The organism is Nonomuraea sp. C10, assembly GCF_008017515.1.
In the GTDB taxonomy this organism is placed as follows: Bacteria; Actinomycetota; Actinomycetes; order Streptosporangiales; family Streptosporangiaceae; genus Nonomuraea; species Nonomuraea ferruginea.
Genome location: NZ_VPFF01000001.1, coordinates 6756861 through 6800706, shown reverse-complemented (window position 1 = coordinate 6800706; position 43846 = coordinate 6756861). Strand labels below are relative to the sequence as shown.

41 protein-coding genes (1 of these 41 running past the window's edge) are annotated in these 43846 nt (G+C 71.2%); 26 read left to right on the top strand and 15 right to left on the bottom strand.

What is annotated here, in order from left to right; translation table 11 throughout:
- The coding region (locus FR742_RS44795) for a hypothetical protein (RefSeq protein ID WP_187281379.1) at positions 1-2576 on the top strand (2576 nt) is incomplete at its 5' end.
- Positions 2577-2634: 58 nt separating this feature from the next.
- Positions 2635-3939: a DUF5719 family protein gene (locus FR742_RS31135; RefSeq protein WP_148034241.1), complete on the top strand. Its 1305-nt coding sequence runs from the start codon at positions 2635-2637 to the stop codon at positions 3937-3939.
- A gap of 13 nt (positions 3940-3952) precedes the next feature.
- Here FR742_RS31135 and FR742_RS31130 read toward each other — a convergent pair whose 3' ends face one another.
- Positions 3953-4393: a metallopeptidase family protein gene (locus FR742_RS31130; protein ID WP_261808834.1), complete on the bottom strand. Its 441-nt coding sequence runs from the start codon at positions 4391-4393 to the stop codon at positions 3953-3955.
- 149 nt (positions 4394-4542) lie between these two features.
- Between FR742_RS31130 and FR742_RS31125 the strand changes: the two genes are divergently transcribed.
- From FR742_RS31125 to FR742_RS31105, 5 genes are read left to right on the top strand one after another with little or no spacing between them, the layout of a single operon-like run.
- Entirely contained in the window at positions 4543-4911 is a 369-nt protein-coding gene (locus FR742_RS31125; protein ID WP_148034239.1) for a DUF3499 domain-containing protein, read from the top strand.
- A 41-nt stretch (positions 4912-4952) separates the two neighbouring features.
- Positions 4953-6302: a phosphomannomutase/phosphoglucomutase gene (locus tag FR742_RS31120; protein WP_148034238.1), complete on the top strand. Its 1350-nt coding sequence runs from the start codon at positions 4953-4955 to the stop codon at positions 6300-6302.
- On the top strand, positions 6299-6466 hold the full coding sequence (locus tag FR742_RS31115; RefSeq protein WP_148034237.1) for a Trm112 family protein: 168 nt from the start codon (positions 6299-6301) through the stop codon (positions 6464-6466). The genes FR742_RS31120 and FR742_RS31115 overlap by 4 nt, the downstream gene beginning before the upstream one ends.
- The gene (locus FR742_RS31110; RefSeq protein ID WP_148034236.1) at positions 6463-7569 is read left to right on the top strand and encodes an SIS domain-containing protein; all 1107 of its coding nucleotides are present in this window, start codon (positions 6463-6465) and stop codon (positions 7567-7569) included. The genes FR742_RS31115 and FR742_RS31110 overlap by 4 nt, the downstream gene beginning before the upstream one ends.
- 46 nt (positions 7570-7615) lie before the next feature.
- Positions 7616-8542: a cation diffusion facilitator family transporter gene (locus tag FR742_RS31105; RefSeq protein ID WP_148034235.1), complete on the top strand. Its 927-nt coding sequence runs from the start codon at positions 7616-7618 to the stop codon at positions 8540-8542.
- A 4-nt stretch (positions 8543-8546) separates the two neighbouring features.
- On the opposite strand, the gene FR742_RS31100 is transcribed toward FR742_RS31105, so the two are convergent.
- Complete coding sequence (locus FR742_RS31100) at positions 8547-9029, bottom strand: GerMN domain-containing protein (protein WP_148034234.1); 483 nt, start codon at positions 9027-9029, stop codon at positions 8547-8549.
- Positions 9026-9385: a MerR family transcriptional regulator gene (locus FR742_RS31095; RefSeq protein WP_148034233.1), complete on the bottom strand. Its 360-nt coding sequence runs from the start codon at positions 9383-9385 to the stop codon at positions 9026-9028. Before FR742_RS31095 ends, FR742_RS31100 begins: the two co-directional genes overlap by 4 nt.
- A 102-nt stretch (positions 9386-9487) precedes the next feature.
- Between FR742_RS31095 and ahcY the strand changes: the two genes are divergently transcribed.
- Entirely contained in the window at positions 9488-10915 is a 1428-nt protein-coding gene (ahcY, locus tag FR742_RS31090) for an adenosylhomocysteinase (protein WP_222709088.1), read from the top strand.
- 67 nt (positions 10916-10982) lie between these two features.
- Entirely contained in the window at positions 10983-12218 is a 1236-nt protein-coding gene (locus FR742_RS31085; protein ID WP_148034231.1) for an adenosylhomocysteinase, read from the top strand.
- A gap of 2 nt (positions 12219-12220) precedes the next feature.
- On the opposite strand, the gene FR742_RS31080 is transcribed toward FR742_RS31085, so the two are convergent.
- Positions 12221-12856 (bottom strand): DUF305 domain-containing protein, encoded by a 636-nt coding sequence (locus FR742_RS31080; RefSeq protein WP_148034230.1) that lies wholly within the window; start codon positions 12854-12856, stop codon positions 12221-12223.
- A 221-nt stretch (positions 12857-13077) separates the two neighbouring features.
- Between FR742_RS31080 and FR742_RS31075 the strand changes: the two genes are divergently transcribed.
- Both FR742_RS31075 and FR742_RS31070 read left to right on the top strand, forming a co-directional pair.
- The gene (locus FR742_RS31075) at positions 13078-14415 is read left to right on the top strand and encodes an LVIVD repeat-containing protein (RefSeq protein WP_261808893.1); all 1338 of its coding nucleotides are present in this window, start codon (positions 13078-13080) and stop codon (positions 14413-14415) included.
- 79 nt (positions 14416-14494) lie between these two features.
- Positions 14495-15883 (top strand): LVIVD repeat-containing protein, encoded by a 1389-nt coding sequence (locus FR742_RS31070; RefSeq protein WP_148034228.1) that lies wholly within the window; start codon positions 14495-14497, stop codon positions 15881-15883.
- Between the two features lie 51 nt (positions 15884-15934).
- On the opposite strand, the gene FR742_RS31065 is transcribed toward FR742_RS31070, so the two are convergent.
- Positions 15935-16843, bottom strand: a complete 909-nt coding sequence (locus tag FR742_RS31065) for an RDD family protein (protein ID WP_148034227.1) — start codon at positions 16841-16843, stop codon at positions 15935-15937.
- 51 nt (positions 16844-16894) lie between these two features.
- On the opposite strand from FR742_RS31065, the gene FR742_RS31060 reads away from it, so the two are divergent.
- On the top strand, positions 16895-17887 hold the full coding sequence (locus FR742_RS31060; protein WP_148034926.1) for a stage II sporulation protein M: 993 nt from the start codon (positions 16895-16897) through the stop codon (positions 17885-17887).
- Here FR742_RS31060 and FR742_RS31055 read toward each other — a convergent pair.
- The 5 genes from FR742_RS31055 to FR742_RS46090 form a co-directional block, all read right to left on the bottom strand.
- Positions 17884-19260, bottom strand: a complete 1377-nt coding sequence (locus FR742_RS31055) for a DUF58 domain-containing protein (protein WP_148034226.1) — start codon at positions 19258-19260, stop codon at positions 17884-17886. The two genes, FR742_RS31060 and FR742_RS31055, sit on opposite strands and share 4 nt — an antisense overlap.
- Positions 19260-20240, bottom strand: coding sequence for a MoxR family ATPase (locus tag FR742_RS31050; protein ID WP_148034225.1), 981 nt, complete (start codon positions 20238-20240; stop codon positions 19260-19262). Before FR742_RS31050 ends, FR742_RS31055 begins: the two co-directional genes overlap by 1 nt.
- Entirely contained in the window at positions 20230-21444 is a 1215-nt protein-coding gene (locus FR742_RS31045; protein ID WP_148034224.1) for a DUF4350 domain-containing protein, read from the bottom strand. The genes FR742_RS31050 and FR742_RS31045 overlap by 11 nt, the downstream gene beginning before the upstream one ends.
- A gap of 117 nt (positions 21445-21561) precedes the next feature.
- Positions 21562-22179 carry a DUF4129 domain-containing protein gene (locus FR742_RS46095; RefSeq protein WP_148034223.1) on the bottom strand — a complete coding sequence of 206 codons (618 nt, stop codon included), beginning with the start codon at positions 22177-22179 and terminating at the stop codon, positions 21562-21564.
- Complete coding sequence (locus FR742_RS46090; RefSeq protein WP_148034222.1) at positions 22176-23435, bottom strand: DUF3824 domain-containing protein; 1260 nt, start codon at positions 23433-23435, stop codon at positions 22176-22178. Before FR742_RS46090 ends, FR742_RS46095 begins: the two co-directional genes overlap by 4 nt.
- A 267-nt stretch (positions 23436-23702) precedes the next feature.
- Between FR742_RS46090 and mtrA the strand changes: the two genes are divergently transcribed.
- The 6 genes from mtrA to FR742_RS31005 all read left to right on the top strand — a co-directional run bounded on the left by mtrA (position 23703) and on the right by FR742_RS31005 (position 31654).
- On the top strand, positions 23703-24380 hold the full coding sequence (mtrA, locus tag FR742_RS31030; RefSeq protein ID WP_090763607.1) for an MtrAB system response regulator MtrA: 678 nt from the start codon (positions 23703-23705) through the stop codon (positions 24378-24380).
- 19 nt (positions 24381-24399) lie between these two features.
- Positions 24400-26136, top strand: a complete 1737-nt coding sequence (gene mtrB, locus FR742_RS31025) for an MtrAB system histidine kinase MtrB (protein ID WP_148034221.1) — start codon at positions 24400-24402, stop codon at positions 26134-26136.
- Complete coding sequence (locus FR742_RS31020) at positions 26123-27886, top strand: LpqB family beta-propeller domain-containing protein (RefSeq protein ID WP_148034220.1); 1764 nt, start codon at positions 26123-26125, stop codon at positions 27884-27886. The genes mtrB and FR742_RS31020 overlap by 14 nt, the downstream gene beginning before the upstream one ends.
- 801 nt (positions 27887-28687) lie before the next feature.
- Complete coding sequence (locus FR742_RS46085; RefSeq protein ID WP_261808833.1) at positions 28688-29512, top strand: phosphoribosyltransferase family protein; 825 nt, start codon at positions 28688-28690, stop codon at positions 29510-29512.
- A 608-nt stretch (positions 29513-30120) separates the two neighbouring features.
- Positions 30121-30783 carry a ribosome hibernation-promoting factor, HPF/YfiA family gene (gene hpf, locus FR742_RS31010; protein WP_148034219.1) on the top strand — a complete coding sequence of 221 codons (663 nt, stop codon included), beginning with the start codon at positions 30121-30123 and terminating at the stop codon, positions 30781-30783.
- Positions 30784-30955: 172 nt separating this feature from the next.
- The gene (locus tag FR742_RS31005) at positions 30956-31654 is read left to right on the top strand and encodes a response regulator transcription factor (protein ID WP_148034218.1); all 699 of its coding nucleotides are present in this window, start codon (positions 30956-30958) and stop codon (positions 31652-31654) included.
- A 271-nt stretch (positions 31655-31925) separates the two neighbouring features.
- Here the strand turns inward: FR742_RS31005 and FR742_RS31000 are convergent, their stop codons facing one another.
- Positions 31926-33140: a winged helix-turn-helix domain-containing protein gene (locus tag FR742_RS31000; RefSeq protein ID WP_148034217.1), complete on the bottom strand. Its 1215-nt coding sequence runs from the start codon at positions 33138-33140 to the stop codon at positions 31926-31928.
- 173 nt (positions 33141-33313) lie between these two features.
- Positions 33314-33574, bottom strand: a complete 261-nt coding sequence (locus tag FR742_RS30995) for an HGxxPAAW family protein (protein ID WP_148034216.1) — start codon at positions 33572-33574, stop codon at positions 33314-33316.
- A gap of 224 nt (positions 33575-33798) precedes the next feature.
- Between FR742_RS30995 and secA the strand changes: the two genes are divergently transcribed.
- Complete coding sequence (gene secA, locus FR742_RS30990; protein WP_148034215.1) at positions 33799-36594, top strand: preprotein translocase subunit SecA; 2796 nt, start codon at positions 33799-33801, stop codon at positions 36592-36594.
- 93 nt (positions 36595-36687) lie between these two features.
- Here secA and FR742_RS30985 read toward each other — a convergent pair whose 3' ends face one another.
- From FR742_RS30985 to FR742_RS30975, 3 genes are all read right to left on the bottom strand, one after another.
- Entirely contained in the window at positions 36688-37065 is a 378-nt protein-coding gene (locus FR742_RS30985; RefSeq protein WP_148034214.1) for an Rv3235 family protein, read from the bottom strand.
- A gap of 180 nt (positions 37066-37245) precedes the next feature.
- Complete coding sequence (locus tag FR742_RS30980) at positions 37246-38574, bottom strand: PTS transporter subunit EIIC (protein WP_148034213.1); 1329 nt, start codon at positions 38572-38574, stop codon at positions 37246-37248.
- Positions 38575-38598: 24 nt separating this feature from the next.
- On the bottom strand, positions 38599-39339 hold the full coding sequence (locus FR742_RS30975; RefSeq protein WP_148034212.1) for a GntR family transcriptional regulator: 741 nt from the start codon (positions 39337-39339) through the stop codon (positions 38599-38601).
- Positions 39340-39475: 136 nt separating this feature from the next.
- On the opposite strand from FR742_RS30975, the gene FR742_RS30970 reads away from it, so the two are divergent.
- The 7 genes from FR742_RS30970 to FR742_RS30940 form a co-directional block, all read left to right on the top strand.
- Positions 39476-40498, top strand: a complete 1023-nt coding sequence (locus FR742_RS30970; protein ID WP_396990202.1) for an SIS domain-containing protein — start codon at positions 39476-39478, stop codon at positions 40496-40498.
- Between the two features lie 50 nt (positions 40499-40548).
- Complete coding sequence (locus FR742_RS30965) at positions 40549-40785, top strand: glucose PTS transporter subunit EIIB (RefSeq protein ID WP_148034210.1); 237 nt, start codon at positions 40549-40551, stop codon at positions 40783-40785.
- 11 nt (positions 40786-40796) lie between these two features.
- Positions 40797-41243: a PTS glucose transporter subunit IIA gene (locus FR742_RS30960; RefSeq protein ID WP_148034209.1), complete on the top strand. Its 447-nt coding sequence runs from the start codon at positions 40797-40799 to the stop codon at positions 41241-41243.
- A 47-nt stretch (positions 41244-41290) separates the two neighbouring features.
- Complete coding sequence (locus FR742_RS30955) at positions 41291-41551, top strand: HPr family phosphocarrier protein (RefSeq protein WP_148034208.1); 261 nt, start codon at positions 41291-41293, stop codon at positions 41549-41551.
- 70 nt (positions 41552-41621) lie between these two features.
- Positions 41622-42929: a beta-N-acetylhexosaminidase gene (nagZ, locus tag FR742_RS30950; RefSeq protein WP_148034207.1), complete on the top strand. Its 1308-nt coding sequence runs from the start codon at positions 41622-41624 to the stop codon at positions 42927-42929.
- Positions 42930-42985: 56 nt separating this feature from the next.
- Entirely contained in the window at positions 42986-43633 is a 648-nt protein-coding gene (locus tag FR742_RS30945) for an HAD family phosphatase (RefSeq protein ID WP_261808832.1), read from the top strand.
- Positions 43634-43664: 31 nt separating this feature from the next.
- Positions 43665-43846, top strand: the 5' portion of a protein-coding gene (locus FR742_RS30940; RefSeq protein ID WP_148034206.1) for a DUF6912 family protein. It continues 343 nt past the right edge of the window; 182 of the gene's 525 nt are visible here — the first part of the coding sequence; it begins with the start codon at positions 43665-43667; the stop codon falls past the right edge of the window.

Sequence of the window (43846 nt, the reverse complement as noted above, 5' to 3'; positions counted from 1 at the left end):
TCCTGGTGGGCAAGCAGCCCGCGAACGCGCTGGACGAGCTGGTCGCCCTCGGGTCCATCCTCATCCACCCGCTGCGGCTGCTGCGGGCGCGGCGGGCCAGGCGGGCGGGGCGCAAGAAGGGGTACGCGCGAGTCCGGTTGCTGCTCACGCCCAGAGGGTCGGGGCTGCGGCGGCTGGTCGACATGGCGCGCGGCTTCCTGAGCGGCGACCGGCCGGTCGAGTCCGCCGGCCGGCACCACCACGCCGCCGCCCCCGGCAAGCCGGAGGACCCCGACGAGCTCCCGCCGGAGGACCGCGGCGCGGTCAAGCGCTTCCTCGGCCGGCCGGGGGTGCTGCTCGTGCTGGCGCTCAGCCTGGTCACGCTGGTGGCCTCGCGCTCCCTGCTGGGCGGAGACCGGCTCGGCGGCGGGGCGCTCGTCCCGGTGACCGGGAGCGCGGCCGACCTCTGGGCCTTCTACACCGGCGGCTCCGCCGGCTGGGCGCCGCCGTACGTGGCGGTGCTGGCGGCGCTGTCCCTGCCGGCGTTCGGGCAGACGGGTCCGGTGGTGTCGGCGCTGCTCCTCGGCGCGGTGCCCCTGGCCGGGGCGTCCGCGTACCTCGCCACCCGCCGCCTGACCACCCTCCCCGACCTCCCCCCATTCCTCCGCCGCTCAAACCACCCCCCAACCGGCCGCCCCCCGTTCCTCCGCCGCTCAAAACACCCCCCGTCCGACCGCCCCTCCTCGTCCGACCGCTCTCCGGCCGCGGACGGTCCTTCGGGCCGTGATCCCGTCTCCTCCTCGGGTCGCTCGGCGGTCGCGGATGCTTTCTCGGGTCGTGATTTCGCCTCGTCCTCGGGTCGCTCTCCGGCTGAGGACGGTTCTTCGGGTCCGGATTTTGCCTCGTTCTCCGGTCGTTCCCCGGTCGCGGACGGGTCTTCGGGTTTTGATCTCGCCTCGCCTTCCGACCGGGCTCTGGCCGCGAGTGCTTCTTCGCGCCGGGGCCTCTCCTCGACCCTTGACGTCACTTCGGCCGCTGGGCGTCCCTCGGGTACCGCCGAGCCGGGTAGGCGGCGGCGGGGTGGGCGACGTGGGGGCGCCGCCGTCGATACCGGGGCTGAGGGTCCGGCCACCGATTCCGCGGCTGGGCGGCGTGCTGGCCGGGCCGCCGCTTCCGGGGCGACCGGGCGTGCGGGCCAGGCCGCCGATTCCGCGGCCGGGTGGGGTGAAGGGGCGGTCACTCGTACCGGGGTGGCGGTTCGGGTGTGGGTCGCGGGCACGTACGCGTTGCTGCCTGTCGTGACCGGTGCGGTCGCGGCCGGGCGGCTGGGGACGGCGGTGGTGCATGTGCTGTTGCCCGCTTACGCGGTGCTCGGCGGGCACCTGCTGTTCGGGGACCCGCGCCGGTCGCGCCGCGCCGCCTGGGGGCTCGGTCTGCTGCTGGCCGTCGGGACCGCGTTCGTGCCGCTCGTCTACGTGCTGGTCGCCGTGCTGGGCGGGGCGGCGGCCTGGCTGCTGCGCGGGGCGCGGTCCGGCGTCCTGACCTCGGCGGGCATCGCGCTGGCCGTGCCGGTCGCCCTGCTGCTGCCGTGGCTGGTGGACCAGGCGCTGGACCCGGGCCGGCTCCTGCTGGAGGCCGGGCTGCACGGCCCGGCGCTGAGCGACGCCCGGCTCGGGCCGGAGTCCCTGCTGGCGCTCAACCCGGGCGGGCCCGGCGTGCCGCCGTTCTGGGTGACCGCCGGGCTGGTCGCCGCGGGGCTCGCCGCCCTGCTCGCCCGCAGACGGCGGCGGGCGGTGGCCGCCGGGTGGGCGGCCGCCCTGTTCGCGATGCTGGTGGCGGTCGTGATCGCCCGGATCACCGTGTCGGGCGCGACGGCCTGGCCAAGCGTGCCGCTGGCGCTGGCCGCCGCCGCGCTGATCGTGCTCACGGGCCTGAGCGCGCCGGGCCTCGCCGCGCTGGTTGCGGCAGGCGGGGTGCGCCGGATGGCGGCGGTGCTGGTGGCCGCCGTGGCGATCAGCACGCCGCTGCTCGCCGCCGGTCACTGGGTCGTCCAGGGGGTACGCGGGCCGCTCCGGTCGGACGTGCCCGACCCGACGCCCCCGCTGGCCGCGATCCACGCGCGGCCCGGAGAGCGGATCCTGCTCGTCAACGGTTCGGAGTTCACCTTGCTGCCCGGCCGGGCCCCGCTCCTCGGCGAGGCGGAACTGCCCGCCGACCCCGAGGCCCGCGCACGTGTCCGCACCGCCGCGGAAGGGCTCGTCGGCGGGCGCGGCGGCACGGACGCCGCCACGCTCGCCCAGCAGGGCGTGGCCATGGTCGCGATCGCCCCGCCGGTGCCGGCCGGACTGGCCGAGACGCTGGACTCGCAACCGTCGCTGCAGCGGATGAGCCTGTCCGAAGCGGGCGGGCTGTGGCGGGTGGCCGAGACGGTCACCCCCGTCCAGCCTCCGCCCGCGCACTTCCTGCACACCCCGTGGCTGTGGCTCCAGGGCGCGATGGTCCTCGCCGTACTGCTGCTGGCCGCACCCGGCCGCCGCGACCCCGCCACCGACCCCGAACCCTCCCAGCCGTCCCCGGCCCTGGCAGGCGCCCGATGAGAGCGCGCGTGGTGGGCCCCCGGTGGGTGGTCGGTCGGTCTCGGCTGGGGGGTGGGGTGTGAGGAGGTTCGCGGCCGGGCGGTTCGGGCTGGTCTTGCTGGTGGTGGGGGTGCTCGCCGGTCTGTACGGGGTCGCGTACGTGACCAGGCCGGCGGCGGAGCGGCCGGTGGAGGCGCAGCCGAGGAAGGTGGGGGTGGAGGCGGCGACCGCGGCCTGTCCCGCCACACGAGGTGAGGACGTCAGCGTCTACCTGCCGGGGACGCTGTCACGGGAGCCGATGAGGGACGCGGAACCGTACACGGTGAGCGGGCCCGGCGGACTGGAGGCCGGCTACATCACGCGGACGACCAGCGGCGCCGGGCGCGGGCTGGCCGGGGTGCGGTGCGCCGAGCCCGCCGCCGAGAGCTGGCTCGTCGGGCCGGGACCCGCCCGCGCCCGCGTCACGTTGCACCTGGTCAACGCCGACAAGGCGCCCGCCTTCGCCGACGTCGAGGTGTACGCGGCGGAGGGGCCCGTCTCCGGCGAAAGGGGCCTCGGGCTGGAGATCGAGCCCGGCGAGCACCGCCAGATCGACCTCCGCACGCTGGCCGACGCCGCCGACGTGATGGCGGTCAGCGTGAAGACGTTCACCGGGAGGCTGGCGGTCTCGGCCAGGGCGGTGCTGGAGACCGGCGGCGTCGACTGGCTGCCCCCGGCCGCGGCCCCGGCCACCGAGGTCGTGGTGCCTGCCGTCCCCGGCGGCGGCGGGCGTCGTGAGCTGCTGGTCGCCGCGCCCGGCGAGACCGACGCGACCGTGACGATCAAGGCCGTGACCGAGGGCGCCGCGTACGCGATGCGCGGCAGGGAGTCCGTCGACGTGCCGGCGGGCAGCGTGCTGCCGCTCGACGTGACCACCGGCATCGGCGGCGAGTCGGCCGCCCTGGTGCTCACCTCGACGGCGCCGGTGGTGGCGGGCGTGGTGATCACGGGTACGGGGCGGCAGCCGGACGTGGCGTTCACCGCCGGCACGCCCTCTCTCGACCTGGGCAGCGCGGTGGCCGCCAACGGCGCCGGCTCCCGGCTGGTGCTGACCGCGCCGGGCGCCGCGGGGAAGGTGCGGGTGCAGGTGGTGCCGGAGAGCGGCGAACCGCCCGCGCCGATCGACGTGGCGGTGCCGGCGGACCGGACCAGGAACGTGCGGCTGAAGGGCGAGGGCGCGTACGCGGTGGTGGTCACGCCGGTGTCGGGGAGGGTGTACGGGGGGCGGGTGATGGAGGAACGGCTCAGGAGCGGTCTCCTGATCACGGCTCAGCCCCTGGCCCCCGCCCGGCTCTGGACCGTGCTCCGGCCGCTCACCGACACTCCCCGTGCGGTCCTTCCCTGACCTGCCGCGGCTGTCAGCGGCGTTCGTCGTAGCCCGGGTCGACGGTCTCGGGGGACAGGCCGAGGAGGGAGGCGACCTGCTCCACCACGGTGTCGTGGACGAGGGCGCCCAGCGTGTCGCGGTCGCGGGCGCGGGCCTCCAGCGGGCGCCGGTAGAGGACGATGGACGCCGGGTCCTGCCCCCTGGCCGTGTCGGCGCGGCCGAGCGGGATCGGGTCGGCGCCGAAGCCGGGCCCGTCGCCCAGCTCGCTGAGCGGCGGCACCTCCTCCACCGCGAACTCCACCGACGACAGCTGCCTGCCCCACTTCGGCCTGAGCCGGTCGACCGCGTCGAGCACCAGGTCGTCGAAGCGCTCGCTGCGGGCACGGGCCATGGGAACGTAGGAAGGGGCGATCGGGCCGCGCAGGCCGCGGCCGTGCCTGTCGCGCCGTCGAGGACCGCGCTTGCTAGTCACACGGCAAGTGTAAGCCGCCCCCGGCGAAGAACACCGGCATCGGTGCATGTAGGTGGAAAGGCTGCGACAGCTGTCCGAATTGTGGCGACACGCCTTTTAAGAGCGCTCAGATAGTGGCGTCCCGCCCCCTTACCAGATACGGTCCCTCCGTGAGCCCCGTCCGCCGCTGTTCCCGCACCGCCTGCAGTCAGCCTGCCGTCTTCACGCTCACGTACGTATACGCCGATTCGACCGCAGTTCTCGGCCCTCTGGCGACGTACGCCGAGCCGCACTGTTATGACCTGTGCGCCGAACACGCCGAGCGGCTCACCGCCCCCCGCGGCTGGGAGGTGGTGCGTCTGCCCACCGACGGCGCCACACCGAGCACCGACGATCTCGAAGCGCTGGCCAACGCGGTCAGGGAGGCGGCCAGGCCCAGCGGATCCGGCGTGGGGGAGCCCGTCGGCCAGGGAGTCGAGGTCGGGCGGCGCGGACACCTGCGTGTTCTGAGGTCGGCCCAGCAGCACCGCGACCGGTAGGCTCGGCTCTAGCCGGAGTGACGACCTAGGGGCGGAGCTGGATGGGCGATCTCGCCAGGATCTTCAAGGCGTATGACGTTCGTGGCCTGGTGCCCGACGAGTTCGACGAGCCGGTGGCCGAGGCCGTGGGGGCGGCGTTCGTCGAGGTGACCGGAGCCCGGTCGATGGTCCTCGCCCACGACATGCGCGAGTCGTCCCCGGTGCTGGCCGACGCGTTCGTCCGGGGTGCCCGTTCCCGCGGCGCCGACGTGGTGCACGCCGGGCTGGGCTCCACCGACCTGCTCTACTACGCCAGCGGCAGCCTGGGGCTGCCGGGCGTGATGTTCACGGCCAGCCACAATCCCGCGCAGTACAACGGGATGAAGATGTGCCGCGCGGGCGCGGTGCCGATCGGCGGCGACACCGGGCTCACCGAGATCCGCGACCGGGCGGCCGAGCTGGTCGGCGTCACGGCCACGCCCACCGGGTCGCTGATCGAGAAGGACCTGCTGCCGGGCTACGCCGACCACCTGCGCACGCTCGTCGACCTGTCGGGCATCAGGCGGCTCAAGGTCGTGGTCGACGCCGGCAACGGCATGGGCGGCCACACCGTCCCCGAGGTCCTCGCCGGGCTGCCGATCGACCTCACCCCGCTCTACTTCGAGCTCGACGGCTCCTTCCCCAACCACGACGCCAACCCGCTGGAGGCGGCCAACCTGGTCGATCTGCAGCGGGCCGTGGTGGCGGAAGGCGCCGACATCGGCCTGGCCTTCGACGGCGACGCCGACCGGTGCTGGGTGGTCGACGAGCGCGGCGAGTCCGTCTCGCCGTCCGCGATCACGGCCCTGGTGGCGGTGCGTGAGCTGGCCAAACACCCCGGCGCGACGGTCATCCACAACCTGATCACCTCGCGCGGCGTGCCGGAGATCGTCCGCGAGCACGGCGGCGACCCGGTCCGCACCCGCGTCGGCCACTCCTTCATCAAGGCCGAGATGGCCCGCACCGGGGCCGTCTTCGGCGGCGAACACTCCGCTCATTACTACTTCCGCGACTTCTGGTTCGCCGACTCCGGCATGCTGGCCGCGCTGCACGTGCTGGCGGCGCTCGGCGAGCAGCCCGACCCGTTGTCGCGGGTGGTGTCCGCCTACTCCCGCTACCACGCCTCGGGCGAGATCAACAGCACGGTCGCCGACCAGGACGCGGCCGTGCGCCGCGTGCGCTCGGCGTTCGGCGGCCGGGGCGAGGCCGACGAGCTCGACGGGCTCACCGTGAGCGGCGACGGCTGGTGGTTCAACCTGCGCGCGTCCAACACCGAGCCGCTGCTCAGGCTCAATGCCGAAGCGGCCGACGAGACCACGATGACGGCGGTCCGGGACGAGGTCCTCGACCTGCTGAGAGAGGTTCAACAGTGAAGATCGACGACTGGCTGCTGGAGATCCTGGCGTGCCCGGCGTGCAAGGCGCCGCTCCGCGCCGAAGGCGGGGCCGAGGAGCTGGCCTGCACCGGCTGCGGCCTGGTCTATCCCGTCCGTGACGACATCCCCGTCCTGCTCGTCGACGAGGCCAGGAAGCCGTGACCTGGGAGCCCGAGCGGCTCGACGACACGCATCACCTCACCGAGGGCGACCCCGGCGGCATGCTCCGCGCGGTCGCCGACTCCGCCGCCCAGGTCCGCACCGGCTATCGGTGCGCGGTCGAGTCCGGCGTCGACCGCCTCTCCGCGAACGTGCGGCCGAGAGCGGTCGTGGTCGCGGGCATGGGGGGCTCCGCCCTCGCGGGCGACATCCTGGCCGCGGTGTGCGGGCCCGGCGCTCCGATCCCCGTGGTCACGGTGCGCTCCTACCAGCTCCCCGGCTGGGTGGGCGCCACCGACCTGGTGATCGCCGTCTCCTGGTCCGGAGAGACCGGAGAGACGCTCGCCATGGCGGCCGAGGCGGTGCGGCGCGGCTGCACGCTCCTCGCGGTCGGGCCCGCGGGGTCCGCCCTGGAGGCGGTGGCGGTCCAGTCGTCCTCGCTCCACGTGGCGATCCCCACCGGCCGCCGGCCCAGGGCCGACCTGTGGCTCGTGACGACCCCGCTGGTGGTGGCCGCCGCCTCGCTGAGGCTGGTGCGGGCCGAGCCGACGGTCTACGAGCGGGTGGCCAGGACGCTCGAAGACATCGCGCACCGCTGCCGGCCGTCCAGCGACTCGTTCATCAACCCCGGCAAGGCGCTGGCGATGGACCTGGCCGAATCCGTGCCGATGATCTGGGGCTCGTCCCCGCTGGCCACCGTGGCGGCCACCCGTTTCGCCCACCGGCTCAACGAGAACGCCAAATATCCCGCGATGGCCGGCGAGCTGCCCGAGGCCGGCCACAACCAGGTGGCGGTGCTCGACGGGCCGCTGGCCGAGCGCGACATCTTCGCCGACACCTCCTCACGGACGCTCCGGCTGGTGCTGCTGCGCGACATGGAGGAGCACCCCCGGGTGACCAGCACGAGGGAGGCGGTCCTACGGGTCGCGCAGGATCGCGACGTGCGCGTCACCGAGCTGGCGTCCGACGGCGACCACCCGCTGGAGCGGCTGGCCTCGCTGATTGGGCTTACGGATTTCGCGAGCACCTATCTCGCGCTGGGTTACGGCGTCGACCCGACCCCGGTGCGGCCGATCACGGAGTTGAGGGCTCGGATTTCCCACTAGGATCCATCCGTCCAGGACTTTGTGATCGTATGACTGGAGACGACCGGTGAGTGCGAGCGGCGGAACCAAAGCAATCATCGCGGCTCTGGCCGCGAACATGTCCATCGCGGTCGCGAAGTTCGTGGCGGCGGCCTTCACCGGGTCGTCGTCGATGCTGGCCGAGGGCATCCACTCCGTCGCCGACTCGGGCAACCAGGCGTTGCTGCTGCTGGGCGGCAAGCGGGCCAAGCGGGCCAGCACCCGCGAGCACCCGTTCGGCTACGGGCGCGAGCGCTACTTCTACGCGTTCGTGGTGGCCGTGGTGCTGTTCGCGATCGGCGCGCTGTTCTCGCTGTACGAGGGCTATCACAAGCTGACCCACGCGGAGCCGCTCACCTCGCCCGGCTGGGCGTTCGGCGTGCTGATCTTCGCGATCATCGCCGAGATCTTCTCGTTCCGCACGGCCATCATCGAGGCCAACGCGGTCCGCGGCGACCAGGGGTGGATGGCGTTCATCCGCCGGTCCAAGGCGCCCGAGCTGCCCGTCATCCTGCTGGAGGACCTCGGCGCGCTGCTCGGCCTGATCTTCGCGCTGTTCGGCGTGACGATGGCCGTGGTGACGGGCAACCCGGTCTGGGACGCCGTCGGCACCCTCATGATCGGCGCCCTGCTCGCCGTCATCTCGGTGATCCTGGCCGTGGAGACCAAGTCGCTGCTGCTCGGCGAGAGCGCCGCCCCCGAGATGGAGGGCCGCATCCGCGCCGCGCTCGAAGCCTCCTCGCAGGTCGACCGCGTCATCCACATGAAGACGCTGCACATCGGCCCGGAGGAGCTGCTGGTGGCCGCCAAGATCGCGGTGACGCGGTCCGACACCGCCCCGGAGATCGCCCAGGGCATCGACGAGGCAGAGCGGCGCATCCGCGAGGCGGTGCCGATCGCCCGCGTCATCTACCTGGAGCCCGACCTCGACCGTGAGGTGTCCACCACGGCCTGACCGGTCACTCGTGGCCGGTGACGCACGACCTGCCCGAGTCGGTCTGGTCGAACAGGCACCGGCCGTCTCTGGCCAGCGTCACGACCTTCTTGACGGTGGCGAACTGCTTGAGCGTCGCCTCGATCGTACGCAGCGCCCGGGCGTCGGAGCCGACTCCCGAGCCCCAGACCGTGCGGCAGAAGCGGAGCGTGGCGGTGCCCTCGCGGATCTTCAGCGTGAAGTCGGCGCCGCAGTCGGAGCGGCCGCGGAGCTTGCCGGTCAGCTCGGAGTGCAGGCCGCGGCGCCGCTCGGCGGCGGTGGGGCCCTTGATGAGCTGTTCGACGGCGAACCTGGCGACGCCGGCGTGCGGGGAGGTCCTGGTGACCGGCACGACCTTGCCGGGCACCCCGTGCCCCTCGGAGAAGTAGACCTGGACGTCGGCGGCGGTCTGCGCGGGGGTGAGGGCCAGTCCTGTGGTGAGCACGGTGGCCAGCAGCAGCTCCTTCATGCCCTGTTCGACGTATCGCCGGCGGCCGGGGTTCGCAGCAGGCGCAGCGCCTTCTCCTTCTCGAAGTCCAGCGCCCTGCGCGGCACCTGGATGCGGCCGATGCGCACGCCCAGCTCGCGCACGCTCGCGGCGACGGCCGGCTCGCTGAGCGCGCGCAGCGCGAACGCCAGCTCGGCCGGTGAGACGTCGAACCGCTTCTCCAGCTCCACCGCGTGGGCGACGGCGGCGAGCTCCTCAGGGCCGAAACGCCGGTGCGCGCCGCGACCGCGCACCGGTGGCAGCAGCCCGAGAGCTTCCCGGTAGCGGAGCATCCTGGGAGACATGCCGAGCCGCTTGGCCGCTTCCGTGATTCGCATTCTTACATTCTTACGTCAACTTCCGGGCTCTCGGGGTGCGACCTTGCCGGACTGCCGCCTAGACTCGTCCGCGACCACACGATGACGCGAGGGGTAACGCAGATGGACTTCAAGGTCGCCGACCTTTCACTGGCCGAGTTCGGCCGCAAGGAGATCCGGCTCGCCGAGCACGAGATGCCCGGCCTCATGGCGATCCGCCGTGAATACGCGGCCTCCCAGCCCCTCCGCGGCGCGAAGATCATGGGCTCCCTGCACATGACCATCCAGACCGCCGTCCTCATCGAGACGCTGGTCGCGCTCGGCGCCGAGGTGCGCTGGGTGAGCTGCAACATCTTCTCCACCCAGGACCACGCCGCCGCCGCGGTCGTCGTCGGCCCCGACGGCACCGCCGACGACCCCAAGGGCGTGCCCGTGTTCGCCTGGAAGGGCGAGACGCTCGAGGAATACTGGTGGTGCACCGAGCAGGCGCTCACCTGGCCCGGCGCCGACGGCCCCAACATGATCCTCGACGACGGCGGCGACGCCACGCTCCTGGTCCACAAGGGCGCCGAGTACGAGAAGGCCGGCTTCGTGCCCGACGCCACCGACGCGGACCCCGAGGAGTGGCACGTCATCATCGGCCTCCTCAAGCGCACCGTCACCGACGAGAAGCGCTGGACCCGGATCGCCGAGGGCATCAAGGGCGTCACCGAGGAGACCACCACCGGCGTGCACCGTCTCTACGAGATGCACAAGAACGGCCAGCTGCTGTTCCCGGCGATCAACGTCAACGACTCGGTCACCAAGTCCAAGTTCGACAACAAGTACGGCTGCCGCCACTCCGTCATCGACGGCCTCAACCGCGCCACCGACGTGCTCATCGGCGGCAAGGTGGCCGTGGTGTGCGGCTACGGCGACGTCGGCAAGGGCTGCGCCGACGCGCTGCGCGGCCAGGGCGCCCGGGTCATCGTCACCGAGATCGACCCGATCTGCGCGCTCCAGGCGGCCATGGACGGCTTCCAGGTCACCACGCTGGAGGACGTCGTCGGCATCGCCGACATCTTCGTCACCACCACCGGCAACTTCAACATCATCACCGCCGACCACATGGCGCGGATGAAGCACCAGGCGATCGTCTCCAACATCGGTCACTTCGACAACGAGATCGACATGGCCGGCCTGGCCAAGACCCCCGGCATCGAGCGGCGCAACATCAAGCCGCAGGTCGACGAGTGGGTGTTCGCCGACGGCCACTCCATCCTCGTGCTCGCCGAGGGCCGGCTGATGAACCTCGGCTGCGCCACCGGCCACCCGTCGTTCGTCATGTCCAACTCGTTCACCAACCAGGTGATCGCGCAGATCGAGCTGTTCACCAAGACGGAGGACTACCCGATCGACGTCTACGTGCTGCCCAAGCACCTCGACGAGAAGGTCGCCAGGCTGCACCTCGACGCCCTCGGCGTCAAGCTCACCCAGCTGACCAAGGAGCAGGCGGCCTACATCGGCGTCCACGTCGAGGGCCCGTACAAGCCCGACCACTACCGCTACTGATCTCCGGCGTGTTCGATGCTCCGGAGGGGCGGGCGCCCCTCCGGAGCCTTGGTGTCTGAAGGCTTGCATGGATCTGTGGGAGAGCGGGGAGCGGCACATCTCGTGGGCCGCCCGTTCGATGCCGGTGCTGACCGCGCTCGGGGAGCGGTTCGCCGCCGAGCGGCCGCTCGACGGGCTGCGGGTGGCCGCGTGCCTGCACGTCACGGCCGAGACCGCGGTGCTGATGGGCACGCTCAAGGCGGGCGGCGCGGAGATCGCGCTGGCCGCCTCCAACCCGCTGTCGACGCAGGACGACGTGGCGGAGGCGCTGCGCGGCTACGGCGTGGCCGTGCACGCCAGGGCGGGCGTCGACCGGGCCACCTACTACCGCCACATCCACCAGGCCCTCGACGTGCGGCCCGACCTGGTGCTCGACGACGGCTGCGACCTGGTCAACATCCTCCACACCGAGCGCACCGACCTGCTCGACGGGGTGTCGGGCGGGTGTGAGGAGACCACCACCGGCGTCATCAGGCTCCGGCAGATGGCCGCCGAGGGGGCGCTGCGCTTCCCGATGGTGGCGGTCAACGACACCCGGACCAAGCGGATGTTCGACAACCGCTACGGCACCGGCCAGTCGACGCTCGACGGCATCATGCGGGCCACCAACACCATGCTGGCCGGGAGCACGGTCGTGGTCGCCGGGTTCGGCTACTGCGGGCGCGGCGTGGCCGAGCGGGCCAAGGGGCTGGGCGCGCGGGTGATCGTGACGGAGATCGACGCGGTCAAGGCACTCGACGCCACCCTCCAGGGATACGAGGTGCGCCCGATGGAGCAGGCGGCCCCGGCGGGCGACGTGTTCATCACCGTCACCGGCAACCGCGACGTGATCACGGCCGCGCACGTGGCGGCCATGAAGGACGGGGCGATCCTGGCCAACGCCGGCCACTTCGACGTGGAGATCGACGTGCGGGCGCTGGACGAACTGGCGAGCGAGGTGCACCGCGGGATCCGGCCCAACACCGACGAGTACGTCCTGCCCGACGGCCGCCGCCTGCTGCTGCTCGCCGAGGGCCGGGTGGTCAACCTCACCGCCGCCGAGGGCCATCCGGCCGCGGTGATGGACATGTCGTTCTCCGCGCAGGCGCTCGCCGTCGCCTGGCTCGCCCGCGAGCGGGCGGGGATGGCGCCCGGCGTGTACGACGTGCCCCAAGAGATCGACCAGGAGGTGGCCAGGCTCAAGCTGGTGGCCGCCGGCATCGGCATCGACGTGCTCACCGGTGACCAGGAGTCCTACCTCCACTCCTGGCGCAGCGGCTCCTAGCGCTAACCGGCCGCCTGCATCTCGCGCATCCGCCGGATCTCCGAGAGCTGGGTGACGCCCACGTCGTTGGCCAGCTCCTCGATCCGCAGGTGCGAGCCGCCCTTGAGCACCTCGGTCGACATCTCGATCGCGCCCTCGTGGTGCTTGATCATCAGCTCCAGGAACAGCCGGTCGAACGCCTGGCCCGACGCCGCTTTCAGCTGCTCCATCTGCTCGGGCGTGGCCATGCCGGCCATGCCGTCGTGCGCGGCGTGGTGGTCGGGCACCCGCTGGCCCTGCTGCTGCAGCCAGGTGCGCATCCACTGGATCTCCGGGCCCTGGGAGTCCTTGATCCGCGAGGCGAGGCTCTTGAGCTTGGCCGACTCCGCCCTGTTCGGCGCCAGGATGGCCATGTCGAGCGCCTGCTGGTGATGGACGATCATGTCCTGGACGTACGCGACGTCGGCCGCGTTCGCGCTCGCCTGGGGCACGGCGGTGACCGCCTCACCCGGAGCGAGTGTCCTGGCCTCCTCGCCGGGCTTGCCGGGGGCGATGACCGGCGCCGTCGAGTCGGCGCGCGGGGCCTGAGTCTCTGAGGTGCAGCCGGAAACGGCGAATATCGTGAGGGCACCGGTGACGACGACGAGCGCAGCGCGCACTCAGCCTCCTGACGGTTTCGGTCGGAACGTCGCATTCTAAGAGGGAATGGTGATCATTAATAGAGGGCAACCTGCTCTAATGTTTGACATATTGCGTGCTGGTCGTGAGCGGAGTTGAAGGGTGAAAATTTCACCATTTATGCCCCCTTTATAGGAGGACACCTCCCGTGCCGTCCACCCGCAGGTTCCTCGTCCTCGCTGGAGCCGCCCTCACCTTGGTGATGGCCGGCCTTCCCGCGCAGGCTGCGGACATCCCGGCTCCCGGCGAGATCGTCAAGAGCCAGAACATCACGCACGTCACCAACGTGCCCAAGCCCGAGGCCCTGGCCGACATCAACACGGACATGGCCTTCCAGGGTGACTACGCCTACGTCGGCAACTACTACGGCTTCTCGATCTACGACATCAAGAACCCCAAGAAGACCAAGGTAGTCAGCTCCGTGGTCTGCCCCGGCGGCCAGATGGACATCAGCGTCTACGGTGACCTGGTCTTCGGGTCCGTCGACTCCTCCCGCAACGACGACTCCTGCAACAGCACCGGGCAGAGCGCCGCGATCAAGGAGTCGTGGGAGGGCATCCGGATCTTCGACGTCCGCGACAAGAAGAACCCGCGGTACATCAAGTCCGTCGAGACCAACTGCGGCTCCCACACGCACACGCTCGTCCCCGACCGCCGCGGCAAGAACGTCTACCTCTACATCTCCTCGTACAGCCCGAACGCGGCCTTCCCCGACTGCCAGCCGCCGCACGACCTGATCTCCATCGTCAAGGTCCCGCTGCGGGACCCGGGCTCGGCGTCGGTCATCGCCACGCCGAACCTGTTCCCCGACGGCGGCTTCCCCGGCGTGCCCGGCTCGTACCCCAACGGCAAGTCGGCCACCACCGGCTGCCACGACATCACCGCCTACCCGGAGAAGGGCATCGCCGCCGGCGCCTGCATGGGCGAGGGCATCCTCATGGACATCCGTGACCCGGAGAACCCGAGGGTGACCGCGACCGTCCGCGACGAGACCAACTTCGCCTTCTGGCACTCCGCCACCTTCAACAACAGCGGCTCGCGGGTGATCTTCACCGACGAACTCGGCGGCGGCACCAGGGCGACCTGCAACGAAGCCATCGGGCCGGACCGCGGCGCCAACGCGTACTACGACATCGGCGCCGACGGCCAGATGACCTTCCGCGGCTACTTCAAGATCCCGCGGCACCAGGACGACACCGAGAACTGCGTGGCGCACAACGGCTCGCTGATCCCGGTCAAGGGCAAGGACATCATGGTCCAGGCCTGGTACCAGGGCGGCATCTCGGTCGTCGACTTCACCGACCCGGCCAACGCCCAGGAGATCGCCTTCTTCGAGCGCGGGCCCGACGCGCCCAACCCGCTCAGCGGCGGCCACTGGTCGGCCTACTACTACAACGGCTACATCTACGGCTCGGACTTCAACCTGGGACTCGACGTCCTCAAGATCAACGACCCGCGGACCAACAAGGCCAACGGCGTGAAGTTCGACATCCTCAACGCCCAGACCCAGCAGTCCTACAAGGACCACGGGCACCACTGATCGTCCGTCGGCGGCGGGACCTCACCGGGGCCCCGCCGCCTTCGGCATGAGGAAACACGAGACCGAGGAGGCTCTCTGCATGTCCCGTATGTTCCGAACGCTGCTCGCGGCAGGCGCAGCCGTCGCCCTGAGCCTTACGGCGTTACCCGCCACCGCGGGTGACATCCCGCCCGCGGACACGATCGTCCACAGCCCGAACGTGAGCCACGTGCTCAACATCCCCAAGCCGGCGCCGCTCGCCGGCACCATCAACACCGACATCGCCTTCCAGGGCGACTACGCCTACGTCGGCAACTACGGCGGATTCTCGATCTACGACATCAAGAACCCGAAGCGGGCCAAGGTCGTCAGCTCGGTCGTCTGCCCCGGCGCCCAGATGGACCTCAGCGTCTACGGCGACCTGCTGTTCGCCGCCGTCGACAGCTCCCGCAGCGACGACTCGTGCAACAGCACCGGGCAGAGCGCCGCGATCAAGGAGTCGTGGGAGGGCGTCCGGATCTTCGACATCCGCGACAAGCGCAACCCCCGCTACATCAAGTCGGTCGAGACCGACTGCGGCTCCCACACCCTGACCCTGGTGCCCGGTAAGGGCCGGGACCGGAACAAGAACGTCTACGTCTACGTCTCGTCGTACCTGCCGGCGGCCAACCTGCCCGACTGCCAGCCCCCGCACGACAAGATCTCCATCATCAAGGTGCCGCTGCGCAACCCGACGCAGGCGCACGTGGCCGCCACGCCGGTCGTCTTCCCCGACGGCGGCAACGAGACCCAGCCGGGGCTGCTCGTGCCCACCACCGGCTGCCACGACATCACCGTCTACGCGGAGAAGGACATCGCGGCCGGCGCCTGCATGGGTGACGGCGTGCTGTTCGACATCCGCGACCGGCTCAACCCGCAGGTGACCGCCAGGACCACGGACGAGAACTTCGCCTTCTGGCACTCGGCGACCTTCACCAACGACGCCAGGACGGTGCTGTTCACCGACGAGCTCGGCGGCGGCGGCGCGGCCACCTGCAACGAGACCGTCGGGCCGAACCGCGGCGCGGACGCCATCTACCGCATCCACCGCGGCGAGCTCGTCTTCCAGGGCTACTTCAAGATCCCGCGGCACCAGGCCGACACCGAGAACTGCGTGGCGCACAACGGCTCGCTGATCCCGGTCAAGGGCAAGAACATCATGGTCCAGGCCTGGTACATGGGCGGCGTCTCGTTCATCGACTTCACCGACCCGGCCAACCCGCGCGAGTTCGGCTACTTCGAGCGCGGCCCGAAGGCCGACGGCAGCGGCGGCGGTGTCTGGTCGGCGTACTACTACAACGGGTACGTGTACGCGGCCGACTTCGACAACGGCCTCGACGTGCTGAAGATCGACGACCCGCTGGTCAAGGGGGCGTCGCACGTCCGCAGCGACATCCTCAACGTCCAGACCCAGGAGTCCTACCCCGGTGGAGGCTCGGGCCGCCACTAGGCCACGACCCGACCATCAGCGCCGGTCCCGGCTCCCCGGGGCCGGCGCCCCTCATTGCGGCGGCGCGAACCCGCCGGTCCCCTCCGAAGCGGGCGGCGCCGGCGGTCCGTACGGATTCGGCCCGCCCTGAGGACCGGCAGCGGGCCCGTACGGGGCCGGCTGGACGGGAGGGGGCCCGTACGGGCCGGTCTGCGGCGCGTACGGGAGAGGAGCGGCCTGGCGCATCAGGCGGGCCTGCTCGCGGCGGCGGCGCTCGGCGAGCACGGCGCTGAGGTAGGCGTGCGGCGGCACGCCCGGCGGCGCGGCCGGGGACACGAACGACGCCATCTGGGTGGCGATCCGCACCCCCATCTCGTACTGGATCCGCGGCGACAGTTCATGCCAGCGAAGGATGTAGTGACGGGCGGCCGTCGCCACCTCGTCCGGCACCTGTGACAGCTCCAGGGACGCCGCCCAGGACGCCAGCTGCGGCGGCATCACGATGGCGTCGGAGTTGTCGCGCGGCCCCCGCTCCGAGATCACCATCGTCCCGGCGAACAGGTCGCCCAGCCGCTTGCCCTTCTGCGAGACGAGCGAGGAGATCAGCGCCGGCGCCCCGAAGAAGGCCCAGAACTCCACGAGCCCGGCGAGCCCGCGGAACAGCGCCTGCCGGAACCGCTCGGGGCTGCCGTCGTCGCTCACCACCCGCAGCCCGAGCGCCAGCTTGCCGAGGCTGCGCCCGCGCGTGGCCGTCTCGAAGATCACCGGATAGCCGACCATGACCAGGAACAGGAACAGGGTCACCACGGCCGCGAACATCGCCGGATCGGTGAACGCCGCGAGGTACGGCAGCGTGCTCAGCCCTCCGATCAGGAGCAGGATCTGGATGGCGTAGTCGATGAAGAAGGCCAGGGCGCGCGAGGGGAACTGCGCTACCCGTACCTCCAGGACGACGGCGTCACCGGTCACAACCTCTGACATATGTGGAGCCTAACGGCAATGACCGCCCGCGTGAGCGGCCAGAATGGTCACGTGGACATCGACGCGTTCGTCTCGGCCCACCGCCCGACATGGGATCGGCTGGAGCACCTGGTCAAGCACCGCTCCTCCCTGACGGGGGCCGAGGTGGACGAGCTCGTCGACCTCTACCAGCGGGTGTCGACCCACCTGTCGATCGTCCGCTCCTCCTCGTCGGACGCGATGCTGGCCGGCCGGCTGTCGGCGCTGGTCGCCCGCACCCGCTCGGCCGTCACCGGCTCCCGCAACCCGGCCTGGCGGGAGGTCGTCCGCTTCTTCACGGTCTCTTTCCCGGTGGTGGCCTACCGGACGCGCTGGTGGTGGCTCGCCACGTCGCTGGCGTTCGTGGCGGTGGCCTGGGCGCTCGGCGCGTGGGTGGCCGGCGACCCGAGGGTGCAGGCCTCGATCGCCACCGAGGAGGCGATCACCCAGCTGGTCGAGCACGACTTCGCAGACTACTACTCGGAGAACCCCGCGGCGTCCTTCGCCAACCGCGTGTGGATCAACAACGCGCTGGTGTCGCTCCAGGTCATCGCCTACGCCGTCCTCCTGGGCCTGCCGATTCCCTACGTGCTCTGGCAGAACGCCGCCAACGTCGGTATCTCGGGCGGCCTCATGGCCTCCAGGGACAAGCTCGACATCTTCTTCGGCCTCATCACCCCGCACGGCCTGCTGGAGCTCACGGCCGTGTTCCTCGCCGCCGCCGTCGGCATGCGGCTCGGCTGGACCGTCATCGCGCCAGGCCCGCGCAGACGCGTCGAGGTGCTGGCCGAGCACGGCAGAGCGGTGATGGCGGTCGCGCTCGGGCTGGTCGTGGTGCTGTTCGTGTCGGGCCTGATCGAGGCGTTCGTGACGCCGTCCGGGCTCCCCACCGCCGCCCGCGTCGGCATCGGGGTGCTCGCCGAGGTGGTCTTCCTCGGGTACGTGATCGCGTTCGGACGCCGCGCGGCCCGCGACGACCAGACCGGTGACCTGGAGGACGCCCCCGACGTGGCCCCGAGCGGCTAGAGCCGGCCCGCGGCCTTCAGCGCCAGGTAGTGGTCGGCCAGCGCGGGCGCGATGTCGTCGGGCGGCGCGTCGACCACCTCGACGCCGTGGCGGCGCAGCCTGGCCGTGATCCGCCGGCGTTCCAGCCGGGCGTGCTCGGCCGCCGCCGCGTCGTACACCTCCTCGGCCGTGCCCCGTCCGGCGGCCATCGCCGCCACCCGGGGATCCGACACGCCCGCCACCAGCACCAGGTGGCGCGAGGAGAGCTGGGGCAGCACGGGCATCAGACCCTCGTCCATCGCGGCCCCGTTCAGGTCGGTGAGAAGCACCACCAGGCAGCGGCGCTTGGCCCGGGACAGGATCGCGGCCACCATGCCCTGCGCGTCGGCCTCGACCAGCTCGGCCTCGATCGGCGCCATCACGTTGACCAGCGATGACAGCAGCTCGGTGCGGGAGGCGCCGCTCAGCCAGGCGCGCACCGACCGGTCGTAGGCCAGGAAGTCCACCCGGTCGCCGGCCCTGGCGGCGAGCGCGGCCAGCAGCAGGGCCGCGTCCATCGACCAGTCCAGCCGCGGCCACCCGGGCTCGGGACGCGGCGCGGGACGCACCAGCAGCCCGCCCTGGCCGTCCGCGACCGCCCCGGCCAGCGGGATCGGCGCCGCGCCCACCCGGCCCGCCGAGGTGCGGCCGGTGTCGAGCACGATCAGCACCCGCCGGTCGCGCTCCGGCCGCCAGGTGCGCACGACCACGTCGTGCCGCCGCGCGGTGGCCCGCCAGTCGATCGAGCGCACGTCGTCGCCGATCACGTACTCGCGCAGCGAGTCGAACTCGGTGCCCTGACCGCGCACCAGCGCCGGATGCTGACCTTCCAGCTCGCGCAGCCTGGCCAGCCGGGACGGCAGGTGCTTGCGCGACAGGAACGGCGGCAGCACCCGCACCGACCAGGGGGAGTGGTGGTTGCCCTGCCGGGCGGCCAGCCCCAGCGGCCCGCGCGAGCGCACGGTCACCGCCACGGACTCGCGGTCGCCGCGTCTGGTCGGGGTGAGCGTCACGACCAGCTTGCGGCGCTCGCCGGCCGGCACGTCCAGCGCCAGCTCGCGCGGCGCCGCCCCGGCGGACGGCGGCCACGCGTCGCGCAGCACCCCGCGCACCCGCCTGCTCCCCGGGTTCTCGACCGTCAGCTCCACCGTCGCCCGCTGCCCGAGCCGCACCAGCCGCTCGCCCGACCGGTGGAAGCGCAGCGGCCGCACCGCGCCCGCGAACACCAGGTCCACGAGGATCCCGGCGGCCAGCAGCAGGCACACCCCGGCCAGCGCGGGGCCGGGCTGCGGGGCGAACAGCACCACCACGATCCCGAGCGCCGCGACCAGCCCGGCGCGTCCCGTCAGCGCCATCAGCGCGGGACCGGGACCGAGGCGAGGATGCCGTCGAGCAGGCCGTCGGCGGTCGCGCCCTCCAGCTCCGCCTCCGGCCGCAGCTGCACCCGGTGCCGGAGCGCGGGCCTGGCCAGCGCCTTGACGTCATCCGGAGTCACGTACGCGCGGCCCGACAGCCACGCCCACGCCCGTGAGGCAGCCAGCAGCGCGGTCGCCCCGCGCGGTGAGACGCCGAGCTGGAGCGACGGCGAGTTCCTGGTGGCGCGGGCGACGTCCACGATGTAGCCGAGCACCTCGGGGGCGACGTGCACCTGCGCCGCCGCCTGGCGGCCCGCCTCCAGGTCGGCGGCCGTCGCCACCGGCTTGATCTCCGACAGGTCGCGCGGGTCGAAGCCGAGCGCGTGCCGCTCCAGCACCGCGATCTCCTGGTCACGCGGCGGCAGCGGCACCGTCAGCTTCACCATGAACCGGTCCAGCTGGGCCTCGGGGAGCTGGTAGGTGCCCTCGTACTCGACGGGGTTCTGCGTCGCGCACACCACGAACGGGTCGGGCAGCGGGCGGGCCGCGCCCTCCACGCTCACCTGCCGCTCCTCCATCGCCTCCAGCAGCGCCGCCTGGGTCTTCGGCGGGGTGCGGTTGATCTCGTCGGCGAGCAGCAGGTTCGTGAACACCGGGCCCTCGCGGAACTCGAACTCCGCCGTCTTCGCGTCGTAGATGAGCGAGCCGGTCACGTCGCCCGGCATCAGGTCGGGGGTGAACTGCACCCGCTTGAAATCCAGCGACAGCGCCGCGGCGAGGGTGCGGACCATCAGCGTCTTGGCCACGCCCGGCACGCCCTCCAGCAGCACGTGTCCCCGGCACAGCAGGGCGATGACCAGCCCGGTCACCACCGCGTCCTGCCCGACCACGGCCTTGGACACCTCGGCCCGGAGCGCGCTCAGCGCCTCCCTGGCCGCGTCCGCGGGGGCCGCCGTCCGGGCGAAATGCTCAGAGCTCACTGACCTTCCTTTCGATGTGGTCCACGTATCCGGCCAGGGCGACCAGCTCGTCATCCGTCTCCGGTGAGGGCCCGTACAGCGCGGCGCCGACCCGCTGCGCGTCCTCACCCGTCCGTACGGCGATCGCCGCCACCACTTCCCGGCTGTCCGCGCCCTGGCCCAGCCCGAGCCGGGGCGTCAGCCGGTCGATCGCGCCCGCCCGCAGCGCGTCGGCGGCCCTGGCCCTGGCCTTCCTGGCGCGGTAGAGCCTGCCGCGGCCCTCCACCGTCTCGGCGGCCCGCACCACCACCGGCAGCCGCTCCACCACGACGGGGCCGAGCCGCCTGCCCCGCCAGAACGCCACCAGCGCCACCGCCACGCACGCCATCACCAGCGACCAGCCGACGCCGGCGGGCATGAGGTCGTACATGGACCGGCCCTCGGTGCCCGCCAGGTCGCCGGCGGGCGGGGTGTCGGGGGACACCAGCCAGGTCACGGGCTTGCCGGTGTCGAGCAGGTTGAGCGCCAGCGCGGCGTTGCCGTCCTCGGCCAGGCGCAGGTTCGTCATGAACGAGGCGCTGCCGACGACCGTGGTCGTGCCGGACCCGTTCGGGAAGCTGACGAGCGTCGAGCCCTCATGCGACGGGTAGCAGCCGGTGCCGCCGGCGGGGACCTCGAACGCGACCCCGCCGATGTAGGCGCTCCCCGCGGCGGTCGCGGCGGGCAGCGCGCACTCGGGGTCGCGCGAGCGCTCCCGCACCGCCTCCGGCACCGGGTCGACGTTCGGGGCGAGCGTCGGCAGGTCGTAGAAGCCCACGATCAGCCGGTCGCCGGGGAGCGAGGCCAGGGCGGACGTGTCCACGTACGTCGTGTCGCCGGCGAACAGCAGCCGGTCGCCGCCCAGGGCCCTGGCCGCCTCCGCCGAGTCCACCCGGTCCACCGTGACGCCTCTGGCCCGCAGCAGCTCGGCCAGCGCCTTGGAGCCCTGCAGCGAGGTGTCGTCCGGATCGAGGAAGCGCTGGGCGCCCCGGTCGGGGCCGAGCAGCACCACGGCCGTGGCGACCGCCACGACGATCAGGCCGAGCAGCGCGATCAGCCGGCCGCCCCGCCACACGGACCGCACGGTCGGCGACGTCGGCACCGACCCGCCCCCGGCCGCCGGCGCCAGCCCGCCCGACGCCGGAACGCTCTCCTCCGGCCTCACCCGCACGCCTTCACCGGCCATCAGAACCTCCGAACCGCACCCCACCCGGCCTCCCGGCCCGGCGTCCTTCCAGGGGATGGTGCCCTGCTGGGGTGGTCTGAACGGGGCGGTCGTGCGGGGGCGATGGGCGGGGAAGGGTCATGGGGTGGCTCCCAGGGCGGCCGGGCGGGCGGTCGCGAGGCGGGTGTCCAGCGTGCTCATGGACTCGTAGGCCGCGGGGGTGCCGCGGACGTCGCCGTAGGTGACGTCGTCGAAGGAGCGGGCCGCCGCCGCCAGGTCGGCGGCGAACGGCGGGAGCGCCCGGCCGGCCTCGGCGGCGAGCTCGGCGGCGGTGCGGCCCGGCATGCCGTCGACCAGGGCGCGCTCCTCCAGGTCGCGGGCGATGGCGCGCAGCCGCTCCTGGATCGCCTCGGTCCACCGGCCTTCGGCGGCGAGCCGCTCGGCGGCCTCACGGTGCTCGGCCGCCGTCAGCCGCCGGGTGTCGAACAGCTCGCCGGGAGCGGCGGCCCTGCGCCGGCCGGCGCGGCGGACCTGCCAGACGACCAGCGCCGCGACGCCCACGAGCAGCAGCAGGATGACGATCGCCGCCAGCACGCCGCCCGCGGTGCCGCCACCGGCCACCGTGTCGAGCAGGTCGTTGACGAACTGGAAGAACCAGCGCTGCAGCCGGTCGAACAGCGGCTCCCGAGCGTACTGAGGGTCGAGGAGCTCGCGCGCCGCACGCCCGGCGGCCTCGTCCCTGCCGATCGGGCTCACGACTTGGCGGAGTTGGACGGGTGCCACAGCTCGTCGGCCGTCGAATGCACCCAGCCCTGCCGTTGCTGCTCGATGGCCGCCGTCTGCAGGACGAGGTCGAAGGCCTCGCCCCGCATGCGGCGGTCCGCGTACAGGAGCCCGGCGACGCCCGCCTCGAACGGGTAGGTGATCATGGCGCCGAGCGTGCCGCCGACGGCGACCAGGATGGAACCGATCACGATCGTCGCCACCGACCCGCTGCCCACCAGCCCGATCACCATTCCGACGATCATGAACGGCACCTGGAGGATGCTGGCGATCAGCCCGACCACGAGCGTGGTCAGGAACAGGATGCCGAGGACGCGCCAGAAGTCGCCGGTCACCAGGTTCCACGAGCGGCGCATCGCGTCGACAGGCCCCCTGCCCTCCAGCACCACGGCCGCGGGCGCGAAGGCGAAGCGCGTACGGAAGAAGAACACGTACCCGATGTAGAGCACGATCATCAGCAGGAACAGCAGGAGCAGCCCGCCGGCCGCCTCGGGCGAGCCCCCGGCGACGGTGCCGAAGGCGACCACGAGCACCGCGGCCATGACGGCCACCGGAGCCAGCATGATGAGGGCCAGCAGCCCGACGACGCCGAACAGGGCGGGCAGCCGCCTCCTGGTCGTCTGCCACGCCTCCTGAGTGGTGATCTTGCCGCCGAACACGGCCCGGCCGAGGATGCGCGTCAGCACCCCGGTCAGCACCGTCACCGCGACGAAGCTGATCGCGTACGAGACGAAGGCGCTGACGTACTGGGCCCCGAGCATGCCGTAGGTGCCGGCCGGGTCCTCGGCCTGGAGGGCGGCGGGGTCGTTCATCAACGGGGCCACGGCGCCGAACACGAAGCCCTGGCCGACGGCCAGCGGGATGGCGGCGAGCAGCGCCGCGACCGCCGACAGCCCGAGCACGGCCTTCGGGTTGGAGCGGATGAGCTTGATGGTGCCGTCGTAGATGTCGCCCAGAGCGAGCGGGCGCAGGGGGATGATGCCGGGCCGCAGCGCGGGCGGGTGGGGACCGTACCCGTAGGGCTGGCCCTGCGGGTAGGGGCCGTGGGGCGGCCCGTAAGACTGCTGCCCGCCGGACTGGGGGCCGGCTTCGTAGGGAGGACCGGAAGGCGGCGGCTGCTCGCTGCCGGGGGCGGTCCACGGCGACGCCGGAGGCGCGCCGTAGGGCGGGGGCTGCTCCGCTGCCCAGCCCGAAGGCCTCTCTGACGCGGAACCGTGACCGTCTGACATATCCCAATCCTGGCACGCTGGGCGGCTGGGTGGCGTCGCGCCGTCGAGAAGACCGCATCTTGGCTCGCATTCCACGCGTTTCGGCGCGGCGGATCTCGTCCAGGGTGGCCGAAAGACCTTCCGTTACCGCAGACTGAAGAAAGCGGTCGCGGCGCGAGCCTGATACAGACCTTTCGCGGGACTCATGTCACACTCATGGGCCGAGCGGGGGTAACCTTCACCGACCGTGCAGGTATGTCCCAGAATGCGTAGAACGAATGAGGGGCCATGAAAGGTCGCGTGCTGGTCGTCGATGACGATGCCGCTCTCGCCGAGATGCTCGGCATCGTGTTGCGCGGAGAGGGCTTCGAACCATCCTTTGTCAGTGACGGCGACAAGGCGCTGGACGCGTTCCGCGACACGCGCCCCGATCTCGTCCTGCTCGACCTGATGCTGCCCGGCGCCGACGGCATCGACGTCGCCCGCCGCATCAGGGCGGAGTCCGGCGTGCCGATCGTCATGCTCACGGCCAAGAGCGACACCATCGACGTGGTGCTGGGGCTGGAGTCGGGCGCCGACGACTACATCGTCAAGCCCTTCAAGCCGAAGGAGCTGGTGGCCCGGGTGCGGGCCAGGCTGCGCCGCACCGACGAGCCGACCCCCGAGATCCTGCAGATCGGCGACATCACCATCGACGTGGCCGGACACTCGGTCAAGCGCGGCGACGAGACCATCAACCTCACCCCGCTCGAGTTCGACCTGCTCGTCGCCCTGGCCCGCAAGCCGCGCCAGGTCTTCACCCGCGAGGTCCTGCTGGAGCAGGTCTGGGGCTACCGCCACGCGGCCGACACCCGCCTGGTCAACGTGCACGTGCAGCGCCTCCGCGCCAAGATCGAGAAGGACCCCGAGCACCCCGAGATCGTGGTGACGGTCCGCGGCGTGGGCTACAAGGCCGGTCCCGCTTAGGGACCCGGCTCTCCCCGCCATGCCCCCGACCAAGACGAGACGCACACGCCGCCGGACCCTCCGCCAGATACTCGGCGGGATCCGGCGGCGGGCTCGTCGTGCGGCGGGCAGGGCACGCCGGCTGTGGCGGCGCTCGCTCCAGCTCCAGGTCGTCACCAGCACCCTGGTCATCTCGCTGATCGTCGTGGTGGTGCTCGGCATCTTCCTGTCGGACCAGATCAACAACTCGGTCATCGAGCGGCGGCAGCAGTCCGCCGCCAGCGAGGCCGCCGCCGACCGGCTGCAGATCGCCGACGCGCTCACCCGGCGCGAGGACGACCAGGCCAAGTCCTCCGACCCCGGCAAGAGCGTGCCGCCCGACCCGCTCGACGAGGTGATGGACAACATCATCGGCACCGGCAGGGACGGCTGGAAGAAGCGCTACGAGGTGCTGATCCTCAACGTCGACGAGCCCGGCCGGTCCCGCGCGTCGGGCAACGTCAACCAGCAGAACATCCCCGAGGCGCTGCAGCAGATGCTGCGCCGCCAGGCCGAGAAGTTCATCGACAGGCCGCAGCGCTACACCGAGCCGATCAGGCTGCCCGGCGAGAGCCAGCACAGGCAGACCCTCGTCATCGGCGCCATCATCCACGTCAACGGCAGCTACGAGGTCTACCACTTCTTCCCGTTCGACGAGGAAGAGCAGATGCTGTCGAACGTCCGGCTGGCCATCGTCGTGGTCGGCTTCGGGCTGGTGCTGCTGCTCGCCGCCATCGCGTACCTCGTGGCCCGCCAGGTCGTCACGCCGGTCCGGCTCGCCCGCCAGGCCGCCGAGCGGCTGGCCGCCGGGAAGCTCGACGAGCGGCTCAAGGTGCGCGGCGAGGACGACCTGGCGAGGCTCGCGACCTCGTTCAACGAGATGGCCGCCAACCTGGCGCTCAAGATCCACCAGCTGGAAGAGCTGTCGCAGGTGCAGCGGCAGTTCGTCTCCGACGTCTCGCACGAGCTGCGCACCCCGCTCACCACCGTCCGCATGGCCGCCGACCTGCTGTACGACGCGCGCGAGGACTTCGAGCCGATGGCCTCACGCTCGGCCGAGCTGATGCAGGCCCAGCTCGAACGGTTCGAGTCGATGCTGGCCGACCTGCTGGAGATCAGCCGGTACGACGCCGGCGCCGCCGACCTGGACCTCGACTCCGTCGACATCCGCGACGTGGTGCTGCGCGCCATCGCCGACTCCGAGGCGCTGGCCGAGCGCCACAGCACCCGCTTCGAGCTGCGGTTGCCCAACGAGCCGTGCATGGCCGAGGTCGACAACCGCCGGGTCGAGCGCATCCTGCGCAACCTGCTGTTCAACGCCATAGAGCACGGCGAGGGCCGCGACGTCGTGGTCACCGTCGGCGCCGACAGGGACGCGGTCGCGGTCGCGGTGCGCGACCACGGCATAGGGCTCAAACCCGGCGAGGACACGCTGGTGTTCGACCGGTTCTGGCGGGCCGACCCGTCGCGGGCCAGGACCATCGGCGGCACCGGGCTCGGCCTGGCGATCTCCCGCGAGGACGCCGGCCTGCACGGCGGCTGGCTGCAGGCGTGGGGCCAGCCGGGCGAGGGCTCGCAGTTCCGGCTCACCCTGCCCAGGAAGGCCGGCACCGACCTCAAGGGCTCCCCGCTGTCGCTGGTCCCGCCCGAGATCGAGATGCGCCGCACCTGGCGCGGCCAGATGACGCCGGTCCTGCTGCCGGCCACCGGAGACGGGGGCGGCCATGACGAGGATTAGGCGGCTGGGCGGCGCCGCCGCCTTCGCGTTCACCATGCTCCTGGCCGGCACCGGCTGCGCGGTCATCCCCGTGGGCGGGCCGTTCCCGGTGGACGACGCGGGCAGCGGCGACTCCGTCACCGTGCCGTTCCAGCGCATGCTCGCCGTCGCGCCGCAGCCCGACTGGGGGCCGCAGCAGGTCGTGGAGGGCCTGCTGGCCGCCATGGCCGCCTACGACGACGACCCCTCCGTGCTGCCCAAGTACCTGACCGAGGAGGCCAGGCGGGTCTGGAAACCCGACGGCGCCATCACGGTGATCGACAACTCGTTCCGGTTCGGCGAGCTCGTCGAGAACAAGGAGAAGAACGAGACCGTCCTCTCCATCCAGGGCAACAAGATCGCGCAGATCAACGAGGACGACACGTACGTGCCGGTCGGCTCGTCCGACGACCCCAAGATCAACCGGCCGATCACCCTGGTCAAGGACGCCAACGGGGCCTTCAAGGTCAACGGGTTGCAGCAGGGCCTGCTGCTCACCGACGCCGACGTGCGGCGCGCGTACCGTCCCACCAACCTCTACTACCTCAACGGCAGCTCCGGCGCCGACCCGCAGCCCGACCGGCTGGTCGTCGACCGGCTGCGGCTGCGCGTCGACCCCGACAAGAGCTTCGCCCAGACCATCGTCGAGCGCCTCGCCGAAGGGCCGACCAGCGGGCTGCAGGGCGCGGTCGGCAACGAGTTCCCGGAGGGCGCCAGGGTGCGGTGGATCCGGTCCACCGAGGACCGGGTGGTGATCAACATGGGCGGCCCGTTCAACCCGCTCGACACCTACACACAGGGCCTGCAGGCCCAGCTCAGGGCCAGCCTGAGCAGCAACAACCTGGCCAACGGCCGCACCCTGGAGGTGCTGCTCGACGGCGAGCAGTTCTTCTCCTCCGGCCCGCTCACCGTGCCGGCCAACCTGCCGGAGAGCTGGCTGGGCAGCGAGGACAAGCAGGTGTTCTACAGCAGCGGCGGCGCGGTCTTCGTGCTGGGCAGCGACGGCGAGGGCCACCCCGTGACCGGCCCCGCCGGACAGCCCAGCCAGGGCTACACCGGCTTCGCCGTCTCCAAGGACCGCGACCGGATCGCCGCCAGGTCCGCGGCGGGCGGCATCTGGGTGACCCGGCACTCGCCCGACGGCCGCTGGCAGGAGTCCATCCCCGGCGCCGACCTCACCGACCCGTCCTGGCATCGCGACGGCAGCCTGTGGACGTTCGACCGGCAGAACGGCGAGGTCATCCGCTCCCACCCGGTCGTCGGCCGGGGCCCCGAACGCGTCGCCGCGCCCGCCCTCCAGGGGCTGAACGTCACCTCGCTGCGGATGGCGCGCAACGGGGTCCGCGTCGCGGTCGAGATCGGCGACAACCGGGTCCAGGTCGGCGCGCTCACGGGCGGCGGCGGCAACGCCATGCTGAGCAACTTCGAGACGCTGACCACGGTCTCGGGCGGCGACGAGATCGTGGACATCGCCTGGAGCGACGGCGGCCACCTCCTGGTCCTCGTCCAGACCAAGGCGGGCCAGGTCGTCAAGGAGATCAACGTCGGCGACGGGGAGACCACCCAGCTCCCGACCACCAGCAAGCGACTGGAGCGCCTGGCCGCCCTGGGCGACGCGATCCTGGCGACCACCGAGGACAGCAACGAGATCCTCGAATACAGCCGCGACAAACAAACCTGGACCCCGAAGCCCGCCACCGCCGTCGACCAGCCGATCTTCGCCCTGGGCTGACTTTGGGGGATCGCTCCGGCGGCTCTCCAGACTGGCTCGACCGCCTCGACCGCCTCGACCGCCTCGACCGCCTCGACCGCCTCGACCGCGAGCCGGAAGCTGCTTGGGGCGCGAGCGGGAAGTCTTTCGGGGGCGCGGGCGTGAAGCTTCTTACGGCGTGACACGGAGGTCTCTTGGGTCGTGGGAGTGAGGCTTCCTGGGGCGCAGCTGGACGTCTCTCGCGGGCGCGGGCGCGAAGCCTTGTGGGGCGTGAGCCGGATGTCTTTTGGGGCGTGGGCGTGGCGCTTCTTGGGGGGTGAGCCGGGCGTCTCTTGCGGGCGCGGGTGCGAAGCTTCCTGGGGCGCGAGCCCGAATTTCTCGCGGCGCGAGCGCAGAGGCACGCGCCTCTCTTGATCTTTTCTGTGCGGGCCCGAGGGACGCACGCTCGGTCAGCGTCTTGGGTTCAAACGAAAGATCCAAAAGCGAAAATCCTTTTGGGAACCCCCTCGGGCTGGGCGCCGATAGGCGTGCCTGACGGCCCGCTCAGCCCGCCGTAGTTCCGTAGAGAGTCGTTCGCGACAGGTGGCGTCTCTGGGTGCCCGTTCGGCTACTGAAAGTGTCGGTGGTGGGTGGCATGCTGGGGCCGTGTTCGCCGGTCTGCTTGATGTCGTGCTGCCGCAGCCCTGTCTTGGCTGTGGCGCTCCGGGGGTGCGTCTGTGCGAGGAGTGTCTGGCGGGTGTGGTGGTGCCCTCTCGCCGGATGCCCGCGCCGTGTCCCGATGGGCTTCCCGTGTGCTGGTCCGCTTCTCCGTACGGGGGCGTGGTGCGCAAGGCCGTCATCGCCTACAAGGAACGGGGTGAGGCGGCCCTGGCGGCGGCCCTCGCCGACCTTCTGGCCTTCGCCCTCGTGGCGGCCCTCCGGTCGCCGCAGGAGGTCGCTGAGGGCGCTGTGGAGAGGTTCCGTGGCCGGGGGAGCGCTCGGTCGTCGGTGGGGCTTCGTGGGGTGGGGGAGTGCGGGCTTCTTCTGGGAGGGGAGGGGGTGATCGTGGTGCCGGTGCCCAGTGGGCGGGCGGCCGTCAAGGGGCGGGGTCACGACCACGTGGGGGCGCTGGCGGAGCGGGTGGTGCGCCGGCTGCGCGGACGGGGGATGGCCGTCACGCTCTGGCCCGCGCTGCGGCAGCGCCGGAAGGTGGCCGACCAGTCGGGCCTGAGCTCCGCCGACCGAGTGTCGAACCTGGCCGGGTCCTTCTCCGTATCTGAGAGCGCTGTCCGAGATCTCGAAGTCGCAGGGAGAGGAGGGGTCCACGATCTGTGGGCCGCAGGGAGAGGAGGTGCCCACGATCTGTCGGCCGCAGGAAGAGGACGTGCCCACGATCTGTCGGTCGCAGAGAGAGGAGGTGTCCATGATCTGCGGGTCGCAGGGAGGGGTGGTGTCCGCGTACGTGGGAGTTCCGCAGGCTTCGTGCGGACAGCCGGGGATGTGTTCGATCGTGCCCGGGTGGTCGTCGTGGACGATGTCGTCACGACGGGAGCCACGCTCGCGGACGCCGCGAGGGCGCTGCGGGCGGTGGGGGCGACGGTGCCGCTGGCCGTCACCGTCGCCGCGACACGCCGGATCTCACGAAATGGTCACGGTGACAGTCAGTAAAGAAAGGCCCAGGTGTGTTGCCTTCCGGAGGGCCACATGTCCGTAGCGGGAAGCGCCAGGTGAGGCAGCTCAGAAGGCTTGCCGCCCTGTCCTGTAAGGGGTGCCGTGGGACCAAACGGGGCATTCAGCCGGCCCGTAACCCCGCGCGAAAATCACGGAAAGTGATCCTTTGGAGCTTCCTCCGGCTGACATTCGCCGCCGATCCGGATAGCGTTCTGAACATGGCACCCGTTCGGGTCCGTGGTTGCGCAGAGCCGGGGCTCCCGGCTCCGCTAGCCGATGCCAGCCGCAGGCGAAACGGCCCACGTAAGGCGACTTTTCGTCGTCCGATCACGGTGCGGCTTAGGGGTAAGTCCTGCCTCCCCGGGGGTCCAGATGTCCCCCGCCAGGAGAGAAGGGCGGTAGTGGCATCAGAGCTGCGAAACCCTCAGCAGGCGGATGTGGGGTCGAAGACCAGGTCGGCCGGACGGGTGCCACCCGCGTTCCCGGTGACGAGGCGTCGGAGGAGGGTAACCCTGAAGGACAGGCGGACAGCAGAAAACCCTGCCCGGCACCACGCGAGTCGTCGGGCGCTCTATCTCAGTCGTTAGACGAAGGGGGGCTGTTGCATGGACATCATCGTCAAGGGCCGGCACACGGGAGTGAGTGATCGGTTCCGAGACCAGGTGACAACCAAGCTGGCCAGGATCGAGCGTCTGGACAACAAACTCATCCGAGTCGATGTGGAGGTGTCGAAGGAGCGCAACGTGCGCGCGGCCGACCAGCGAGAGCGGGTCGAGCTGACCATTCACACCCGCGGCCCCGCCATCCGCGCGGAGGCCAGCGCCGACGACCGTTTCGCCGCTCTGGACATCGCGATGGACAAGCTGGAGGGCCGCCTCAGGCGGCTGGCCGACCGGCGCAAGATCCATCACGGCAACCACAAGCAGCCGTCCATGGCGGAGATCACCGCCACGATGCCCGACCTGGCCGCGCCCGCGCCGTCCAAGGTCGAGCCCGCCCGCGAGGAGGCCGAGCCCGAGGAGGATCGGCTGCCGGAAGACAAGCAGTACGACGACATCGTCCCCATCCAGATGGACGGCGAAGGCCCTCTGATCGTCCGGGAGAAGCACCACAAAGCAGAGCCCATGACCATCGACCAGGCCCTCCTCGAGATGGAGCTGGTCGGACACGACTTCTATCTGTTCCGTGACAAGGAGAGCGGCCTGCCATCCGTCGTCTACAACCGGCGTGGGTACAACTACGGTGTGCTGCGGCTCGTAGAGCCCTGACGGCCGCCGGAAAGATCTTCTCGACCACCCGAGAACCGCGGCACACGTGCGATCATGGCGGTTCGACGGCTCTGGCCCCCCGACGAGGAGGAGACGTGAGCGAGCTCAGTCAGGCGAGGACGAGCGAGCGAACCGGAGACACGACGGTCGCGAGGCGCATCAAGGAGGCCTTGTGACGGAGTCCGGCGAGGCGCGCCCCTCCGGCGGCGAGCCGATCCGCGTGCTGATCGTGGACGATCACGAGCTGATCAGGCGCAGCCTGGCCCTGGCGCTGGCCGCGGAGCCTGACATCGAGGTGGTCGGGGAAGCGAGCGACGGTCAGGAGGCGGTCGAGCTGGCCGATCGCCTCATGCCCGACGTGGCGTTGATGGATGTGCGCATGCCGCGGCAGGACGGCATCGAGGCGACCAAGGGCATCAAGGCCTCGGTGCCGAGCACCCGCATCATCATGCTGACGGTGAGCGATGAGGAAGAAGACCTCTTCGAGGCCATCAAGGCCGGCGCGACCGGCTACCTCCTCAAGGACGTCCAGATCAACGACGTGCCCGCGGCGGTCCGCGGCGTCCATGAGGGGCAGTCGCTGATCAACCCGGCCATGGCGGCCAAGCTCATCAACGAGTTCGCCAGCATGAGCCGCAAGGAGACCGAACGCCCGCCGCAGGTGCCGGTCCCGCGGCTGACGGAGCGCGAGATGGAGGTCCTGCGGCTCGTCGCCAAGGGCATGAACAACCGGGAGATCGCCAAGCAGCTGTTCATCTCCGAGAACACGGTGAAGAACCACGTCCGCAACATCCTGGACAAGCTGCAACTGCACTCGCGCATGGAGGCCGTGGTGTACGCGGTCCGCGAGCGCATGCTGGAAATCACCTGATCCGCCCCAGCCCCGCCCGCCCCTCCCCCTGAGGGAGGGCGGGCCAAGGCGGGTTCGGGCCCGGCGGCTCGCCGGTCCGGGAACCTCAGCGGGCCGAGGTCCCGCGAGGGGTGGCTCGCCGGCCGGGGAACCTCAGTGGGCCAAGGTCCCGCGAAGGGCGGCTCGCCGACCTGGGCAAGTCAGCGGGCTAGGGTCCTGGGACGGACGGCTCGCCGGTCCGGGAACCTCAGCGGGCCACGGTCCCGCGAGGGGTGGCTCGCCGACCTGGGAATCAGCGGGCCAGGGTCGTGTTGAGTGCCTCGGCGAGCTCGGGTGGGTCGGCGCGTTCGACGCGTACGGTGTCGCAGCCGACCCAGGTGGCGGCCGATCGGAGCGCGTCGCCCATCGCCTCGACCCAGCGGGCGCTGGTCAGGCCCGGCTCCAGGCTGACCTTCCTGGCCACCAGCGTGGTGCCCTCGCGCGCCGGGTCCACCCTGCCGATCAGGCGGCCGCCGGCCAGCACCGGCATCGTGAAGTAGCCGTGGACCCGCTTGTGCTTCGGCACGTACAGCTCAAGCTGGTAGGCGAAGCCGAAGACGCGCTCGGTGCGGCCGCGGTGCCAGATCAGCGAGTCGAACGGCGAGACCAGGGTCGTGCGGTGGCGTCCGCGCGGCTCCGACTCCAGCGCGGCAGGGTCGGCCCAGGCGTTGGGCACGGATCTAGACGCCGAGCCGTTGCGGCCGGCCCTGACGGCGGGCCAGCCGGCGACGCGCACCGGCGTCAGCCCGGCGGCGCCGCTCGCGAGGGCCTCGTCGAGGATCGCGGCGGAGCGCCCCTTGAGACGGAGGAAGTCGATCAGGTCGGCCCGCGTGGCGATCCCGAGTGACCGGCCCGCGATGCCCGCGAGCCGCACGACGCACTCCTCGTCGGTGAGGTCCTCGGCCAGCAGGCCAGCGGGCACCACGCGCTCGGCCAGGTCGTAGACCCTGCGCCAGCCCACCCGGCGGGTGCAGACCACCTCGCCGATGTCGAGCAGCCACTCCAGGCCGATCTTGGAGTCGGACCAGTCCCACCACGGGCCGCCGTTCTTGGCCCCGCCGACGTCGGCGGTGGTGAGCGGGCCGTGGTCGCGCACCTGCTGGAGCAGCTTGTCGACGCTGTCGGGCACCTCGTGCCAGCGGAAGCGGCGCTCGCGGTAGGCGCGCCGCCGGAACGCGAAAAGGGGCCAGTTCTCGATCGGCAGGATGCAGGCGGCGTGGCACCAGTATTCGAAGCTGCGGGCCGGGGCGTCCCAGTAGGCCCGCTCGACGGCGGGCCTGCCCACGGCGCCGAGCCGGGCGTAGGCGACGAGCTCGTGGGAGCGGGCGAGCACCGAGATGGTGTCGAGCTGGACGGCGCCGAGCCTGCGGAGCATGCCCTGCACCCCGCCCTGACGGCCGTCGGAGCCGAGCAGCCCCTGGGCGCGCAGGATGAGCCGGCGCGCCTCGTCGGCGGTCAGTTCGGTCATGTTCGCGATTCCGTACGGGGGAGCATGGCCGGAATGCTAGCCGCGGCCACTGACAGAACGGGGCCCGGGAATTACCGTCAGCGGGCCCGCGTTCATGATGGGACGAACCCGTCGCCGTCGGGGGTGCTTCTCGGAGGGGCCGCCTCGACGGTGCCCGCTCCGAGGGGGAAACGTCAGCGGTGGTCTTCGGCGTTCAGTCCCACCCGGGGCGCGTCGATCACCACATCGGTGAAGATGTCGAACACGAGGGCGAGGATGCCGCCCACCACGAACAGGCCGACGCCGATCCAGACGACCATCCAGTTCTCCATGGTCAGGCCGAATCCGGCGACGACGCTGCCGAGCAGCATCACCGTCACGGCCAGCCATGAGGACGCGCGGCCGCCGTGGCTACCGAGATTCTCGGTCTGCTCCGACTTCTGTCCCTCAACCATGACAAATCCCTCCTTGCCCGGATATCCCGGTTATCGGGGCGAACCGGCCTTTGACCGGCGTACTATCAGCCCGCCTGACATTCTCCCAGACATGTCCTGCGCCCTTGTCGGCACGGTGGCTGTGTCTGGTTGGAGAACCGCCTACGATGGCAGCGGGGAAGTTTGTCTCGGCCTCTCCTCCTGGCGGCGCCGCCGGGGTAGACCTGCGAGGAGCTTTACATAAAGTGGCAGCCATTCTCGACAAGATCCTACGTGCCGGCGAGGGCAAGACTCTGCGTAAGCTCAAGCGGATCGCAGACCAGGTCAACTCCATCGAGGACGACTTCACGAGCCTGTCCGACGCGGAGTTGCGCGCCCTGACGGACGAGTTCAAGCAGCGCCATGCCGATGGCGAGTCGCTCGACGACCTGCTTCCCGAAGCGTTCGCCACCGTACGCGAGGCCGCGCGCCGCGTGCTCGGTCAGCGCCACTTCGACGTGCAGATCATGGGCGGCGCCAATCTCCACATGGGCAACATCTCGGAGATGAAGACCGGTGAGGGCAAGACCCTCACCTGCACCCTCCCCGCCTATCTCAACGCGCTGTCCGGCAAGGGCGTCCACGTCGTCACGGTCAACGACTACCTGGCCAAGCGCGACGCCGAGAACATGGGCCGCGTCCACCGCTTCCTCGGTCTCGAGGTCGGGGTGATCCTGTCCGGCCAGGCGCCCGACGAGCGCCGCAAGCAGTACTTCGCCGACATCACCTACGGCACCAACAACGAGTTCGGCTTCGACTACCTGCGCGACAACATGGCGTGGGGGCTCGACGAGTGCGTGCAGCGCGGCCACAACTACGCCGTCGTCGACGAGGTCGACTCGATCCTCATCGACGAGGCCAGGACCCCGCTGATCATCTCCGGCCCGGGCGAGCAGTCCGGGAAGTGGTACCAGGAGTTCGCCAAGATCGTCCCGCGGCTCCGCCGCGGCGTCGAGGCGAAGAACCCCGGCGAGGAGAGCACCGGCGACTACATCGTCGACGAGAAGAAGCGCACGGTCGGCATCCTCGAGTCCGGCGTCGAGAAGGTCGAGGACTGGCTCGGCATCGACAACCTCTACAAGGCCGAGCACACCCACCTGGTCGGCTTCCTGAACAACGCCCTGAAGGCCAAGGAGCTGTTCAAGAAGGACAAGGACTACATCGTCACCGACGGCGAGGTCCTCATCGTCGACGAGTTCACCGGCCGCGTCCTCCACGGCCGCCGCTACAACGAGGGCATGCACCAGGCCATCGAGGCCAAAGAAGGCGTGAAGATCAAGGACGAGAACCAGACTCTCGCCACGATCACCCTGCAGAACTACTTCCGCCTCTACACCAAGCTCGCCGGCATGACCGGCACGGCGACCACCGAGGCCAACGAGTTCCACCAGACCTACAAGCTCGGCGTGGTCCCCATCCCGACCAACCGGCCGATGGTCCGCAAGGACCAGGCCGACGTCGTCTACAAGACCGAGGACGCCAAGTTCAACGCGGTGGTCGACGACATCAAGGAGCGTCACGAGCACGGCCAGCCCGTCCTCGTCGGCACCACCTCGGTCGAGAAGTCGGAGCGGCTGTCCAAGGCGCTCAGGCGCCGAGGCGTCACGCACGAGGTCCTCAACGCGAAGAACCACGCGCGTGAGGCGTCGATCATCGCCGAGGCGGGCCGCAAGGGCGCCGTCACCGTCGCCACCAACATGGCCGGTCGAGGCACCGACATCATGCTCGGCGGCAACCCCGAGTTCCGCGCCGACCAGGAGCTGCGCCAGCGCGGTCTCGACCCGGTCGAGACGCCCGAGGAATACGAGAAGGCCTACCCCGAGGCGCTGGAGAAGGCCAAGGCCGCGGTGAAGGCCGAGCACGACGAGGTCACCGAGCTGGGCGGCCTCTACGTGCTGGGCACCGAGCGCCACGAGTCGCGCCGCATCGACAACCAGCTCCGCGGTCGCTCCGGCCGCCAGGGCGACCCGGGCGAGTCCCGCTTCTACCTGTCGCTCGGCGACGACCTGATGCGCCTGTTCAACTCGGTCAGGGTCGAGGCGATCATGACGCGCCTCAACATCCCCGACGAGCAGCCGATCGAGTCCGGCATCGTCTCCAAGGCCATCGCCTCCGCCCAGCACCAGGTCGAGCAGCAGAACTTCGAGATCCGCAAGGAAGTTCTCAAGTACGACGAGGTGATGAACCGCCAGCGCAAGGTGATCTACGCCGAGCGCCGGCGCGTGCTGGAGGGCGCCGACCTGCACGAGCAGGTGCGCGGCTTCATCGGCAACGTCGTCGACGGCTACGTCGACGGCGCCACCTCCGACGGGTTCTCCGAGGAGTGGGACCTCGAGAAGCTGTGGAAGGCGTTCACCGGCCTCTACCCGATCTCCGTCAAGCTTGAGGACCTCCTGGAGGAGGCCGGTGGTCAGGAGAACGTCACCGACGACCTGATCAGGGAGCGGGTCAAGGCCGACGCGCTGGAGGCGTACGCCAGGCGCGAGGAGGAGTGGGGCGCCGAGGCGACCCGCGACCTCGAGCGGCGCGTCATCCTGTCCGTCCTCGACCGCAAGTGGCGCGAGCACCTCTACGAGATGGACTACCTGCGCGAGGGCATCGGCATGCGGGCCTACGCGCAGAAGGATCCGCAGATCGAGTACCAGCGCGAGGGCTTCGAGATGTTCAACGCGATGCTCGAGGGCATCAAGGAGGACTCCGTAGGCTTCCTGTTCAACCTGGAGGTGGAGGTTCAGGAGAACCCCATCGTCGAGGAGCAGGAGGACCCGGTGTTGGCCGAGACGCGCTCCATCATCGCGCGCGGCCTCCGCGGGCCCGACCGCCCGGCGGAGCTGGAGTACACCGCTCCCGGCGAGCAGGGCGACGTGGAACACACCCGCGTCCGCACCACCTCGGCCGAGCGCGCCGCCTACGGCAACGTCGAGCGCAACGCCCCCTGCCCGTGCGGCTCGGGCAAGAAGTACAAGCGCTGCCACGGCGACCCGAAGAACGCCGGCAACTGACGCGTGACACGAGGACCCCTCGCCCGGCGGACGGGCGGGGGGTCCTCGTGCGTCCGGCTCAGAGGTGGGAGCTCGGTTGGAGCCGGCTTGCCGTCAGGCGGTCTCGAAGTCCGTGCAGAGCCACTGCACGCCCCTGCGTTCCAGGCGCAGGGCCAGGACGCGGTCGCGCTCGCCGCAGTGGACCAGGAGGCACATCTCCACCACGCCGTCGCTGGGCTCCTTGACGTGCGGGACGCCGACGAAGGGCGGGCGGCGGGTGTCGAGCATGCGACCGGCCCGTACGAGCTCGCGGTAGGCCTGGCCGGTGAGGCGGTCGGCGACCGTCTCCGGGGGCCGACGGCCGGAGAGGACCTCGGCGAGCGCCTGGCCGAGGTGGCGCAGCCGGCGCTCGTCCGGGAGCGCGCCGGGCGGGCCCCACACGAGGGGCGTGTCGAGCGCGAGCGAGCCGTGGACCTGGGGAGAGGGCGACATCGGGAGCCTCCGGGGGCGTTCCTGGTGAGAGACGGTACTAAGAGGTTCCGGCCGGGCCCCGGGATACACGGCACGCCAACTTCCCCGATCCATGCCCTGGTTCGCGGAGGATGGCGAAGAAGGTCAGCGCGAGTTGGGGTGGCCGCGTCCGGGTTGCGGACCCTCGGCCACGCCGCGATGTCACGACCGAATCGGGGTGGCCTCGCCCGAGTCCACGTCCGGTTCCGGCTCGCGGCCCGGGGTCATGATGTTCAGCCGTCTGATGAGGAAGCTGAACACCACGTAGTAGACCGCCCCGTACGCCACCCCGAGCAGCAGGATGCCCGGCAGGTTCTGGGTGTTGGACTTGCTGGCGTTGAGCAGCATGTCGAGCAGCCCGGCCGAGAAGCCGAAGCCGAGCTGCCCGCCGATCAGCGTGGTCAGCGCCATGGCCAGCCCGGTGAGCACGGCGTGCACGGCCAGCAGCAGCGGCGCGACGAAGATGAACGCGAACTCGATCGGCTCGGTGATGCCGGTGACGAACGAGGCCAGCGCCGCCGACAGCATGATGCCGCCCACCGTGGCCCGCCGGTGCGGGGGCGCGGCCCGCCACATGGCCAGCGCGGCGGCCGGCAGCGCGAACATCATGACGGGGAAGAACCCGGCCATGAACTGCCCCGACTCCGGGGCGCCGCCGAAGTAGCAGTTCCAGTCGCCGCCGAGCACCCGCCCGTCCACCTCGCAGGTGGGCACCACGTGCCAGACGATCGAGTTGACGAAGTGGTGCAGCCCGAGCGGGATGAGCAGCCGGTTGATCAGCCCGTACAGGCCGGTGCCGAGCGGCCCGAGGGTGGTCAGCGCCTCACCGGCGTGGCCGATCCACTCGCCGAGAATCGGCCACACCCAGCCGATGAGCACGCCGAGCCCGAGCGCCACGAAGGCGGTGAGAATGGGCACGAACCGCCGCCCGCCGAAGAACGCCAGCCACGACGGCAGCTTGATCCGGTGGAAGCGCTGCCAGAGCAGCGCGGTGACCAGCCCTATCAGGATGCCGCCGAGCACCTTGGTGGGGTTCTGCATGCCGTGGTTGATGATCTCGATGACGCCCTGGTCCGCGGCCTGCCGCAGGGTCACGGTCTCGCGGATGGCCGAACCGGCGAACATCACCTTGCTCACCCGGTCGAACACCAGGTAGCCGACCACGGCGGCGAGCGCCGTCGTGCCGTCGGACTTGCGCGCGAAGCCGATGGCCACGCCCACCGCGAACAGCAGCGGGAGGTTCTCGAACAGCGCCTCGCCGGCCGCCGCCAGCACGGCCGCGACCTCGGTCATCCAGGCGAAGCCCGCCACGTCGGCGAGCCCGCCGGGCTCGGCGCCGTTGCCGCCCAGCATGTCGGGCTGGCCGAAGCGGAGCAGCAGGGCGGCCGCGGGGAGGGCGGCGATGGGCAGCATGAGCGAGCGGCCCAGCCTCTGCAGCACGTTCATCAGGCGTGAGAACGGCGAAGGCCGGGCGGCGGTGGTCTCGTTCACCGGGTGTTCCTCCGGGTCGGGCCCTCAACCCCGTCTTGCGGGCATTTCGAGTATGGTGCGCAGCTGGTAGCGGTCCGCCCGGTAGGTGGACACGCCCAGCTCGGCGCAGACGCCTCCGGAGAACGACCTGCGCTGGAGCAGCAGCACGGCGCCGCCGCGGGGAAGTTTGAGCAGGTCGGCGTCGCTCGGATCGGCTATCCCCCCGTCTATGGTCAGCTCGCCCGCGTCCATGACCAGCCCGTAGCGGCTCTCCAGGAGCTCGTACAGCGATCTGCCGGTCAGGTCGTGGTCGGCCAGGTCGGGGGCGAGCTTGACCGGGATGTGCGCGCGCTCGATCGACAGCGGTTCGCCGTCGGCGGTGCGCAGCCGTTCGATGAAGTGGACCTCCTCGCCCGGCTGGATGCCCAGCTCCTTGGCCAGGTGGGCGCTGGCGCGCATGGTGCGCCGGTCGAGGTCGCGCGAGCCGGGCGCCATGCCCCTGGCACGCATGTCCTCGGTGAACGACGTGAGCTGCAGGGCCAGCTCGATCTTGGGCCGGGCGACGAACGTGCCCTTGCCCGGCACCCGGTGCAGGCGGCCCTCGGAGACCAGATGGTCGACCGCCTGCCGCACGGTCATCCGCGACAGGCCGAAGCGCTGGCACAGCTCGCGCTCGGACGGGATCGCGGCGCCGATGCTCAGCTCGTCGCTGTCGATGAGGCCGAGCAGGATCTCGCGGAGCTGGAAGTACTTGGGCACCGGGCTGTCCGGGTCGATGTGGGCCACGGGATCCTCCCTTCGCTCGGGCCAGTCTGATGGGTTATGGTTCTCACTGGTCTAGTCCGGACTAGACCACATGTCCTGAAACAGGGTCAAGTCCGGAACGCTAACTCCCCGAGGAATGAGCCCCCAGATGACCAAGATGCGCAGCGAGATCGCCGAGCAGCCCGAGGCGCTGCGGGCCACGATCGACTCCCTGCTGCCCAGGATCGACGAGGTGCGGGCGCTGGGTGAGCGGACCCGGCAGTTGTTGTTCGTCGCACGTGGCACCTCCGACAACGCCGCAGTCTACGGCCGCTATCTGGTGGAATCCCACGCCGGGCGGCTGTCCGCGCTCGCCGCGCCGTCCATCGCCACCACCTACCGCCGCAAGCTCGACCTGGAGGGCGTGCTGGCCGTCGCGATCTCCCAGTCGGGCCGTACGGAAGAGATCGTGGAGACGCTGGCCTGGGCCAAGGACTGCGGGGCCGCCACCATCGGGGTCACCAACGGCGGCCCGGACAGCCCGCTCGCCCAGGCCGCCGACCTGGCGCTGTGCACGGTCGCCGGGACGGAGGAGGCGGTTCCCGCCACCAAGACCTACACCACCCAGCTCGCCGCGCTGGCCGTGCTGGCGATCGGGCTCGGCGCCGACGTGGACCGGGCCGACCTGCTGCGGGTGCCCGAGGCCGTGGAGAAGCTGATCGCCGAGCCCGGTGACGTGGACGCCGTCGTGGACGGGCTCGCGGACAAGCACGGCGTGGTCGTCTCCGGCCGCGGCCTGGCCTTCTCCACCGCGCTGGAGACCGCGCTGAAGCTCAAGGAGGCGTGCTACCTGCACGCCATGGGCCTGTCGTACGCCGACCTGCTGCACGGCCCGATCGCCGTGGTCGACCACGCCACCCCGGCGCTGCTCGTCGCCGCCGAGAGCGGCCCCACGCTGCAGGGCACGGTGGCGCTGGCCGAGCGGGTCGTCTCGGCGGGCGCGGCGGCGTACACGATCGGCGGCGGCAGGGCGCTGGCCGGAGCCGGCACGGCCGCGATGAACGGCCCCGACCTGCCCGAATGGGTGGCCCCGATGGGCCTCATCGTGCCGGGGCAACTGCTCACCGAGGCGCTCGCCCGGCGGCTGGGCGTCGACCCTGACGCGCCGCGCGGCCTGAACAAGGTCACCCAGACCGACTGAACCCGGCGCCTGAGTAGCCTGGTCGCACAGCCACGGACGAGGAGGGCCTGATGGCGGCGGACGTGAACGCGCTCATCGCCGGTCTGGGCGGAGCCGGCAACATCATCGACATCGAACCCTGCATCACCCGCCTGCGCACGGAGGTGCACGACACGTCCAAGGTCGACCAGGCCGCGCTCAGGGCCGCGGGCGCCCACGGCGTGATGGCGGCGGGCAACGTGATCCAGGTCGTCGTCGGCCCGGAGGCGGACACGATCGCGAGCGACATCGAGGACATCATCGGCTAGAGGGCGGGGCCATGACGACTGTTCTCGCCCCGGTGGAGGGCGCGGCGGTGGGGCTGGCCGCCGTGCCCGACCCGGTGTTCTCGGCCGGCATGGTGGGGCCGGGGACGGCGATCGACCCCAGCAGGGGGCCGGGCGAGGCAGTCGCCCCCATCACTGGAAAAATCATGAAACTGCATCCGCACGCGTACGTCATCGTGGGCGATGACGGCAGGGGCGTGCTGGTGCATCTGGGCATCGACACGGTGCAGCTCAAGGGGAGGGGGTTCCGGTTGCTCGCGGCGGAAGGCGACCGGGTGAGCGCCGGCCAGCCCGTCGTGGCCTGGGATCCCACCGAGATCGAGGCGGGCGGGCGCTCGCCCGTCTGCCCCGTGGTGGCGCTGGACGCGCTCGACTCGGCGGTGACGGCTCTGGCCGAAGGCACGGTACGGGCCGGCGACGAGCTGTTCCAATGGACGTGACGCGACAGGGGTCCGGCTGGTCCGGACCGGAGAAGAAGGAGGAGCCCATGGGCGAACGGAAGGCGACCGTGGCCGCGGAGGTGGGGTTGCATGCCCGCCCGGCGGCCACGTTCGTGCAGATGGCGATGAAGGCACCGATGGACGTCACGGTGGCGCGGTCGTCGGGCGGCGATCCGATCAACGGCAAGAGCATCCTGCAGATCATGGCGCTCGACGTCCGCAAGGGCGAAGAGATCGTCATCAGGGCGGAGGGCGACGGGTCGGAGGAGATCCTCGACCGGCTCGCGGACATCGCCTCGACCCCCTGACCCCCCGTCCCTGGCGGTCCTGTGGAAAAAGGGGACGGCGCATCCGCCGGTCATGGATAGCGTGGGATTCATGTTGCGACGGATCGGTACGGCGAGTCTCCTGGCGGTGGCACTCACGGCATGCGGCGGCGGGGCGGCGGACGTCGCCCCCGCCGCGAAGCCGCCCGCGTCCGAGGCGAGTCCCGCCACCGAAGCCACCGGCCGGCCCGCCGAGCCCACCGCCACCGGTTCCAGAGCCGCCCCGGCCGCCGACCCCGTCAAGCGGGCGCTGGCCGGGATGAGCGTGCGGGAGAAGGTCGGCCAGTTGTTCATGCCGGTCGTCTACGGCACCGCCGCCGACACCGTCTCCGGCGAGAACCAGGCCCGCTACGGCGCCCAGACCCCGGAGAAGGTGGTCGCCAAATACCACCTGGGCGGCGTCATCCTGTTCCCGGCCAACGTCAAGAGCGTCGGCCAGGTGGTCGGGCTGACCAACGGGCTGCAGAAGTCCGCCGACCTCCCGCTGCTGATCGGCACCGACCAGGAGAACGGCCTGGTGTCGCGGATGTCCGCGGTGATGACCCGCTTCCCCGGCGCCGCCAGGATCGGCGCCACCGGCAAGCCCTCGGTGGCGCGCGAGGTGGCCCAGGCCACCGGCGAGGAGCTGCGGGCTCTCGGCGTCAACCTCGACTTCGCGCCGGTGGCCGACGTCAACATCGATCCGAAGAACCCGGTGATCGGCGAGCGCGCGTACGGGAACCGGCCCGGCGAGGTGGCCAAGATGGTCGGCGCCGCCGTCAAGGGCTTCGAGGCCGCCGGGGTGGCCGCCACCGCCAAGCACTTCCCCGGCCACGGCGACACCCGCATCGACAGCCACACCGGCCTGCCGGTGATCAAGCACACCAGGGCCCAGTGGGAGCGCCTGGACGCGCCGCCGTTCAAGGCCGCCATCGCCGCCGGGGTCGACGCGATCATGACCGCGCACATCGTGTTCCCCAAGCTGGACCCGTCGGGCGACCCGGCCACGCTGTCCAAGCCGATCCTGACCGGGCTGCTCAGGAAGGAGCTCGGCTTCAAGGGCGTCATCTCCACCGACGCGCTCAACATGGCCGGAGCCCGGGTGAAGTACGACGACGGCGAGGTCGCGGTCCGCGCCGTGCTGGCCGGCGCCGACCTGCTGCTGATGCCCAACGACCTGCCGAAGCAGTATCAGGCGGTGCTGAAGGCGGTCGAGTCGGGCCGCGTCTCCAAGGCCCGGCTGGACGAGTCGGTCACCAGGCTCCTCACGCTCAAGAAGGAGCGCGGCCTGCTCGGCGAGCCGCCCGTCGTCTCGGCGGAGAAGGCGGCCGAGGTGGTGCGCTCGGCCGAGCACCGCAGGCTGGCCGCCCGCGTGCGCTGACGGCGGCGCCCGACCCTTTACTCTTTAAACCTGATTTCCGTGAGTAGGGAGGCAGTGTGGTCACCGGGGTGCTGATCGACTGGGGTGGTGTGCTGACCACCAGCATGGCCGACTCCATCGCCAAGTGGATCGACACCGACCGCATCGACGGTGAGCACTACCGTGCGGTCATGCGCGAGCTGGTCGAGGTCGCCTACAGCGGGGAGGACGAGGAGAACGCGATCCACGCCCTGGAGCGCGGCGAGCTCGACGGGGCCGCCTTCGAGCGCGACCTGGCGGCCCGCCTGCTGACGCTCGACGGCATGCCGCCCGTTGCCGAGGGCCTGCTGACGCGCATGTTCGCCGGGTTCGAACGGGCCGAGGCCATGTACGACATGCTGCGCGAGGTGCGCGGGCACGGCGTGAAGACGTGCCTGCTGTCCAACTCCTGGTCCAACACCTACGAGCGCGACGGCTGGGACGAGGTCTTCGACGCGGTCGTCATCTCCGGCGAGGTGGGCATGCGCAAGCCTGAGCCGCGCATCTTCCACCACGCGCTGGACCTGATCGGGCAGCCGGGCGAGTCGTGCGTGTTCATCGACGACATCGAGGCCAACATCGTGGCCGCCCGCGCGCTCGGCATCGCCGGCATCCACCACCGCGAACCGGACACCACCATCCTGGAACTCGAGTCTCTCCTCCGGCTCCCGCTGCGGCGGGCATGATGGTGCCCGTGCAAGCTGCGAAAGGTTCCTGATGCGCGTCTACCTGCCGTGCACCCTGCCGGCGTTGGCCAGGGCCGTCGAGACCGGCGAGCTCGGCCCCGCCCCGCTGACCGGCTACGCGGTGACGCCCGCGCTGGTCGAGTGGTACGCCTCGGGCGACACCGAGGAGCTCGAGTACGTCGCCCTCACCGAGGCCGCCCGCGCCTCGCTGCG

Excerpts from the sequence above, each read along its gene's own strand:
- mtrB (WP_148034221.1), top strand. The coding sequence starts at position 24,400 with ATGCCCCCGACCAAGACGAGACGCACACGCCGCCGGACCCTCCGCCAG.
- nagZ (WP_148034207.1), top strand. The coding sequence starts at position 41,622 with ATGTTGCGACGGATCGGTACGGCGAGTCTCCTGGCGGTGGCACTCACG.
- FR742_RS30960 (WP_148034209.1), top strand. The coding sequence starts at position 40,797 with ATGACGACTGTTCTCGCCCCGGTGGAGGGCGCGGCGGTGGGGCTGGCC.
- FR742_RS31055 (WP_148034226.1), bottom strand. The coding sequence starts at position 19,260 with ATGGCGCTGACGGGACGCGCCGGGCTGGTCGCGGCGCTCGGGATCGTG.
- FR742_RS31095 (WP_148034233.1), bottom strand. The coding sequence starts at position 9,385 with ATGCGAATCACGGAAGCGGCCAAGCGGCTCGGCATGTCTCCCAGGATG.
- FR742_RS31020 (WP_148034220.1), top strand. The coding sequence starts at position 26,123 with ATGACGAGGATTAGGCGGCTGGGCGGCGCCGCCGCCTTCGCGTTCACC.
- FR742_RS46090 (WP_148034222.1), bottom strand. The coding sequence starts at position 23,435 with ATGTCAGACGGTCACGGTTCCGCGTCAGAGAGGCCTTCGGGCTGGGCA.
- FR742_RS31045 (WP_148034224.1), bottom strand. The coding sequence starts at position 21,444 with ATGGCCGGTGAAGGCGTGCGGGTGAGGCCGGAGGAGAGCGTTCCGGCG.
- FR742_RS30985 (WP_148034214.1), bottom strand. The coding sequence starts at position 37,065 with ATGTCGCCCTCTCCCCAGGTCCACGGCTCGCTCGCGCTCGACACGCCC.
- FR742_RS31065 (WP_148034227.1), bottom strand. The coding sequence starts at position 16,843 with ATGTCAGAGGTTGTGACCGGTGACGCCGTCGTCCTGGAGGTACGGGTA.
- mtrA (WP_090763607.1), top strand. The coding sequence starts at position 23,703 with ATGAAAGGTCGCGTGCTGGTCGTCGATGACGATGCCGCTCTCGCCGAG.
- FR742_RS30965 (WP_148034210.1), top strand. The coding sequence starts at position 40,549 with ATGGCGGCGGACGTGAACGCGCTCATCGCCGGTCTGGGCGGAGCCGGC.
- FR742_RS31070 (WP_148034228.1), top strand. The coding sequence starts at position 14,495 with ATGTCCCGTATGTTCCGAACGCTGCTCGCGGCAGGCGCAGCCGTCGCC.
- FR742_RS30955 (WP_148034208.1), top strand. The coding sequence starts at position 41,291 with ATGGGCGAACGGAAGGCGACCGTGGCCGCGGAGGTGGGGTTGCATGCC.
- FR742_RS31075 (WP_261808893.1), top strand. The coding sequence starts at position 13,078 with ATGGCCGGCCTTCCCGCGCAGGCTGCGGACATCCCGGCTCCCGGCGAG.
- FR742_RS30995 (WP_148034216.1), bottom strand. The coding sequence starts at position 33,574 with ATGGTTGAGGGACAGAAGTCGGAGCAGACCGAGAATCTCGGTAGCCAC.
- FR742_RS30970 (WP_396990202.1), top strand. The coding sequence starts at position 39,476 with ATGCGCAGCGAGATCGCCGAGCAGCCCGAGGCGCTGCGGGCCACGATC.
- FR742_RS31085 (WP_148034231.1), top strand. The coding sequence starts at position 10,983 with ATGGATCTGTGGGAGAGCGGGGAGCGGCACATCTCGTGGGCCGCCCGT.
- FR742_RS31000 (WP_148034217.1), bottom strand. The coding sequence starts at position 33,140 with ATGACCGAACTGACCGCCGACGAGGCGCGCCGGCTCATCCTGCGCGCC.
- FR742_RS31120 (WP_148034238.1), top strand. The coding sequence starts at position 4,953 with ATGGGCGATCTCGCCAGGATCTTCAAGGCGTATGACGTTCGTGGCCTG.
- FR742_RS31100 (WP_148034234.1), bottom strand. The coding sequence starts at position 9,029 with ATGAAGGAGCTGCTGCTGGCCACCGTGCTCACCACAGGACTGGCCCTC.
- ahcY (WP_222709088.1), top strand. The coding sequence starts at position 9,488 with ATGGACTTCAAGGTCGCCGACCTTTCACTGGCCGAGTTCGGCCGCAAG.
- hpf (WP_148034219.1), top strand. The coding sequence starts at position 30,121 with ATGGACATCATCGTCAAGGGCCGGCACACGGGAGTGAGTGATCGGTTC.